This window comes from Natronococcus sp. A-GB7 (assembly GCF_029688865.1).
GTDB lineage: Archaea > Halobacteriota > Halobacteria > Halobacteriales > Natrialbaceae > Natronococcus.
This window is the reverse complement of sequence record NZ_JARUKV010000032.1, coordinates 1-49,403: the sequence shown is the minus strand read 5'-3', so window position 1 is coordinate 49,403 and position 49,403 is coordinate 1. Positions and strand designations below refer to the sequence as shown.

55 protein-coding genes and 1 tRNA gene are annotated in these 49,403 nt (G+C 66.0%); 29 read left to right on the top strand and 27 right to left on the bottom strand.

Annotated features, from left to right (window positions below):
- From QA609_RS21575 to QA609_RS21565, 3 genes are all read left to right on the top strand, one after another.
- Positions 1-520, top strand: a 520-nt coding sequence (locus QA609_RS21575) for a transcription initiation factor IIB family protein (protein ID WP_278304689.1), incomplete at its 5' end; no start/stop codon positions are given.
- Positions 521-617: 97 nt separating this feature from the next.
- Positions 618-797 (top strand): hypothetical protein, encoded by a 180-nt coding sequence (locus tag QA609_RS21570; protein WP_278304688.1) that lies wholly within the window; start codon positions 618-620, stop codon positions 795-797.
- A 281-nt stretch (positions 798-1,078) separates the two neighbouring features.
- Positions 1,079-1,315 carry a UPF0058 family protein gene (locus QA609_RS21565; protein WP_049888693.1) on the top strand — a complete coding sequence of 79 codons (237 nt, stop codon included), beginning with the start codon at positions 1,079-1,081 and terminating at the stop codon, positions 1,313-1,315.
- 107 nt (positions 1,316-1,422) lie between these two features.
- On the opposite strand, the gene QA609_RS21560 is transcribed toward QA609_RS21565, so the two are convergent.
- Positions 1,423-1,908: a DUF555 domain-containing protein gene (locus tag QA609_RS21560; RefSeq protein ID WP_278304687.1), complete on the bottom strand. Its 486-nt coding sequence runs from the start codon at positions 1,906-1,908 to the stop codon at positions 1,423-1,425.
- 125 nt (positions 1,909-2,033) lie between these two features.
- Here QA609_RS21560 and QA609_RS21555 point away from each other — a divergent pair, with 125 nt between their 5' ends.
- Positions 2,034-2,915 carry a DNA glycosylase gene (locus QA609_RS21555; protein ID WP_278304686.1) on the top strand — a complete coding sequence of 294 codons (882 nt, stop codon included), beginning with the start codon at positions 2,034-2,036 and terminating at the stop codon, positions 2,913-2,915.
- A 2-nt stretch (positions 2,916-2,917) separates the two neighbouring features.
- On the opposite strand, the gene QA609_RS21550 is transcribed toward QA609_RS21555, so the two are convergent.
- Positions 2,918-3,166 (bottom strand): hypothetical protein, encoded by a 249-nt coding sequence (locus tag QA609_RS21550; protein WP_278304685.1) that lies wholly within the window; start codon positions 3,164-3,166, stop codon positions 2,918-2,920.
- A gap of 102 nt (positions 3,167-3,268) precedes the next feature.
- Here QA609_RS21550 and QA609_RS21545 point away from each other — a divergent pair, with 102 nt between their 5' ends.
- Positions 3,269-3,547, top strand: a complete 279-nt coding sequence (locus QA609_RS21545) for an acylphosphatase (protein ID WP_278291842.1) — start codon at positions 3,269-3,271, stop codon at positions 3,545-3,547.
- Here the strand turns inward: QA609_RS21545 and QA609_RS21540 are convergent.
- Positions 3,541-4,062, bottom strand: coding sequence for a hypothetical protein (locus QA609_RS21540; RefSeq protein ID WP_278304684.1), 522 nt, complete (start codon positions 4,060-4,062; stop codon positions 3,541-3,543). The two genes, QA609_RS21545 and QA609_RS21540, sit on opposite strands and share 7 nt — an antisense overlap.
- A gap of 75 nt (positions 4,063-4,137) precedes the next feature.
- Between QA609_RS21540 and QA609_RS21535 the strand changes: the two genes are divergently transcribed.
- Positions 4,138-5,565 (top strand): NAD(P)H-hydrate dehydratase, encoded by a 1,428-nt coding sequence (locus QA609_RS21535; RefSeq protein WP_278304683.1) that lies wholly within the window; start codon positions 4,138-4,140, stop codon positions 5,563-5,565.
- Positions 5,558-6,097 (top strand): cyclic pyranopterin monophosphate synthase MoaC, encoded by a 540-nt coding sequence (gene moaC, locus QA609_RS21530; protein WP_278304682.1) that lies wholly within the window; start codon positions 5,558-5,560, stop codon positions 6,095-6,097. Before QA609_RS21535 ends, moaC begins: the two co-directional genes overlap by 8 nt.
- 198 nt (positions 6,098-6,295) lie before the next feature.
- Here the strand turns inward: moaC and QA609_RS21525 are convergent, their stop codons facing one another.
- From QA609_RS21525 to QA609_RS21505, 5 genes are all read right to left on the bottom strand, one after another.
- Positions 6,296-7,039 (bottom strand): beta-ketoacyl-ACP reductase, encoded by a 744-nt coding sequence (locus QA609_RS21525; protein ID WP_278304681.1) that lies wholly within the window; start codon positions 7,037-7,039, stop codon positions 6,296-6,298.
- Between the two features lie 128 nt (positions 7,040-7,167).
- Positions 7,168-8,553: a class III poly(R)-hydroxyalkanoic acid synthase subunit PhaC gene (gene phaC / locus QA609_RS21520; protein WP_278304680.1), complete on the bottom strand. Its 1,386-nt coding sequence runs from the start codon at positions 8,551-8,553 to the stop codon at positions 7,168-7,170.
- Positions 8,550-9,095, bottom strand: a complete 546-nt coding sequence (locus tag QA609_RS21515; RefSeq protein WP_278304679.1) for a poly(R)-hydroxyalkanoic acid synthase subunit PhaE — start codon at positions 9,093-9,095, stop codon at positions 8,550-8,552. Before QA609_RS21515 ends, phaC begins: the two co-directional genes overlap by 4 nt.
- A 42-nt stretch (positions 9,096-9,137) precedes the next feature.
- Positions 9,138-9,623 (bottom strand): hypothetical protein, encoded by a 486-nt coding sequence (locus QA609_RS21510; protein WP_278304678.1) that lies wholly within the window; start codon positions 9,621-9,623, stop codon positions 9,138-9,140.
- Positions 9,620-9,940, bottom strand: a complete 321-nt coding sequence (locus tag QA609_RS21505; protein WP_278304677.1) for an AbrB/MazE/SpoVT family DNA-binding domain-containing protein — start codon at positions 9,938-9,940, stop codon at positions 9,620-9,622. The genes QA609_RS21510 and QA609_RS21505 overlap by 4 nt, the downstream gene beginning before the upstream one ends.
- Before the next feature lie 233 nt (positions 9,941-10,173).
- Between QA609_RS21505 and QA609_RS21500 the strand changes: the two genes are divergently transcribed.
- The 8 genes from QA609_RS21500 to QA609_RS21465 all read left to right on the top strand — a co-directional run bounded on the left by QA609_RS21500 (position 10,174) and on the right by QA609_RS21465 (position 18,530).
- Complete coding sequence (locus tag QA609_RS21500) at positions 10,174-10,803, top strand: MaoC family dehydratase (protein ID WP_278304676.1); 630 nt, start codon at positions 10,174-10,176, stop codon at positions 10,801-10,803.
- A 214-nt stretch (positions 10,804-11,017) separates the two neighbouring features.
- Positions 11,018-12,385, top strand: coding sequence for a phosphomannomutase (locus tag QA609_RS21495; RefSeq protein ID WP_278304675.1), 1,368 nt, complete (start codon positions 11,018-11,020; stop codon positions 12,383-12,385).
- A 169-nt stretch (positions 12,386-12,554) separates the two neighbouring features.
- A complete protein-coding gene (locus QA609_RS21490) occupies positions 12,555-13,607 on the top strand; it encodes a BMP family ABC transporter substrate-binding protein (protein WP_278304674.1) in 1,053 nt (350 codons plus the stop codon).
- A 4-nt stretch (positions 13,608-13,611) separates the two neighbouring features.
- The gene (locus QA609_RS21485; RefSeq protein WP_278304673.1) at positions 13,612-15,222 is read left to right on the top strand and encodes an ABC transporter ATP-binding protein; all 1,611 of its coding nucleotides are present in this window, start codon (positions 13,612-13,614) and stop codon (positions 15,220-15,222) included.
- Positions 15,222-16,448: an ABC transporter permease gene (locus QA609_RS21480; RefSeq protein WP_278304672.1), complete on the top strand. Its 1,227-nt coding sequence runs from the start codon at positions 15,222-15,224 to the stop codon at positions 16,446-16,448. The genes QA609_RS21485 and QA609_RS21480 overlap by 1 nt, the downstream gene beginning before the upstream one ends.
- Entirely contained in the window at positions 16,441-17,517 is a 1,077-nt protein-coding gene (locus tag QA609_RS21475) for an ABC transporter permease (RefSeq protein ID WP_005555857.1), read from the top strand. The genes QA609_RS21480 and QA609_RS21475 overlap by 8 nt, the downstream gene beginning before the upstream one ends.
- Positions 17,518-17,646: 129 nt before the next feature.
- The gene (gene cdd / locus QA609_RS21470) at positions 17,647-18,036 is read left to right on the top strand and encodes a cytidine deaminase (RefSeq protein WP_278304671.1); all 390 of its coding nucleotides are present in this window, start codon (positions 17,647-17,649) and stop codon (positions 18,034-18,036) included.
- A gap of 74 nt (positions 18,037-18,110) precedes the next feature.
- Positions 18,111-18,530: an RDD family protein gene (locus QA609_RS21465; protein WP_278304670.1), complete on the top strand. Its 420-nt coding sequence runs from the start codon at positions 18,111-18,113 to the stop codon at positions 18,528-18,530.
- On the opposite strand, the gene QA609_RS21460 is transcribed toward QA609_RS21465, so the two are convergent.
- On the bottom strand, positions 18,527-18,964 hold the full coding sequence (locus QA609_RS21460) for a DUF488 domain-containing protein (protein ID WP_278304669.1): 438 nt from the start codon (positions 18,962-18,964) through the stop codon (positions 18,527-18,529). The genes QA609_RS21465 and QA609_RS21460 overlap by 4 nt on opposite strands.
- A 58-nt stretch (positions 18,965-19,022) precedes the next feature.
- On the opposite strand from QA609_RS21460, the gene QA609_RS21455 reads away from it, so the two are divergent.
- A complete protein-coding gene (locus QA609_RS21455; RefSeq protein ID WP_278304668.1) occupies positions 19,023-19,847 on the top strand; it encodes a nucleoside phosphorylase in 825 nt (274 codons plus the stop codon).
- Here QA609_RS21455 and QA609_RS21450 read toward each other — a convergent pair.
- The 5 genes from QA609_RS21450 to QA609_RS21430 all read right to left on the bottom strand — a co-directional run bounded on the left by QA609_RS21450 (position 19,844) and on the right by QA609_RS21430 (position 23,682).
- Positions 19,844-21,229, bottom strand: a complete 1,386-nt coding sequence (locus QA609_RS21450; protein WP_278304667.1) for an APC family permease — start codon at positions 21,227-21,229, stop codon at positions 19,844-19,846. The two genes, QA609_RS21455 and QA609_RS21450, sit on opposite strands and share 4 nt — an antisense overlap.
- Positions 21,230-21,455: 226 nt before the next feature.
- A complete protein-coding gene (locus QA609_RS21445) occupies positions 21,456-22,220 on the bottom strand; it encodes a mechanosensitive ion channel domain-containing protein (RefSeq protein WP_278304666.1) in 765 nt (254 codons plus the stop codon).
- A gap of 1 nt (position 22,221) precedes the next feature.
- A complete protein-coding gene (dacZ, locus tag QA609_RS21440) occupies positions 22,222-23,046 on the bottom strand; it encodes a diadenylate cyclase DacZ (protein WP_278304665.1) in 825 nt (274 codons plus the stop codon).
- A 331-nt stretch (positions 23,047-23,377) separates the two neighbouring features.
- Positions 23,378-23,462, bottom strand: a tRNA-Leu gene (locus QA609_RS21435).
- A 46-nt stretch (positions 23,463-23,508) separates the two neighbouring features.
- The gene (locus tag QA609_RS21430; RefSeq protein WP_169330925.1) at positions 23,509-23,682 is read right to left on the bottom strand and encodes a hypothetical protein; all 174 of its coding nucleotides are present in this window, start codon (positions 23,680-23,682) and stop codon (positions 23,509-23,511) included.
- 252 nt (positions 23,683-23,934) lie between these two features.
- Between QA609_RS21430 and QA609_RS21425 the strand changes: the two genes are divergently transcribed.
- On the top strand, positions 23,935-24,243 hold the full coding sequence (locus QA609_RS21425) for a transcription initiation factor IIB family protein (protein ID WP_278304664.1): 309 nt from the start codon (positions 23,935-23,937) through the stop codon (positions 24,241-24,243).
- A gap of 114 nt (positions 24,244-24,357) precedes the next feature.
- Here the strand turns inward: QA609_RS21425 and QA609_RS21420 are convergent, their stop codons facing one another.
- The gene (locus tag QA609_RS21420; RefSeq protein ID WP_278304663.1) at positions 24,358-24,852 is read right to left on the bottom strand and encodes a phosphopantetheine adenylyltransferase; all 495 of its coding nucleotides are present in this window, start codon (positions 24,850-24,852) and stop codon (positions 24,358-24,360) included.
- A 137-nt stretch (positions 24,853-24,989) separates the two neighbouring features.
- Here QA609_RS21420 and QA609_RS21415 point away from each other — a divergent pair, with 137 nt between their 5' ends.
- From QA609_RS21415 to QA609_RS21405, 3 genes are all read left to right on the top strand, one after another.
- On the top strand, positions 24,990-27,248 hold the full coding sequence (locus tag QA609_RS21415; protein WP_278304662.1) for an NADP-dependent malic enzyme: 2,259 nt from the start codon (positions 24,990-24,992) through the stop codon (positions 27,246-27,248).
- Between the two features lie 117 nt (positions 27,249-27,365).
- On the top strand, positions 27,366-28,793 hold the full coding sequence (locus tag QA609_RS21410; protein ID WP_278304661.1) for a PQQ-binding-like beta-propeller repeat protein: 1,428 nt from the start codon (positions 27,366-27,368) through the stop codon (positions 28,791-28,793).
- A gap of 72 nt (positions 28,794-28,865) precedes the next feature.
- A complete protein-coding gene (locus QA609_RS21405) occupies positions 28,866-29,237 on the top strand; it encodes a 30S ribosomal protein S8e (protein ID WP_278304660.1) in 372 nt (123 codons plus the stop codon).
- Positions 29,238-29,300: 63 nt separating this feature from the next.
- On the opposite strand, the gene QA609_RS21400 is transcribed toward QA609_RS21405, so the two are convergent.
- Together QA609_RS21400 and QA609_RS21395 are read right to left on the bottom strand one after the other, a co-directional pair.
- Positions 29,301-29,525 (bottom strand): hypothetical protein, encoded by a 225-nt coding sequence (locus QA609_RS21400; RefSeq protein WP_278304659.1) that lies wholly within the window; start codon positions 29,523-29,525, stop codon positions 29,301-29,303.
- 239 nt (positions 29,526-29,764) lie between these two features.
- Positions 29,765-30,760, bottom strand: a complete 996-nt coding sequence (locus QA609_RS21395) for a phosphate uptake regulator PhoU (protein ID WP_278304658.1) — start codon at positions 30,758-30,760, stop codon at positions 29,765-29,767.
- Between the two features lie 199 nt (positions 30,761-30,959).
- Here QA609_RS21395 and QA609_RS21390 point away from each other — a divergent pair, with 199 nt between their 5' ends.
- The 6 genes from QA609_RS21390 (at position 30,960) to QA609_RS21365 (ending at position 36,316) form a co-directional block, all read left to right on the top strand.
- Positions 30,960-31,934, top strand: coding sequence for a PstS family phosphate ABC transporter substrate-binding protein (locus QA609_RS21390; RefSeq protein WP_278304657.1), 975 nt, complete (start codon positions 30,960-30,962; stop codon positions 31,932-31,934).
- Complete coding sequence (gene pstC, locus QA609_RS21385; RefSeq protein WP_278304656.1) at positions 31,931-32,941, top strand: phosphate ABC transporter permease subunit PstC; 1,011 nt, start codon at positions 31,931-31,933, stop codon at positions 32,939-32,941. Before QA609_RS21390 ends, pstC begins: the two co-directional genes overlap by 4 nt.
- Positions 32,938-33,870, top strand: coding sequence for a phosphate ABC transporter permease PstA (pstA, locus tag QA609_RS21380; protein ID WP_278304655.1), 933 nt, complete (start codon positions 32,938-32,940; stop codon positions 33,868-33,870). Before pstC ends, pstA begins: the two co-directional genes overlap by 4 nt.
- Positions 33,871-34,026: 156 nt before the next feature.
- Positions 34,027-35,022, top strand: a complete 996-nt coding sequence (pstB, locus tag QA609_RS21375; RefSeq protein WP_278304654.1) for a phosphate ABC transporter ATP-binding protein PstB — start codon at positions 34,027-34,029, stop codon at positions 35,020-35,022.
- 108 nt (positions 35,023-35,130) lie between these two features.
- On the top strand, positions 35,131-35,802 hold the full coding sequence (gene phoU, locus QA609_RS21370) for a phosphate signaling complex protein PhoU (RefSeq protein WP_278304653.1): 672 nt from the start codon (positions 35,131-35,133) through the stop codon (positions 35,800-35,802).
- A 79-nt stretch (positions 35,803-35,881) separates the two neighbouring features.
- Entirely contained in the window at positions 35,882-36,316 is a 435-nt protein-coding gene (locus QA609_RS21365; RefSeq protein WP_278304652.1) for a hypothetical protein, read from the top strand.
- A 90-nt stretch (positions 36,317-36,406) separates the two neighbouring features.
- Here QA609_RS21365 and QA609_RS21360 read toward each other — a convergent pair whose 3' ends face one another.
- From QA609_RS21360 to QA609_RS21340, 5 genes are all read right to left on the bottom strand, one after another.
- Complete coding sequence (locus QA609_RS21360; protein ID WP_278304651.1) at positions 36,407-36,796, bottom strand: hypothetical protein; 390 nt, start codon at positions 36,794-36,796, stop codon at positions 36,407-36,409.
- On the bottom strand, positions 36,796-38,466 hold the full coding sequence (locus QA609_RS21355; RefSeq protein WP_278304650.1) for an FAD-dependent monooxygenase: 1,671 nt from the start codon (positions 38,464-38,466) through the stop codon (positions 36,796-36,798). The genes QA609_RS21360 and QA609_RS21355 overlap by 1 nt, the downstream gene beginning before the upstream one ends.
- On the bottom strand, positions 38,463-40,064 hold the full coding sequence (locus QA609_RS21350; protein WP_278304649.1) for an electron transfer flavoprotein subunit alpha/FixB family protein: 1,602 nt from the start codon (positions 40,062-40,064) through the stop codon (positions 38,463-38,465). The genes QA609_RS21355 and QA609_RS21350 overlap by 4 nt, the downstream gene beginning before the upstream one ends.
- Positions 40,065-40,066: 2 nt before the next feature.
- Positions 40,067-40,930, bottom strand: a complete 864-nt coding sequence (locus tag QA609_RS21345) for an electron transfer flavoprotein subunit beta/FixA family protein (RefSeq protein ID WP_278304648.1) — start codon at positions 40,928-40,930, stop codon at positions 40,067-40,069.
- A 339-nt stretch (positions 40,931-41,269) separates the two neighbouring features.
- Complete coding sequence (locus QA609_RS21340) at positions 41,270-42,136, bottom strand: polymer-forming cytoskeletal protein (protein ID WP_278304647.1); 867 nt, start codon at positions 42,134-42,136, stop codon at positions 41,270-41,272.
- A 126-nt stretch (positions 42,137-42,262) separates the two neighbouring features.
- Between QA609_RS21340 and QA609_RS21335 the strand changes: the two genes are divergently transcribed.
- A complete protein-coding gene (locus QA609_RS21335; protein ID WP_278304646.1) occupies positions 42,263-42,472 on the top strand; it encodes a DUF5800 family protein in 210 nt (69 codons plus the stop codon).
- A 54-nt stretch (positions 42,473-42,526) separates the two neighbouring features.
- On the opposite strand, the gene QA609_RS21330 is transcribed toward QA609_RS21335, so the two are convergent.
- Entirely contained in the window at positions 42,527-43,096 is a 570-nt protein-coding gene (locus tag QA609_RS21330) for a hypothetical protein (protein ID WP_278304645.1), read from the bottom strand.
- A 104-nt stretch (positions 43,097-43,200) separates the two neighbouring features.
- Here QA609_RS21330 and QA609_RS21325 point away from each other — a divergent pair, with 104 nt between their 5' ends.
- On the top strand, positions 43,201-43,554 hold the full coding sequence (locus QA609_RS21325) for a DUF192 domain-containing protein (RefSeq protein WP_278304644.1): 354 nt from the start codon (positions 43,201-43,203) through the stop codon (positions 43,552-43,554).
- On the opposite strand, the gene hpt is transcribed toward QA609_RS21325, so the two are convergent.
- Positions 43,555-44,115 carry a hypoxanthine/guanine phosphoribosyltransferase gene (gene hpt / locus QA609_RS21320; RefSeq protein WP_278304643.1) on the bottom strand — a complete coding sequence of 187 codons (561 nt, stop codon included), beginning with the start codon at positions 44,113-44,115 and terminating at the stop codon, positions 43,555-43,557.
- 243 nt (positions 44,116-44,358) lie between these two features.
- On the opposite strand from hpt, the gene QA609_RS21315 reads away from it, so the two are divergent.
- A complete protein-coding gene (locus QA609_RS21315) occupies positions 44,359-45,885 on the top strand; it encodes a (R)-citramalate synthase (RefSeq protein WP_278304642.1) in 1,527 nt (508 codons plus the stop codon).
- A gap of 119 nt (positions 45,886-46,004) precedes the next feature.
- On the opposite strand, the gene QA609_RS21310 is transcribed toward QA609_RS21315, so the two are convergent.
- The 3 genes from QA609_RS21310 to QA609_RS21300 all read right to left on the bottom strand — a co-directional run.
- A complete protein-coding gene (locus tag QA609_RS21310) occupies positions 46,005-46,202 on the bottom strand; it encodes a hypothetical protein (RefSeq protein WP_278304641.1) in 198 nt (65 codons plus the stop codon).
- A 46-nt stretch (positions 46,203-46,248) separates the two neighbouring features.
- The gene (locus QA609_RS21305; RefSeq protein ID WP_278304640.1) at positions 46,249-47,670 is read right to left on the bottom strand and encodes a 4Fe-4S ferredoxin N-terminal domain-containing protein; all 1,422 of its coding nucleotides are present in this window, start codon (positions 47,668-47,670) and stop codon (positions 46,249-46,251) included.
- Between the two features lie 956 nt (positions 47,671-48,626).
- Positions 48,627-49,403 (bottom strand): CPBP family glutamic-type intramembrane protease (locus tag QA609_RS21300; protein ID WP_278304639.1); only part of this gene is annotated, 777 nt, incomplete at its 5' end.

Below are 49,403 nucleotides of genomic sequence, written 5' to 3'. Positions count from 1 at the left end.
TCCCGAGAACGTCCGCGAGACTGCAAGCGTCATCTACCGCCGTGCGCTCGAGGAGGATCTCCTGCCGGGGCGCTCGATCGAGGGCGTCGCGACCTCGGCGCTGTACGCCGCGGCTCGTCAGGCCGGCACCCCCCGTAGCCTCGACGAGATCTCGGCGGTATCGCGCGTCGACAAGATGGAGCTGACCCGCACGTACCGCTACGTGATCCGGGAGCTCGGCCTCGAGGTTCAGCCTGCCGACCCCGAACACTACGTACCGCGGTTCGTCAGCGACCTCGACCTCTCCGACGAGACCGAGCGTATGGCCCGTGATCTGCTCGACTCGGCCCGACAGGAGGGCGTCCACAGCGGCAAGTCGCCGGTCGGGCTCGCGGCCGCCGCCGTCTACGCCGCCGCCCTGCTCACCAACGAGAAGGTCACCCAGAACGACGTCAGCGAGGTCGCCAGCATCTCCGAGGTCACCATCCGCAACCGGTACAAGGAACTGCTCGAGGCCTCCGACTCGGCGGCCCCGGCCTAACGGACGTCGTCGTTGGGAGCGGGTTCTCGGCTGCGGATTTCGCACCCGGAGTGCGACTGCGACAAAGCTTTTCATCTCCGGTGTGAAACGGTGTGTCATGGACGAAACGACCGTTCAGTTGTTGTGTCCCGAGTGTACCAAAGACTGGCAGGTATCTCCCGGCGAGCTTCCGGCTCCTGCGGAGATGTTTCACTGTCCGAACTGTCACGCGTCCCGTCGGACCTCGGAGTTCACCCGGACCGACCGTGACCTGCAGACGTTGAAACAGCTCGGGTAACCGGCGCCGATCGGTTCGATCCTCTCGTCCGTTCTCGTCAGAACGTTCACGGATAGGTGAAAGTTTAATAATCAGCAAAATACTCCTACGAGAGTGAACAGAAATATTCGGTTACGGAGCGAACCGAGTCGTTGTAGTCGTTCCCTTCCGGGAGTTTCCCGCCGGTACTGTGGTGCTCGAGTCCGTTCTCGAACGTGATACGCGCCGAATCCGGCTCCAGGGTCGTGCTAACGAGACTCAAGATAATAATATAACCCTGCAGCGGATAGGAATGCATGGTTATGAAGAAACAGGAGCTCATTCACCTTCACGGACTTCTTGCGGAGGTATCGAACCAGTGTGCGGAGTGGGACAACTGTCAGATCGACCTCGAGGAGTACGAGTCGCGCGGTATTCGACCGACATCGATCCACAAATCGAAAACGGACCACAAGGCCGCTGTATTTGCGCTTGCGGGCGGAATCACCACGAACATGCGCGAGGACGAGCAGGAAGCCGTCGCCGCTACTGCAGACTAGTTGTCACGTCGCCTCTTTCGATTGTTACTGGCTACTGGCGAGACCGTTTCCCATCGTTTCGTTTCCGTTCGAGCTCCTGAATCGAACTGAACTGATCGAAACCCGACTTACTCGACGAGGTCCTCGAACTCCGGCAGGATCTCCTCGTCGTCCTCGTCCGTTTCCTCGTCGGCGTCGCCGTCGCTCTCGTTCGTCTCCTCGCTCGAGTCCGTCGACTCCGCTTCCGACTCCTCCTCGTCGTCGGCATCGTCGTCATCGTCCTCGATCGTCTCGACCTCGAGTACCTCGAGCGGGATGTTCTCGAGGCGCTGGCCGATCTCCTTGCGAGCGATCCGGGAGGCGTGTTCCTCGCGCTCGACGTTGAACACGGTCATCTCGAGTTCGAGTGCGACCAGCGCCTCGTCGGCTGCGATAAACGCCGGTGGCAGCTCCTCTCCCTCTGGCGAGGTTCGCTCGCCCATGTTGATCTCCACGTAGTTCAGGTCAGGGTTCAACATCTCGCCGGTCTTCGAGATGGCGATGCGGATCGCCTCGTCTTCCGTCTCGACGTCGAACACCGGAACGGCAGCCTCGACGACAACCCTGCAGTGCATACGAAAACGTACTGTCGCCTACAGTATCAAGGTTCGCCCCGGCCGCCGATTCGCCGTGCAGGTCTCGTCTCGAGAACGGTTTCGGTCCGAAAGGCCCAAGCCCTCGCTCCCGAAGAGTCCGACGGATGGAGACCGGCGAAATCGAACTCGAGGAGCTATCCGGCGGACTCGATCTGTACCGCACGCTCGAGAGCGGTCAGACCTACCTCTGGCGGCGGACCGACGGCGAGATGTACGGCGGCGAGCCGGCGCCCGACGAGTGGTACTACACCGTCGTCGACGGCGCCGTCGTCCGCGTTCGTAGCCGGGACGGCGTCCTCGAGTGGGAGTCGTCGATCGACGCCGACCCGCTCGTCCGGCGGCTGCTTCGCCTCGAGGACGACCTCGAGGCGATCGTCGCGGCCGCGCCCGACGACCCGCTGTTAGACGAGGCCTACGAGGCCCACCGGGGGCTCCGGCTCGTCGACGACCCCTCGTTTGGCACCCTGATCTCGTTTATCTGTTCGGCCCAGATGCGGGTGAGCCGTATCCACGGAATGGTGTCGACGCTGGCCCGGGAGTACGGTGAGTCGATCACGTTCGAAGGCGAGAGCTATCACGCTTTTCCGACCCCGGACCGGCTCGCGACGGCGACCGAGGACGAGTTACGCGAGCTGGGGCTGGGGTACCGTGCGCCCTACGTCGTCCGCACTGCGGAGATGGTCGCCGACGGCGAGGCCCACCCCGAGGAGGCCCGCGACCGCTCCTACGAGGCCGCCCGCGAGTCGCTGAAACGGTTCGTCGGCGTCGGCGACAAGGTCGCCGACTGCGTTCTCCTCTTTTCGCTGGACTTCGACCAGGCGGTTCCGCTCGACACCTGGCTTCGGACCGCGATCGAGGAGTACTACCCCGACTGCGACCGGGGCTCCTACGACGAGACCTCACGGGCGCTTCGCGACCGGTTCGGCGGCGAGTACGCCGGCTATACGCAGACGTACGTCTTTCACCACCTGCGAACTCGGGAATAGTGTCACTCGTCGTAATCGTTTCGTCCGGTAATCGCCCAGTACGTCTGTGAAACGATCGTGATCGCGAACACGATCGCGAGTCCCGCGGCGACGTACAGCGCGATCGTCGCACCCAGCAGGTACCACGTCAGCGCGCCAGCGGCGAGGACGAACAGCACGGCACCGACGAACAGCTCGAGCAGCTCCCGGACCGTCGCGCGGCTACTTGAGACGTCGAGATACTCCTCCTCGAAGCGTTCGATCGGGCCCATTTGCGGTTCGTTGCCCCTCGAGGGTTCTTTCGGTATCGGTTCGAGGTGACGAGCCGCGGGTCGGACGGCTGGATTTTCCCGGTCGCCGACGACGCCACGCACATGACGGACCGGACCCGGGCACACGTTTTCGTCTCCGGAAACGTACAGGGCGTCTACTACCGCGCGACGACTCGCGACACGGCCCGCGAGGAGGGCGTCGACGGCTGGGTCAAGAACCTCGAGGACGGCCGCGTCGAAGCGGCGTTCGAGGGCCCCGAGAGCGCGGTCGAGTCGATGCTCGAGTTCTGTCACGAGGGCAGCCCCGCGGCCGATGTCGACGACGTCGAAGTCGAGTACGAGGACCCCCAGGGTGAGGACGGGTTCGAGATCCGCTACTGAGTCTCTCCCTCGAGCCGCACGCCGAGTTCGTCGAGGTGTTCGGCGAGCCACGGCGGCTCGTCGGTGTGTGCCCAGGTGGCCCACTCGGCCTTCTCGCCCGCGTAGTACGCCCGGTAGGCACCGACGGGGTCGTCGGCCCGTTTGTACTCGTCGGGCATCGCCTGCGGGCGCGGCGTCGGCTCCTCGGTGGGAAACTCGATTTCGTCGGGATCGATTTGCTCGATCACCTCCCAGCTGGCGTGGTCGCCGTCCTTCTCGTAGCGCTCGACGAACTCCGCGTTGAGCGCCTCGGCGTGTTCGCGCAGGCGAAGCCAGTTCGCCCGCGACTCCGTCGCCCACTCGGTGACCGGGTGGCCGGTGTGGGTCGCCGCGTACAGAAACTCGTCGTCCCGGCCGTTCTCGCGGGCCGCGGTACACAGCACCTGCGCGGCCTCGAGCAGTAGCTTGTTGACGTGCTCGTCGCAGTGGTACCGGGCCGCGAGCCGGGGGTCCTCGTCGAGCCAGAAGACGTTCACGGCCGGGGTTAGGACGCGACCTGATTGAGCGTTTCGTCCGCAATCTTCAACGGCGCCCCTCTCGAACCCAGAACCATGATCACGGGCGAACGGATGGCCGCAGTCGACGAGAACGCCGCGGCGCTCGGCGTCTCGCAGAAACAGTTGATGGAGTCGAGCGGGAACGCGGTCGCGCGAGCGGTCCGCGAGGTCGCGGAGCCGGGCTCGAGCGTCGTCGTCGCCGCCGGACGCGGGAACAACGGCGGGGACGCGTTCGTCGCGGCTCGCTTTCTCGAGAATTACGACGTCACCACGCTCCTGCTCGGACCGGCCGAACGTATCGGCACCGAAATCGCTCGCGAGAACTGGGAGGCCCTGCAGCACGCGGGCTACGACACGCAGGAGATCGCGGACTCCAGCGGATTCGACCTCCCCGACTGCGACGTCGTCGTCGACGCGATGCTCGGGACGGGGATCAGCGGCGACCTCCGCGAGCCCGCCGCGACCGCGGCCGAGGCGATCAACGCGGCGGACGCGACCGTCGTGGCCGTCGACGTCCCCTCCGGGTTCGACGCCGACGCCGGCGAGGTCGCCGACAACGCCGTTGAGGCGGATCGCGTCGTCACCTTCCACGACACGAAACCCGGCCTCGCCGAGCTCGAGGCCGAGGTCACGGTCGCCGACATCGGCATCCCCGCGGCGGCAGAGCGGGACGCCGGCCCTGGCGATATCTCGCTGGCCCGACCCGACGGCCGCGAGGGGCGACCCTACGTCATCGGCGGCGGTCCCTACACCGGCGCGCCGGCGCTCGCCGCCCAGGCCGCGCTGCGGGCGGGCGCCGAACTCTCCTTCGTCGCCGCGCCCGACGCCGTCGCCGGCGAGATCCAGGGATACGCCGAGGACCTCATCGTCCAGCCCTACGAGAACGAGATCCTCACGCCCGACGTAGCCGAGGACCTGCTCGAGACCGCAGCGGAGTACGACAACGTCGTCGTCATCGGTCCCGGGCTCGGCACCGACGACGAGACCCTCGAGGCCACACGAGAGTTCCTCTCGTCGTACTCGGGTCAGGCGGTCGTCGACGCCGACGCCCTCGAGGTCGTTCCCGAGATCGAGACCGACGCGACGCTGGTCTGTACGCCCAACCGTGGCGAACTCGCGCGGATGGGCGGGCCCGACACCGACGATCTGGCCGCGGTCGCCGACGAGATCGAGGCCTTCGCCGCGGAGCTGGGCCACCTCGTCCTCGCGAAGGGCGAAAACGACGTGATCACCGACGGCGAGCGAACGCGGATCAGTCGCTCGGGGACGGTCGGCATGAAGGTCGGGGGCACCGGGGACACGCTCGCCGGGATCGTCGCCGCGCTGCTCGAGCACGCCGAGCCGATGGACGCCGCCGCGGCGGGGGCCCACGTCAACGGACTCGCCGGCGAACGCCTCGCCGAGCGCCACGAACACGGCTATCTGGCGTCGGAGCTGCTCGAGGAGCTTCCCGCGACGCTGTGGGGTGGTGACGATGAGTGACGATCCGTCCGCCGCCGAGGGAACGAACCCGGATCCGCGCAGCGGCGACGATTCCGGCGCCGGGGAACTCACGCACACCACCGACGAGGGAGAGGTCCAGATGGTCGACGTCGGCGACAAACCCGACAGCGAACGCCGCGCGGTTGCCGTCGGCGAGATCCGCCTGCAGCCCTCGACGATCGAGGCGATCCGCGACGACGAGATCGGCAAGGGCGACGTGCTCGCGACGGCCCGGATCGGCGCCGTCCAGGCCGTTAAACACACCTGGGAGACGATCCCGATGTGCCACCAGATCCCGATTACGAACGTCGACACCGCGTTCGAACTCGGCGAGGACCGGGTCGAGTGCGAGGTCGCCGTCGAGACCACCGGGAAGACGGGCTGCGAGATGGAGGCTCTCGAAGGGGTTACGACGGGCCTAAACGTCGTCTGGGACATGGTCAAAGCCGTCGAGAAGGACGACGAGGGCCAGTACCCCGACACGGGAATCGAGAACGTTCGGGTCCTCGAGAAGGAGAAGCGAACGGACTGAGCGGTTCGGGGTGGAATATCGTGTCCGCGTCCTCGAGCGGCCGCGTCCCGCTTTCGAAACGTTCTCGCGCAACGACGGCTCGGTCGCTCGCCGTCGAGCGGTTCGAGAACGATTACGCAAACGCAAACGGAACCGCAAACGCCAACGGGGGTCGATCGGCAACGCGCCGACCGCGCCCGAAAGGGAGCGAACCGGTCGCTACAGGTCCATCCCGCCGTTGACGTCGATCACTTCGCCCGTAATGTAGGACGACTCCTCGCTCGCGAGGAAGCGAACGACGGCGGCGATATCCTCGACCTCCGCCAGCCGCTCGAGGGGGATCCCCGAGATGATCCGCTCGAGGACGTGGTCGGGAACGCTCTCGACCATGTCGGTCCGGGTAAAGCCGGGCGCGACGCAGTTGGCCGTCGAGCCGCCCTGGGCGAACTCGAGCGCGATCGTCCGGGTGAAGCCGAACATGCCGCTTTTCGCGGTCGCGTAGTTGGCCTGCCCGAAGTTGCCCTGCTTGCCGACGACGCTCGAGATGTTGATGAGCCGCCCCTCGTTGGCGTTCCAGATGTCGTCGTAGAACGTCTGAGTGCAGTTGAACATCCCGCCGAGGTTGACGTCCATCACCCGATCCCACTCCGCGCGGGACATCTCGGTGAACTGCTTGTCGGCGGTGATGCCGGCGTTGTTCACCAGTACGTCGGCGGGCCCGAAGGCCTCGTGGCAGACGTCACGCATGTGTTCGACCTCCTCGGGAATCGAGACGTCGGCCTGGGCCGTAATCGCCTGCCCGCCGGCGTCCTCGATCGCCTCGACGGCCTCGTGGGCGGCCCCCTCCGACGACCGGTAGTTGATGACGACGTTCGCTCCCTCCTCGCCGAGGTGTTCCGCGATTCCGCGCCCGATCCCGCGCGCCGAGCCTGTGATAATACAGGTGCGTCCCTCCATGGACATCGTTACCCTACACTGCACCACCGATTGTTATATAACGACCTGTTGGGTTTCGCGTCCTGGTTCAGTGAATAAAAGACGACAGTGTCCGACTCGGGGCCGAGAGGGTCGCGTCGGGGCGTCAGCGGGCGTTATCGCTCGCCGGCCTGGTCGATCCAGTCCTCGAGGCGGGCGACGGCGATCTCGGTCTCCTCGGCGAGCTCCTCGGCGTCGGCGTCGGCGAGCTCGTCGAAGCTCGCGATGCCGACCGCGGCGAGGTCGTTCGCGTAGGACTGACCGATGCCGTCGATCTCGGTGAGATCGTCGACCTCGGTCTCCTCGAGAGCCTCCTCGGAGAACTCGTCGAGGCCGGTCTCGTCGCCCTCGACGTCGCCCGCGAGGGCCGCGTCGGGCTCGTCGGGCTCGGGCGTCTCCGGCTCGGCGTCGGTATCGACCGTCGAGCGGGCCTCGAACCAGTCACAGACGTCGGGCCAGAGCTCGGCGTGGCTCCGAGAGGATACCGACATCCCGATGTGGCCCGTCGCGAACTCCATGACCTCGGTGTCGTCGGAGGCGACGGCCTCGTTGAACGGCTTCGAGGCTCCCGGCGGGATGAGGTGGTCGTACTCCGCGACGATCTGCAACACGGGCATGTCGATGTTCGAGACGTCGACCTTCTCCCCGCCCAGCTCGAGCTCGTTCGCGACGAGCTTGTTCTCCTGGTAGATGTCGCGGATGAACTCCTCGTAGGCCTTGCCGGCGACGTCGATCCCCTCGTCGAGCCACCGCTCCATCCGACCGAAGTTCTCGACGAAGTCCTCGTCCTCCATGTTGTCGTAGAAGCGGACGTACTTCGTCACGTTGTTCGCGACCGGGTCCATCAGCGCGAATCCGACGTCCAGGAACTCCGCGGGAACGTTGTCGAACGTCTCGGTGACTCTCTCGGGGTCGTAGTAGTCCTCGGCGCCCCACAGCTCGAGGACGCCGCCGTCACCCGCAAAGCAGAGGCCAGCAGCCATCAGCGCGAGGTTCTCGACCTTCTCGGGGTGCTGGGCGGCGTACATCGCCGACATCGTCCCGCCCATGCAGTACCCGAGGACGTTGATCGCGTCCTGGCCCGAGCGCTCGCGGACCTCGTCGACGCAGTTGTCGATGTAGCGGTTGACGTAGTCGTCGAGACCGAGCTGGCGGTCGAGCTTCGAGGGCTCGCCCCAGTCGATCAGGTAGACGTCGAAGCCGGCCTCGAGCAGCGTCTGGACGACCGAGCGGTCGGGCTGCAGGTCGAGGATGTACGGCTTGTTGATCAGTGCGTAGACGACGAGGATCGGGATGTCGTGTTGCTCCTCGGTCTTGGGTTCGTAGTGGAGCAGTCGGAGCTTGTTCTCCTCGTAGACGACCTCACTCGGGGTCTGGCCGACCTCGACGTTCTCGAGGGTCTCCGTTCGGTCGGGTGCGACCTGGCTCTTCTCGGCGAGGCCGGCGGCACCCTCCCAGGCCTGGCGTTGCATCTCCAGGGCGGTCGCGTACGGGTTCTTCATTGCTCCTCTATGTGCTCGAGAACGCGGTCGAGTTTCTCCTCGACGGCGTGCTGGCGGCGCTCGAGTTCGACGAGGCGGTCGCCGACCTCGACGACGTCGCTCTCGGTCGGGAAGCCAAGCGAGTGCAGCGTCTCCTCGGCGGCCTCGTCGGCCTCCTGCTGGAGCTCGAGGACGTCGCCGACGGTCTCGCCGGTCATCTTCGCGAAGGCGGTCGTCGACATGACCTCCTTGAACGCCTCGTTTGCGGTGTTGAGCCAGACGTCGCGGAACTCCTCGAGTTCGACGTCCTCACCCTCGAGCTGGTCGTTCGCTCGCTCGACCATCTGCTGGGAGGCGTTCATCCAGGCCTCGTAGGCGCGGGCGTAGCCCTCGACGCCCTCGGAGAGCTCGGCGTCGTCGCTCATCTCGCCGACCGTCTCGGCCCAGCTCTCGACGAATCGGGCCTGGGCTTCGACGTTGTTCTCGAATGCTTCGAGGAACTGCTCGTTCCACTGCTCGGCGAACGCGTTCCAGTTCTGTGACTGCGGTGGTGTGTCTGTCATTGTGTGGGAAAATTGGACCGTATGATCAAAAGGCTATGGTCGTTACGCCGAAACGTCGAACTCCTCGGCGACGGAGTCGACGTTCTCGGTGACGGCCGACATGTTCTCCTCGGCCTGCTCGTGGGCCTCGAGCATGGCGTCGAAGCTCGTGTCGACGACCTCGGCGTAGCTGGCGGAGAACTCGTCGTAGGCGGCCTCGGACTCGTGGAGGGCCTCGGCGACGGCGGAGATCGACTCCTGCTGGGCGTCGGTCATCGCGTCGACGTTCTCCTCGAACTGCGCGCGGAACTCCTCGAGGTCGACGCCGTCCTCGGGCATCGACGCCTCGACGGCGTCGAAGTAGGCCGCGACGGCACCCTTGGTGAACTCGGCGTTGGTCTCGACGGCCGAGCTCGAGGACTCGACGGCGTCGACGAAGGCACCGAAGGAGGTCTTCTGGGCCTCGAGAGCGTCGTGGGTGAGCTGCTGGCTCTGTTCGATGGCGGTGCGCTGTGCGGTAAACATGGCGGTGAATGGGTTCTGTGTCATTGGTCTGTCTCGCGGTTTCGCTTGACGGGAACGACGATCGTCTGGACGATATCCCCCTCCTCGATGTCGAGGGTTTCCCGTTCGGGTTCGGGAATACTGATCCGACCGCCGCTCTGGACTCGCGCCTTGAACGTCGCCGTTCCCATGTTCATCGGACCGAAGCTCGAGGCGCCCTCGAGCGGGTTCGCGGAGCTTGCCTCCATCAGCTTTTTCAGCATCTCCTGCTGGGATTCGGCGACCTGCTCGCCCGCGTTCTGCATCTGCTCGGCGAACATCGTCGGCGGAAACCAGGGCGATCGGTCGGAGTCGTCCGTCATCAATACAGTCAATGCGCTCCGCACTAATAAGGGTTTCCGATCTCTACCATTGAGTGCCACTGAATGGTTTCGAGTGTGCTTCGGCGGTCATCATCGCCCCGTAGTGCGATTTTTCGCCTCGAGCCCGCAGTCGGGCACTCGAAAGCGTCGGTTACCACGCCGTCGCCGGCACGGATAACCGCGCATTGTGCAGCCAAAGAGGTATAATGGGCTCGTCCCTATAGCGAGAGTAGATGTCCCACCAGAACGCCGGCGAGAACGGGTTTGGCGCCCTGGCCAACGCCTGGTCCACCGCAACCCGATCTGTCCTCCGGAGTGCGACCGCGGCCAACCGCGCCGCCGTCGCCGCAATGGATTCGACCCAGACGGAATCGAACGGCAACCACACCGACGCCTCGATCCCCTCCCTCGAGTACGCCGACGCCGACTGGAGCTTCGAGCGAACCGTCGAGGATCCGACGGCGCTGGCCCCGGGCGATCAGGTCACCTTCGAGAAGGAGCTCTCCGACGAAGACGTGCGCGCGTTCGCCGAGATCAGCGGCGACACGAACCGCCTCCACCTCGACGACGAGTTCGCCGCCGACACCCGATTCGGCGAGCGGATCGTCCACGGAACCCTCGTCTCGGGACTGATCAGCGCCGCGCTGGCCCGGCTTCCCGGGCTGACGATCTACCTCTCCCAGGACCTCGAATTCGCCGGCCCCGTCGGGATCGGCGATCGGGTCTCCGCCCGCGTCGAGATCGTCGAGGACCTCGGCAACAACCAGTACCGGCTCGAGACGGTCGTCCGCGACGAGAACGACGACGCGACGGTCGTCGACGGCGAGGCCGTCGTCCTCATCGACGACATGCCCGACGCCTGAAACGAGCCCCGTAGCGATCTCCCGGCGCGACCGCGGTACAGTCGGTGGCGCCGGAAACGACGTACAGCGGTCCGTACGGGACGGATTGCGTACTTTTCCCGTAGAGCCGTCCCTCCGCGGCGACACCGAGACCGCCCTCTCGAGGCGACCCGTTCGAACTCTCGTTTCGCTCGAGGACAGACAGTATAAGTAGTTCCTCGCGGAACGGGCCACCATGACACTGTTCGGGACCGCAGGGATCCGCGGGCCAGTCGAGACCGTCTCACCATCGCTCGCGCTCTCGGTCGGTCAGGCCGCGGGCGAGCCCGGAACGACGTTCGTCGTGGGTCGGGACGGACGGGAGACGGGACCGGCGCTGGCCGCGGCGATGGAGGCCGGCCTCGAGAGCGCGGGTGCCGACGTCCGTCGGGTCGGCCGCGTGCCGACGCCGGCGCTCGCGTTCGCCTCTCGAGGGCGACGCGGCGTGATGCTCACGGCGAGTCACAACCCCCCGAGCGACAACGGGATCAAGCTGTTCGTCGACGGCGTCGAGTACGACAGCGACGCGGAGGCGCTGATCGACGAGCAGGTAAGCGCCGACGACTCCGGGCTGGCCACCTGGGAGGAGTGGGGGCGGTCCGAACGGGCCGACATCCTCGGCCGCTATCGCGACGCAGTCGCCGACTACGTGCGCACCCAGTTCGACGACGAGTCGCCGCTCGCGGGACTGTCGATCGCCGTCGACTGCGGGAACGGTGTCGGCGCGCTGGCGACGCCGCAGGTACTCGACGACCTCGGCGCCGACGTCATCGGCGTCAACGCGAACGTCGACGGCCACTTCTCCGGCCGAGACAGCAAGCCGACCCCCGAGACCCTGACGGAGTTCAGCGACTTCCTCGCCGAGGGATCGTTCGATCTCGGCCTGGCTCACGACGGCGACGCCGACCGACTCGTCGTCCTCGAGCCCGACGGGGCGGTCGTCCACGAGGACACCGTCCTCGCGCTTGCCGCGGCCCACTACACGGAGACGAGCGACGCCGCCGACCCCGTCGTCGTTACGACGCCGAACGCCTCGGCGCGAATCGACGAGCGCGTTCGGGCGGCCGGCGGCCGCGTCGAGCGAGTCCGCCTGGGTGCGCTCCACGAAGGAATCGCGCGAGAACGCGACCGGGCCGGAGACGACGCCGAGATCGTCTTCGCGGCCGAACCCTGGAAACACATCCACACGAGCTTCGGCGGCTGGATCGACGGCGTCGCGAGCGCCGGCGTCGTCGCCGCGCTCGTCGCCGAGGCCGGCGACGTCTCGACGCTGCGGGAACCGGTTACCGAACGCCCCTACCGGAAGGTCAGCGTCGACTGCCCCGACCGGCTCAAGGGCGATGCGATGGCCCGCCTCGAGTCCGATCTCCCCGAGGCGTTTCCCGAGGCGAGCGTCGACACGAGCTACGGCGTGCGCCTCGAGTTCGCGGACGCCTCGTGGCTGCTCGTCCGCCCCAGCGGAACCGAACCCTACGTCCGGCTCTACGCCGAGAGCGACGAGGTAGACGACCTCGTCGCGGAGGGACGGACGGTTATCGAGCACGCGATCGAAACGGTCCGGTGAGGCGGGACCGAACGATGGTGACGTGGTCTCGAGTGCGACCGTGACGAAGAACTCGACGTCGGATGCGGATGAGGATTCGAGCCAGTTACTGTCTGTCACAATGCACGTTCGTCCGATTAGCCGGCAGAATCCGTGCCCTTTAACCTGACCTCGCGCACTATCGAGTATCATGGTACCCAACAGGCGGCAGTTCTTGTGCGGTGCAGGCGCGGCCGGCCTCGTGGCAGCGGCCGGCTGCGTCGGCGGATTCGGTGACGAAGGGGACGGGGACGACGTCGAGGTCGGGATGGTCTACGCCACCGGCGGGCTCGGCGACGACTCGTTCAACGATATGGCACAGCAGGGGGCCGTTCAGGCCGAGGAGGAGTACGGCATCTCCTTCGACGAGGCCGAACCCGAGTCGGTCGGAGAGTTCGACGACGCACAGCGGAGTTTCGCCGAATCGGGCGACTACGACCTGATCAACTGCATCGGCTTCGCCCAGGAGGAGGCCCTCGAGGGCAACGCCGAGGAGTACCCCGATCAGGACTTCATCATCGTCGACACGGTCGTCGAGGCCGACAACGTCCGTAGCTACGTCTTCGACGAACCCGCGGGCTCGTTCCTGGTCGGTACCCTGGCGGGACTGCTGACCGACGAGGAGTTCGCGGCCGGCGACGGCGAGACGAATCCCGACGAGTCCGCCGTCGGCTTCGTCGGCGGCGAGGAGTCGCCGCTGATCGAGTCGTTCCACGCCGGCTTCGAGGCCGGCGTCGAACACGCCAATCCGGACGCGGAGGTGTTCTCAAGCTACGTCGGCGACTTCAACGACACGGCCAGCGGGCAGGAGGCGGCCCGAACGATGTACGAGTCGGGCGCCGACGTCGTCTTCCACGCAGCCGGCCGCACCGGGATCGGGGTCTTCCAGGCGGCCGAGGACGAGGGCCGGTTCGCGATCGGCGTCGACGACGACCAGTCGGTGAGCCAGGAGGATTACGCCGACATTATCCTCGCGAGCATGGTCAAACGCGTCGACGAGGCGGTGTTCGACGCGATCGGCTCCGTGGTCGACGATGCGTTCGAGGGCGGCGAGACCGAGGAGATCGGTCTCGAGGACAACGGCGTCGAGGCGGTCTATGGGCAGTCGATCGGCGACGAGATCCCCGAGGAGATCCGCGACGAGGTCGACGAGACGCGCCAGCAGCTCATCGACGGCGAGATCGACGTTCCAGACGAGTTGTAACGTGATGAGCGAGCCTGGTACGGCCACCGGTGGGGGTGCGGGACCGAGCGAGGACCTCGCCGTCCACCTCGACGGGATCACGAAACGGTTCCCCGGCGTCGTCGCGAACGACGACGTCGACCTTCGGGTCGAGCGAGGGAGCGTCCACGCGCTACTGGGCGAGAACGGGGCGGGGAAGACGACGCTGATGAACGTTCTCTACGGGCTCTACGAGCCGACCGAGGGACGAGTCCTCGTCGACGGCGAACCCCGCCAGTTCGACAGACCCCGGGACGCGATCGACGCGGGCGTCGGGATGATCCATCAGCACTTCATGCTGGTCGATACGATGACCGTCGCCGAGAACATCGCGCTGGGCAACGAACCCAAGAAGTGGGGCGGCCTGGCGGTCGATCGCGACCGCATCGAGCGCGAGATCGCCGACCTCTGTGACCGGTACGGCTTCTCGGTCGATCCGTCCGCCACGGTCGGTGAACTGAGCGTCGGCGCCCAGCAGCGCGTCGAGATCCTGAAGGCGCTGTACCGCGGCGCGGACGTCCTCATCCTGGACGAGCCGACGGCCGTGCTCACGCCTCAGGAGGTCGAGGACCTCTACGGCGTCCTCGAGGAACTCACGGAGCAGGGGAAGACGATCATCTTCATCACCCACAAGCTCGGCGAGGCGATGCACTCGGCCGACGAGATCACCGTCCTCCGGGACGGGAAGTCGGTCGGGACCGTCGAGCCGGCGACGACCAGCCGCGAGGATCTCGCCGAGCTCATGGTCGGCCGGGAGGTCCTGCTCGAGGCCGACAGCGACCCGGTCGAGACCGGCCGTCCGATCCTCTCGGCGTCGAACGTCACCATCGAGAACGACCGCGGCGTCGAGGTCGTCTCGGGGATCGACCTCGAGGTGCGGGCCGGCGAGATTCTCGGCATCGCGGGCGTCGACGGCAACGGGCAAAGCGAGCTGATCGAGGCGATCACGGGGTTGCAAACGCCCGACGAGGGAACGGTCCGGTTCGACGGCGACGACGTCACGAACTGGCCCCGCCGTCGACGGATCGATGCCGGGATGGCCCACGTTCCGGAGGACCGCCACGAACAGGGACTGGTCATGCCGTTCGATCTGGTCGAGAACGCCGTGCTCGGCAGCCAGCGTTCCCCGCGGTTCGCCCGGAGCGGACGGATCGACTGGGCCGGCGTCCGGGACCACGCCGAGGACGTCATCGAGACCTACGACGTCAGACCGCCCACCGCCGACGCCCACGCGGAGTCCTTCTCGGGCGGCAACCAACAGAAGTTCGTCGTCGGCCGCGAACTCGAGCGCGATCCCGAACTCGTCGTCGCGACCCACCCCACGCGGGGCGTCGACATCGGCTCGACCGAGTTCATCCACGAGCGGCTGCTCGACCTCCGGCGCGAGGGGAAGGCCGTGTTGCTCGTCTCCTCGGCGCTCGACGAGGTCCAGTCGCTGTCGGACCGCCTCGCCGTCATCTACGAGGGCGAGTTCGTCGACGTCACCGATCCCGACACCGTCACCGAGGAGCAACTCGGCTTGCTGATGGCCGGCGAACGGCCTGGCGAGACCACGAAATCGGAAGCGAGCGACCTCGTCGAAGGAGGTGATCGCTGATGCGTGACGACCTCGAGCGCCTGCTCGAGCGGCTGATTCACGCCTCGGTGGCCGAGCGGGTCGCCATCAGCGTCGCGGCGCTCGTCGCCGCGATCCTCGTCGGCGGCGTGCTCGTCTTCGTCTCCGGGGGCTTTGCCTCCTGTCGGGCCGGCCTCGATCTCGCCGGCGTCACCTTCTGTTACAACCCGATGCAGGTCTACTACGAGCTGTTCCTGGGATCGCTGGGTCACCCCCTCGAGGGTGACTGGAGTCCGATGAACTACAGCCTCGCGACGACGCTGCGACAGACGACGCTGCTGATCTTCGCCGGCCTCTCGGTGGCCGTCGCGTTCCGCGCGGGACTGTTCAACATCGGCACGCAGGGTCAGCTGGTCATCGGCGGCCTGCTGACCGCGGTAACGGTCCTGTTCGCCGCGTCGTACGTCCCCGGCGGTTTCGTCGGCACCGTTCTGTTGATTCCGATCGGCGTGCTCGCGGGTGCCGTCGGCGGGGGCCTCTACGGAGCGATCCCCGGCGCGCTCAAGGCCTATGCGGGCGCGAACGAGGTCATCACGACGATCATGCTCAACTTCATCGCAGCCGGCGTCGCCTCGACGCTGCTCTCCTGGCGCTTCCAGGATCCCGACAGCGCGAACCCCCAGACCCGGGCGATCCCGGAGTACGCGGAGATCCCGAACGTTCCGGTCGTCGGCTTCAGCGGCCGGATGGATTTCTCACTGCTCGCGCTCGGGTTCGCGATCGCGCTCATGATCGGCATCGCCTGGCTGCTGGCTCGAACCTCGTTCGGCTACGAGCTCCGGACGAGCGGCATTCAGCCGAAAGCCGCGGCGTACGGCGGGGTCGACGAGAAGCGCATGACCGTCGCGAGCATGACGCTCTCGGGAGCGCTCGGCGGGGTTGCCGGCGCCTTCTGGGTGCTGATGGAGCACGGTCGCTGGCTCGAGAACGTCCCCGCGCTCGGCTTCGACGGGATCGCCGTCTCGATCCTCGCGGGGAACAATCCGTTAGGAGTCGGCGCCGCAGCCCTCCTGTTCGGCGTCCTCTCGAGCGGGTCGAACGCGATCAACACCGCGACGGACGTCCCGCCCGAACTCGTGGGCGTCCTCTCGGGACTGATCATCCTCTTCGTCGCGATGCCGGAGTTCTTCCGGATGATGGGGCGCCGGTACGCCGACGTCGGTGGCCCCGAACGGGCGCGCTCGACCGGAGGTGAGGCCGATGATTGAGCTTCCCTCCCGGCCCGATCGCCGGACCCTGCTCGTCGGCCTCGGCGCGATCACGGCGGTGTGGGTCGTCCTCGGGCTCGTCTTCCCCGACTCGTGGGCCGGCGTGTTGCTCTCGATCGCGGCCAACCCGAGCACGCACACGACGATGCTCCGGCTGGCCGTCCCGATCGCGCTGGCCGCGATCGGCGGCATCTTCGCCGAGAAGAGCGGCGTCATCAACATCGGAATCGAGGGACTGCTGATCGTCTCGGCGTTCTCGGCGATCATCGTCACGTTCTGGCTCGGGTCGGGCGAGTCCACGCTCGCCCTCTCTCACCACTGGTGGGGCTTCGCGGTCGGCGTCCTCGTTAGCACGCTGTTTGCCCTGCTGTTCGCGGTCGTCTGTATCGACTTCAAAGCCGACCAGATCATCGCGGGACTGGCGGTCTGGCTGATCGCGCTCGGGCTCGCGCCGTTCGTCTCCCGGATCGTCTTCGACAGCCCCAACACCGCGGGCGTCGGCTACTTCCAGAACGTTACGATCCCGGTGCTGTCGGAGATCCCGCTGCTCGGCTACCTGCTGTTCGACACGCCCCCGCAGGTGTACATCATGCTCGCGGCCGCGGTCGCGGGCTGGTACCTGCTCAACCGAACCGCGTTCGGCCGCTGGGTCGTCGCCAGCGGCGAGAACCCGAAGGCGCTCGATACGGCGGGCGTCGACGTTCGTCGGGTTCGCTACACCGCGGTTCTGCTCTCGGGGATCTTCGCCGGGCTCGGGGGCGCCGGGTTCGCGCTCGGCCAGCTCGGCACGTTCGCCGGCGGCGGCGAGACCGCCATCGGCGGTCGGGGCTTCATCGCCATCGCGACCTACCTCTTCGCGAACTACCACCCGATCGGCGCGCTGCTGGGCTCGTTCCTCTTCGCGGGGCTCGAGGCGATGCAGTTCCAGCTTCAGAACCTCGGCTACGCCGTCCCGACGGAGCTCATCCGGACGATCCCCTACGCGACGGTGATCGTCGTCCTCGTCTTCGTCGGCAAGACCCGGCTGCCGGAGGCCGCGGGCGAGGCCTACGACGGCGACGAGGACTGATACGGAACGCTGCAACGGTTTGCCGGCGCGACCGCGACCCGTTCTGCGGTCGCGCCGAATAGGACTTGCAGCGTCCCGTCTGAACTTTCGCTTCGGTGCCTTCTTGCCCTCCCTCCCGGTAGCGCCCGTATGGACGAGCTGATCGACGCTGCCCGCGAGATTCAGGCGGATGCACACGTTCCGTACTCCGAGTACCGCGTCGGGGCGGCTCTCGAGACCGAAGACGGCGAGGTGTTCGTCGGCTGCAACCTCGAGAACGCGAACTTCAGCAACAGCCTCCACGCCGAGGAGGTCGCGATCGCCGAGGCCGTCAAGAACGGCCACCGCGAGTTCTCCCGGCTGGCGGTCAGCTCCGACCGTCGGGACGGCGTCACCCCCTGCGGAATGTGTCGCCAGACCCTCTCGGAGTTCTGCGACGGCGATCTGGTCGTCCTCTGTGACGAGGGCGACGGCGAGGTCACCGAGTACACCCTCGAGGAGCTGCTGCCGAACACGATCAGCCAGGAGACGCTCGAGTAACGCCGGGCCGACCCGGGACGGCGCGTTCCCGAAGCCGTCAGAAAGTTTATTAGAATCGCTTTGGGAGAGGGCGCATGGAGACGACGAAACGCGGGTACGCGGGAACCGAAGGGGACGTCGTTCTGGCTCGAGTTGCCGGGTTTCTTATCGACCACGTCCTCACGGTGATCCTCGGCCTGCTACTGCTGCTCGCGATGGGGCCGGAGACGACCGCTGGCGTCTACTTCTTCGGCGCGGTCGCCTACCTCGGCTACTTCGTCGCCCTCGAGGCCGCGTTCGGACAAACCGCCGGAAAGTACGTCGCGGGCGTCGCCGTCGTCAACCCCGACGGAACGCCGATCTCGGCCGGCCAGGCGCTCGTGCGAAACGTGCTCCGGATCGTCGACGGCATCCTGAACTACGCGGTCGGACTGGTGGTGATGCTCGTCACCGAGGATCGCCAGCGGATCGGCGACCTCGCCGCCGGAACCCGGGTCGTCCGATCGCGTCGCTAATCGCTCACCGTGCCCTCGAGTCGTTCCCGAAGAATCGTCCGGTGGCACCGCTTCTTCTCGGTGTTCTCGTAACAGACTAGCGCTAGCGACTCCCCGTCGGCGAGTCGGCCCGAGAGTTCCTCGAGGGCCGCTTGCGCCTCCGAAGACTCCGCGAGATGCGTGCGGTAGCGCTCCCCGAAGTCGACCTGGTCCCAGGCGGCGTTGTGTGCCCCCTCCTCACAGAGCCCCTGCATCTTCAGGTCCTCCTCGGCGGTTCGGACTTCCTCGAGGAGTTCGGCGGGCGGTCCCAGCTCGGGGACGTTCTCGTCGACGGCGGCGTGGAACCACGGCGCCGGCTTTCGGACGACGCCGACCCGTGTCGCCCCTGACGGCAGGTCCGCCAGGTCGTGCTGGATTGCAGCGACGTAGGTGTCCGCGAGCGTCCCGTCTGCCATACCGGCGCTACGGGAGCCCGGCATTTATATACACCGCGGGTGCGAATCGACGCGCCTGATGCCGGGAGACAGCGAAGATCCGAACGCCGACGTACAGTACCACCTCGAGGTCGCGGCCGAAGACGTCGCCGACACCGTCCTCCTACCGGGGAATCCGGAACGGCTCGAGGTCATCGTCGACTACTGGGACGACCACGAGATCCGGGCCCACCACCGCGAGTACCGCACCGCGACGGGCAGCTACGAGGGGACGCCGATCTCCGTGACGTCGACGGGGATCGGCAGTCCCTCTGCCGCCATCGCGGTCGAGGAACTGGCTCGCGTCGGCTGTGACACCTTCATCCGCGTCGGCTCCTGTGGCGCGGTTCAGCCCGAGATGGACGTCGGCGACCTCGTGATCACGACCGGGGGGCTCCGCCAGGAGGGGACGAGCGACGAGTACGTCCGCGAGGACTACCCCGCGGTCGCCGACTACGAGGTCGTCAGCGCACTCGTCGCGGCCGCCGAACGACTCGGCTACGACTACCACACCGGGGTCACGATGAGCGCCGACTCCTTCTACGCCGGCCAGGGACGACCCGGCTTCGAGGGGTTCGAGGCGGCCGGCTCGACCGATCTGGTCGAGCAACTCGCCGCGGCGAACGTCAAGAACATCGAGATGGAGGCCAGCGCCATCATGACGCTCGCGAGCGTCTACGGCCTCCGGGCGGGCGCGGTCTGCACCGTTTACGCGGATCGGCAGGGCGGGGAGTTCAGCACCGAGGGCGAGTCCCGAGCCGCCGAGACCGCGACGCTCGCGACCCACCTGCTCGCGAAGATGGACGCGAAAAAGCGGGAGGCGGGCGTCGACCGCTGGCACGCCGGGCTCTCGCTCGAGGACTAACTCTCCGGCTCGAGGCGCTCGTTCTCGTGGAGCCGCTGCATTCGCGTCTCGAGGTCGATCCCTCGCTCGCCGAAGTACCACAGCCGAGCGCGGTAAAAGGCGTAGCCGAGCGCCATCCAGCCGACCAGAACGGCGACCATCACCGGGAGTTGCGTCGAGACCAGCACCCAGAGGAACGCCGCCGAGGCGACCGCGCCGACGGCCGTGATCTTGAGCAGCCACGGCGGCAACTTGTACAGCGAGTACTCGTAACGATCGGGGAACGTCTTCGGCAGATTCCAGAGCGCGATGCCCGAGACGGCGAGCCCGAACAGGATCGTCAGCGAGAGCGCGACCGACAGCGTGACCGTTCCGGGCGAAACCGGCGCCACGAGCAGTGGCGGGACGCCCAACAGGAGGACGGCGACGTGCGGCGAGTCGTACCGGTCGTGGATTCGGGCGATCGCCCCGGGGATGATGTCGTCGCGACCGGCTCGCATCAGCAGCCGCGAGTAGGCGGTGTAGGTCATGTTGATCGAGGTGAGCGCGCCCATCGCGGCGGCGACGAGGACGAGCGCCGTCAGCGCCGCGGGGACGTTCTCGAGCGAGACCTGCGCGACGGCGGCGTCCATCCCGCCCAACAGTTCGTGGTTCGTCGTCCCGACGAGGACGGCGACGAGGCCAACGAGCAACGACAGCGAGACGACGGCCGATAGCGCCAGCACGCGGGGGATGTTCTTCGCCGGGTTCTTCATCTCCTCGCCGAGTTCGACGACGAGTCGAAAGCCACGAAGCGGGAAGTACAGCGAGACGATGGCGACGATCACCTCGCCGCCACCGTAGGGGAACAGCGGGGTGTAGTTGTCGACGTCGATCATGAACGCGCCGGGGACGATGAACGCGAGCATCCCGACGACGATCAGTGAGACCATCAGGAACTGGACGACGGCGACCATCTTGATCCCGAGGACGTTCAGCACGATGAAAGGAATCAACAGGCCGTAAATCAGCGCCAGTTCGGGGATTGCGGGGACGAACGGGATATTGTCGGCGACGAAGCCGGCGTACTCGGCGAATCCGAGCCCGATAAAGAGCATCCCCGCCCAGACGCCCGGAATGGTGATCCAGGGCAACAGAAAGCCCCAGAACGGACCGACCAGTCTCGAGGCGTAGACGTAGCTGCCGCCGGCGACCGGGATCGCGCTGCCCAGCTGTAAGGACATGAGGATCCCGAACCCGAGCGGGATCATCGCGAGCCCGAGCGCGAGGAGGATCCCGGGGCCGGCGTCGCCGGCCAGCGGCCCCGGCAACACGAACGCGCTCACCCCGATGACGTTTCCGACGATGAGCACCGTCGCCCCGACGAGCCCGACCTCGGAGTCGATTATACCGTGGTTCGACATTACACACCAGTAGCGGGCTACTGTTTGATAAAGATGTCTGTGGAGATAATACTGTTATCTAATATCGGCATATAGGTTTACATTGGAATTAGAGAACGGGGCCGGGATCGCTGCTCGAGTTACGCGTGGCTCGAGTCGCGGACGGCACTCCGAAACGTCCTCGTGGTCGCTCGAGCGGTTTGGGGTAACTCGCGGGAATTCCCTCGGAAGGCTCCGCAGAACCGGGCTATTCCCGAACCCGGACGATCCCGTCCTCGAAGACCTTCCGGTTGGGGACGATGTACTCCTCGGAGTCGTCCTCGATCTTCGTGACGAAGAGATCGACCTCCTGGACGATTCCCGTCTGCTCGCCGACGCGAACCCGGTCGCCGATCCCGTAGGGTTGGTTGAGAAGCAGGTAGATCCCGGCCGCGCTCGAGACGAGGAAGTCCTGGAAGGCGTAGGTGCCGACGATGACGATTCCCGCAGCGTACACGGCGAGCAGAATCAACAGCGCGAGGATGTGAACTCCGATCTGTCCCAGCGCGATAATCAGGGCGACGTACAGGACGGTGTACTTGACGACCTTCGGGATGACCGCTACCTCGGGGAGCTTGACGCTGCGGAGATACTCGCTGACGACCAGCTCCGACTTGTCCGCGATGATGAAGCCGACGATCATCACGAGGACGGCGACGAACACCTGCGGGATGAACTCCGTCACCCGAAGCCAGAACGCGTCGGTGTCCAGCAGCTGCGCGATGTGGATCGCGGTCAGAACGGCGATCCCGTAGATGAACCACGCGCTCAGCCGGGCGACGATCTCGACCGTCGAGGTGCCAAGCGACTGGGCGGTGCGCTCGAAGGGCGTCCCCTCGACGGCTTCGGGCACGCCAGAGGCCGTCAGCAGCTCCTCGTTGAGCCGCCCGACCAGGTAGCCGATGACGACCCCGAGGATCAACACCGCCGTCGCTATCACCGCCGGCTCGTCGATAAGCGTCTGCCAGTCCATGTTAGTACGCCTCCGGATCGACCTCCAGAATGATCTCGCCGGCCTTGAACGCCCGGACGAGACCGTCGCTTTCGGAGAGCACGATCGAGATCGCGTTCGTATCCCGCGTGATCGCGCCGCCGGCCATGTGCCGCGCACCGAGGCCCTTCGGGATGTCGACGCCCTCCGCGGAGGGCTCGAGGTAGCGGTACGCGGAGACGATCTTGCCCGCATCGGAGATGACGAAGGCGCCGTCGAGCCGCGAGAACTCCTTTAACATCACGTTCACGATCGGATCCCCGACGTGGACGTGGGACTTCTCGAAGGGGTTGTACGACAGCGGCCGGGACTTGTTCATCACCTTGCCCGCGTCGCCGACGACGAACAGCGCCCCGACCGGTTTCCCCTTCTGGCCCTTCTGTCCCAGCTCGATCGCCAGCTCCAGTACCGACTTGACGACCTCCGGATCCGCCCGCGAGCGGGCGAACAGGTCGTAGATCCCCGTCCGGGAGTCGGCGTCGGCGCGAACGCGGGAGACGGTGTCGATGTCGTCGCCGAAGACGCTCGTCGCACACGCTAGCGTGTCGCCGTCGTCGATGATGTCCTGGTCGAGCGCGCCCTCGAGCCCGAACCGGATCCGATCGGAGATGTTGTCGAACTCGAGGGGGAGCTCGACGAACGTGCCCGCGCCGACGTCGTTTTCGGTGCCGACGACGATCAGCTCGAGATCGTCGTCCGCGTCCTCGAGGTCCGAGAACCGTTCGTAGTACGACCCGCTCGGAGAGAAGAGTGCAACGGCATCGACGCTCGAGAAAAGATCACCGAACACATCGTCTAACCCGGCCATTGCTCATACAAGCCGTTTCCGCGCGAATAAGCGTTGTGGAGTGTCTGACGTTCGTCTTGCCAACGTCTGGCACAGAGTGCTCGAGCTTGTGCGATCAGGTGTGCGGAACCGGATTCGAACCTCGCCGAGACGATCACTCTCGCTTCGCTCGAGTGCTGCGACTCGTCTGATTCGAATCCGCTGGCTGCATTCTCCGCTCACGATATTGTTCGCGGAGAATGCGCGGGACCGGATTCGAACCACGGTCGTTCTGCTCACTTCGTTCGCGCCACTCCCTGATTCGAACCGGCCGTACGATTGCTGTCGCTCGCGAGTTTGCTCGCGACAGCAATGCGCGGGACCGGATTCGAACCGGCGGACCCCTACGGGACAGCGTCCTAAGCGCTGCGCCGTTGGCCTAGCTTGGCTACCCGCGCTCGTTCCCTGGTTTTCGCGAACCGAGTAAGAAGCTGTCGATCCGGGTCACTCGTGTTTGACCGGCTCCTCGGGCGACCAGTCCGGCGGAACGATGAAGGTGACGTGTTCTGCGTCACGAAGCTGGTGGAGTTCGGCTGCCTGCTCGGCCAGGGACCGATCCCGGTACGGCATCTCGAGGCCGCACCCGGTACACACCAGCTTGCACGTTGGTTCTTTCATGGGAGTACGGACGGCCGGCCCGGTCGGAGCGACGGACGTCGATCCAGGGTTCAGCGGAGTGAGGCTTTAGTAGTCGCGTCCTAGTGAAATCCGCGGAGAACGGCCGTTTCGTTGAGTCGTTCGTAGCTGAATGTTGTTACGCCTAGCCGGCTATTGGAACCGCGAACCATCCGGTGGGGCCGCGATTACCGCTCGAGTCGCGAGCCCGCCCCGAGCCGTAGGTTTATTTCCGGCGAACGGGTACGGAGGGGTATGCACAGCGCCCGGGATCGCGTCGAGTACGAACCCTGGCTCGAGGATCTCGAGCAGGCCGCCGACCGACTGGAGCTCTCGAGTGAAGCCCGATCGTGTGCGGCGGAGCTGTTCCTGCTCGACGTTCCCGAGGCCGATCGCTCGAAGCGAGCGACGCTGGCGGCGAGTCTCTACGCGGGATCGCTGGTCGCCAGCGACGGCCGAACCCAGAGCGACGTCGCCGAAGCCGCGGACGTCTCGCGGCTCTCGATCCAGTCGCGCTGGAAGGAGCTCCTCAAGGAGGCCGGACTCGAGCCCCCCCGCTGGTAAGGAGCGTTTCACCGATCCTATCGCTCGTAAGTGTATGATACGCGGTCGAAATCCGGGTAAACGGTCGGCTTTCCTGACGGAAGATGACGGGACGGCTGAACGAATCGAGACCGGTTAGTGCTGCTCTCGCGTCCCGGGTTCGGCGCCGTCCTCGAGAACCGTCCCGTGCTCGTCGATCTCGCCCTCGACGATACGGGTACTCGAGATGATGTCGCCGTCGTCGGCTAACGCGTGGGGAACGACGACGATCTCGAGGGGATCGTGGCCGCGCTCGTGGCGGAGCTCGTTGATCCGCTTGCCGCCCTCGATCGTCTCGGGGGAGACGACGAGATAGTCGAACTGTGGTTCGGTTGCGATCCCCGTCGACTCCTCGAGGGGCCGGACCTCGAACGCCCGGTCGTGCTCCTCGGCGAGGGGTTCGAACTCGTCCTCGAGGGTTCGCTTTCGCTCCTCGAAGGAGTTGACGTGTCGCTCGACGTGGCGAGTCTTCGGCGCGAGCTCGTCAGTCGTGAGTCCGACGGTTACGTCCCCGAGTTCGAACGCCCGTTCGAACAGCCGGCGGTGACCGTCGTGAACGGGGTCGAACGTCCCACCAAGCGCGACGTCCATACCCAACCCACTGGAGCGGTGCGTATAAAACGGTCGACTCCGCGAACGCGCCGTCCCGCCGCACTCGAGCGGTGGTTCGACGATCGTCGATTGTGCCTTTCACATTGTTTTTAGTAGTGCCCCACAGTCCCACCGGTATGGGACTCGACGAGGACTCACTGGAGTATCACCGGACGGATCCGCCGGGAAAGATCGAAATATCGACGACGAAACCGACGAATACACAGCGGGATCTCTCGCTCGCGTACTCGCCGGGCGTCGCCGCGCCGTGTATGGAAATCGCCGACGACGTGACGGATTCCTACGCCTACACGGCGAAGGGAAACCTCGTCGGCGTCGTCTCGAACGGGTCGGCGGTGTTAGGCCTCGGTGACATCGGTGCGGCGGCGTCCAAACCCGTTATGGAGGGGAAGGGGGTGCTGTTCAAACGGTTCGCCGACATCGACGTCTTCGACATCGAACTCGACGAGGCCGACCCCGAGGAACTCATCACGGCTACGAAGATGATGGGACCGACCTTCGGCGGGATCAACTTAGAGGACATCAAGGCGCCCGAGTGTTTCACCATCGAGGAACGGCTCGGCGAGGAGATGGACATCCCCGTCTTCCACGACGACCAGCACGGCACCGCGATCATCTCCGGGGCCGCGCTCGTCAACGCCGCCGATATCGCGGGGAAAGACCTCGAGGAGCTCGAGGTCGTCATCTCGGGGGCGGGCGCGAGCGCGATCGCCTCCGCGCGGTTCTACGTCTCGCTGGGCGTCCGCCGGGAGCACATTACCATGTGTGACTCCTCGGGGATCATTACCGAGGAGCGCGCTCGGGCGGGCGACGTCAACGAGTACAAACGGGAGTTCGCCCGGGACCTGCCCGAGGGCGGCCTCGCGGACGCGATGGAGGGTGCGGACGTGCTGGTCGGCCTCTCGGCCGGCGGGATCGTCTCCCAGGAGATGGTACGGTCGATGGCCGAGGATCCGATCATCTTCGCGATGGCCAACCCCGACCCCGAGATCGGCTACGAGGAGGCCAAGGCCGCACGCGAGGACGACGTTATCATGGCTACCGGCCGTTCGGACTACCCGAACCAGGTCAACAACGTACTCGGGTTCCCCTTTATCTTCCGCGGTGCGCTCGACGTTCGCGCGACCGAGATCAACGAGGAGATGAAAGTCGCCTGCGCCAGGGCGCTGGCCGACCTCGCCCGGGAGGACGTCCCGGACGCGGTCGTCAAGGCCTACGGCGACGAGCCGCTGCAGTACGGTCCCGAGTACATCATTCCGAAGCCCGTCGATCCGCGGGTGCTGTTCCGGGTCGCCCCCGCCGTCGCCGAGGCCGCGATGGAAAGCGGCGCCGCCCGAACCGAGATCGACCTCGAGGAGTACGAGGAACAGCTCGAGGCCAGACTGGGCAAGTCCCGCGAGATGATGCGGGTCGTGCTGAACAAGGCCAAAAGCGATCCCAAGCGCGTCGCCCTGGCGGAGGGCGAAAACGAGAAGATGATTCGGGCTGCCTACCAGATCCAGGAGCAGGGGATCGCGATGCCGATTCTCATCGGCGACGAAAGCGAGATCCGTCAGACGGCCGCGAACCTCGGGCTGGACTTCGAGCCCCAGGTCGCGGATCCGTCGGTCGGCGACTACGAGGAGTACGCCAACCGGCTCCACGAGCTGCGCCAGCGCAAGGGGATCACCCGGACCGAAGCGGGCGAGCTCGTCGAGACCGACTCGAACTACTTCGGCAGCGTGATGGTCGAACAGGGCGACGCCGACGCCCTGCTGACCGGACTCTCGTATCACTACCCATCGGCACTGCGTCCGCCGCTGCAGGTGATCGGCACCGCCGACGACGTCGACTACGCCGCAGGGGTCTACATGCTGACGTTCAAGAACCGCGTGATCTTCATCGCCGACGCGACGGTCAACCAGAACCCCGACGCCGACGTCCTCGAGGAGGTCACCAAACAGACCGGCAAGCTCGCGCGCCGGTTCAACGTCGAGCCCCGAGCGGCCCTGCTGTCGTACTCGAACTTCGGCAGCGTCAACAACGAGGGAACCCGCAAACCCCGCCGGGCCGCAGCCCGACTCCAGGACGACCCCGAGGTCGACTTCCCCGTCGACGGGGAGATGCAGGCCGACACCGCCGTCGTCGAGGAGATCCTCGAGGGCACCTACGGCTTCTCCGAACTCGAGGAGCCCGCGAACGTGCTCGTCTTCCCGAACCTCGAGGCAGGTAACATCGGCTACAAGCTGCTCCAGCGCCTGGGCGGCGCGGAGGCGATCGGCCCGATGCTCGTCGGAATGGACGAACCCGTCCACGTCCTCCAGCGGGGCGACGAGGTCAAGGACATCGTCAACCTGGCGGGCGTAGCGGTCGTCGACGCTCAGCAGGACGAGTAGTCGAACCGCGGAAAACCCCGCTCCCGGTCCGGTCCGCGCTCGAGTTCGCGACGTGAGGCCGAACACCGAGATTCTTTTGTGGCCCCGATCCATCGAATTTTCACAGAGCGTCCCGCTATGCCACACCGATCCCAGTCCTCGCTCGCCGACGCCGACTCCGCCGCATCGAACGACTCGCATCCTCGCAGGCGGTTCCTCCAGACCGCGGGCGTCGCCGCGACCGCAGGGCTCGCGGGCTGTGCCCTGTGGGAGTCGACTGACGACGACGAATCCGGCACGAACGGCGACGAACCGGACGTCGCCGACGACGTCTCGTCGTACGCGACCCACCCCGACGACGACGTGACGATGTTCCGTCGCGGCCTGCGTCGACTCGGCTACTACCCCGACGAGACCGTCCCCGAGGCCGTCAGCGTCAACTGGTCGTTCCCGATCAACAACGTCGGCCACACCGCGGCGAAGTCGAGCCCGCTGCCGACGCCCGACGGCGAGACGATCGTGATCGCCGGCGACACGGGCTTCGTCCACGGCGTCCAGCCCTCGGGCGAACCCCGCTGGCTGACCGAAACGGGTGCGACCGATCTCGGATTCCACGGCTCGCCAGCGATCGTCGGCGACACCGCCTACATCGGCGGCTACGACGGCGACTTGTACGCGATCGACGTCGAGACCGGCGAGATCGTCTGGCGAACCCGCGCCCACGAGCTCGAGGGAACCCTCGCGATCGGCTCGAGCCCCGCCTACTACGACGGGACGCTGTACGTGATCGCCGAGTACGGCAGCCCCTCCTCGGGTGCGCTGTGGACGTTCGACGCGGCGACGGGTGAACCGACCTGGCACGACGACCGCATCTGGGGCCAGCCCCACCCCTCGCCGACGGTCGACCTCGAGACGGGCCGGATCTGTGCGGGCTCGAACGACGGCGTCGTCTACTGCTGGGAGTTCCCCGACCTCGAGTTCGCCTGGGAGTACCAGACCGGCGGCGAGGACGGCCCCGACGGCGAGGAGAAGGCCGACGGCGAGTTCAATCTCGGCGCGGAGATCAAGGGGACGATCGCGGCTCACGACGGCTACGGCTACGTCGGCTCCTGGGACGAACGGTTCCACTGCATCGACCTCGAAGACGGCACCGAGGAGTGGACCTTCGAGTTCGAGAACCGATCGATGGCCAACCCAGCGCTCGATCCGGAGGAAGACGTCGTCTACACCGGGAGCAACGACGACCACGTCTACGCGATCGACTGCGAGACCGGCGAGGAGCTGTGGGCGACCGATATCGACGGCTCGATCATCGGCGCGGTGACCGCCACCGCCGGGACGATCCTCGTCGGCTCCTACGATTCGCATCTGTACGCGCTGGACAAGGAGACGGGGGAGCGGCGCTGGCGGGTCGAGAACCGCGGCCACGTCACGAGCGCGCCGGTTCCCCACGACGGCCGGATCTACTACACCGAGCGGGGGGTCTTCACGAACTACTGGGACGACGACGAGGAGACGATCCTCGAGGAGCCGGGCCACGCCTACTGTCTGGTCCCCGAGGAGTGAGCGTCAGCCGGGCGAAATCGGCGATCGATCCGAAAGCGTGGATTCAAGTATCCGCCGGGCCGTTGTCCGGGTATGCAAAACCAGGGACGCTCCACGCGCAAGCGAACCGGTGGCCGACTGAAGAACGTCCGAAAGCGCCGCAAGAACGAACTCGGTCGCCTCCCGACCGAGACCCAGGTCGGCGAGCCCCGGTTCCGCGTCGTCGACGTTCGCGGCAGCAACACGAAGACCCGCGCCCTCGCGACGAACGTCGCGAGCGTCAACAAGGGCGGCGAGACCGTCACCGCGGAGATCGAGGACGTCGTCGAGAACGACGCCAACCCGAACTACGTCCGACGGAACATCATCACGAAGGGCGCCGTCGTCGAGACCTCCGAGGGTCAGGCCCGCGTGACGTCCCGACCCGGCCAGACCGGTCAGGTCAACGCCGTTCTCCTCGAGTAGACTGCGAAAACCGTTCTCTCGGCACTCACTCCGCGTAGCGACGGCGCCGCGAGGCGAGCCCGCTCACTGCCACGCCTCGAGGTCGACGAACGCGCCCGCGGTCGCAGTCAGCCACGCCGTCCGCGTCACGTCGTTCGAGCTGTCTGCCGGGTAGACGGTCAGCCGATCCCGTCGGTTCTCCTCGCTGACGACGACGGCTGCGAGCCGCTCCGTCGTCGGTCTCGAGGGGTCTGCATCGGTCGAGCGCTCTTGGATCGTTTCGTCGTCGGAAGTCGTGGGTTCGTGCATGGTCGGTCTGGCACCGAGTGCCACGTCCGTTCGGAGGCGAGGTCGAAAGAAAGCGATTGCTAGTTGTGGTATCGATCCCTCCGTACCCGTCACGTTCGGACAGTACGGATCCGTACCGGGGACAACACGGGGGCCGCGGACGGGTCGAGATTGGACACCCATACGGACTGCTGTACGTCAGTTCCGTGCAACCGCGACCGTCCTGCGGTTGCACCGGTAAATCGTTGCAGCAGACCGTATCAGGGACGCGGTGCCGCCTTCTGTAACGCCGTCTCGGCGATGTTGCCGCCGTAGTCGGCGCTTCGGGACAGCGAGTCGACGATCAGCCCGAGCGACTGGGCCTGCACCGGCTCGAGGTCCCGGAGGATATCGTCGATGTAGCGGGTGTGCTCGTCGATCTCGAGGACGGCCTCGCGGGCCGCGTGGCCGAGACGGTTGGCCTCGTCGGTCTCCTCGGCGAACAGCGCGTCCATCGCCTTCTCGAGGACGTCGGCGGCGTCCGTCCGGAGCGCGATCAGCGCCTCGGCAACGTCCTCGGGGATCGCCTCGAGCTTGAGCGCGAGATTGGAGATCTTGGCGGCGTGGTCGGCGACCCGTTCGAGCTGGCGGGCGCTCGAGTGGAAGTCGAAACAGTCCTCGCGGGGGACGCCGAGCTCCTCGGCGGCCCGGGGCGAGCGAAGCGTCGCTCGGAAGATCCGCGAGACGACGAGCCAGAGGCGGTCGACGTCGTCGTCGCGTTCGATGACGTCCTGGGCGATGTCGTCGTCGTTCTCGACGAGGGCGGTGACGGCGTCCTCGAGCATCGAGGTCGCGATCAGGCGCATCCGGGAGACGGCGTTGACGATCGACAGCTCCGAGGAGTCGAGTAAGTCCTGGATGACGACGCTGTCAGTCGTCTCCTCTAAGACCTCGACGCCGACGAGGCTCTGGGTCGCGTCCCGGATCGCTCGGCGCTGGTCGGTCGTGATCCGAGTCGCCTCGAGGCGGATGATGTCGAACCCGCTGACGTACATCGTCATCACCGCCCGGGTGAGGCGCTCGCCCTCGAGATCCGAGACGTCGAGAGTCCCCTCCTGACGGTCGGTCTCGCTGGCCGGCGTGAGCAGCAGCGAGTCCTCCTCGGGGTAACACTCGACGGTCGTGCCGGCGCTGACGCCGTTTTCCGTTGCCCAGCTCTTCGGCAGCGAGACCGTGTACGTAGAGCCGCCGGTCACCTGCACCTTGCGGGTCTCCATACCGCGGGGTTGGGTGCTGAACGTATAAACCTCACCGATCTATAGAGCCGCGAGCTGCCGGCTCCGATCACCGGCCGCGGCCGTTCGTGGTGTCTGGCTCCCCTCGGAGGCTTCCGCGATGCTGTGAACTGGTGTCGAACATAGAAATATATAGAAAACATAGTAGGGTACTTAGACGCCATCCGCTAGGAGTGCACTGATGGGAAACGATCCGGGATCCGGTTCTGGCGGTGCGCTCTCGCGTCGCCACGTACTGCTCGGTACCGCCGGCGCGGGACTGACGAGCCTGGCGGGTTGTCTCGTCCGCGGCCAGGATAGCGGTCTCGAGGGCGAGATCGTCGTCGACGGCTCGGACACGCTGTTACCGAACAGTGCCGCGGTCGCGAGGCGGTTTCAGTGGGAGAACAACCAGGTTCGCGTCTCGGTCAGCGGCTCCGGAACGGGCGCCGGGTTCCAGAGCCTCTGTCGGAACGAACTCGACCTCAGCGACGCGAGTCGCGAGATCTACGAGGAAGAAGAGCAGCTCTGTGCCGACAACGGTGTCGAGTGGCTCGAACTCGAGGTCGTGATGGACGGGATCGCGATCATGAAACACCCGGACAACGACTGGTGCGAGGAGCTTACGACCGAGGAACTCAGCGCGCTCTGGCAGAGCGGTTCGGACGTCGAGACCTGGAGCGACCTCGACGACGAGTGGCCCGACGAGGAGATCAGCTTCTACGGACGGGACTCGGCCTCGGGGACGTTCGACTACTTTACGGAGGCGGTCAACGGCGAGTCGGGGAACATCCGCTCGGACTACACCGGAACCGCCGACACGAACATGATCGTTCGAGGCGTTCGAGGCAACGAACACGCCGTCGGCTTCGGCGGCGCCGGCTTCTACTACGAGAACGAGGACGAGGTCGACCTGATCGCCATCGACGACGGCGACGGGCCGATCGAGCCGACCGAGGAGACGATCGAGGACGGCAGCTACTCGCCGCTGTCGCGGCCGATGTACGTCTACGTGAACCTCCCGGAACTCGCCCGCGTGGAGTTCCGGGAGTTCATGCGCTTTTATCTCGATAACACCCAGGAGACGGCCCTCGACGTCGGCTTCTACGGGATCCCCGACGACGTGCTCGACGAACAGCGCGCGGAACTCGAGGACGCGATCGAGAGGTACGCATGAGCTCCGAACGGATGGACCTCTCGCGAAACGGCAACGACGTCGGCACGCTCGGCGACCGGGTCGCCCGGTACGCCTTCTTTTCGTGTGCGTTCGTCACGGTGCTGACGACGATCGCGATCATCCTCGTGTTGATCAACGGCGCCGTCGGCTTCTTCCGGCAGGCGACGCTGGTCGAACTGCTCGGCGACGCCGTCTCGGCCGGCTCGGTCGACGGCGCCGCCGACGCGATCGGTGAGGGACTCGCGGCCCAGGTGACCGTCACCGAGTTCCTGTTTGGTACCGACTGGTCGCCGCTGATCGAGCCGACGAGCTACGGCGTGCTCCCGCTGGTCTGGGGGACGCTCGTGGTCACCGTCGGCTCGGCGCTGATCGCGGTCCCCGTCGGAACGCTGACCGCGATCTACCTCTCGGAGTACGCCGACGAGCGCGTGCGTCGCACGCTCAAGCCGATCCTCGAGATCCTCGCCGGGATCCCGACGATCGTCTACGGCTTCTTCGCGCTCTCGTTTATTACGCCGATCATCCAGTTCTTCTTCCCGCAGACGGGGACGTTCAACGCGACGTCGGCCGCGATCGTCGTCGGGATCATGATCATCCCGATGATCTCCTCACTCTCGGAGGACGCGATGAGCGCGGTGCCGGACTCGCTTCGCAACGCCGCCTACGGGCTTGGTGCGACGAAACTCGAGGTGTCAACGCAGGTCGTCCTCCCCGCGTCGCTGTCGGGGATCCTCGCGGCCTACGTCCTCGGGCTCTCGCGGGCGATCGGTGAGACGATGGCCGTCGCGCTCGCGATGGGAATGTTACCACAGATCACCACGAACCCCCTGGAGGAGATGCAGACGATGACGGCGTACATGGTCCAGGTCGGGATCAGTGACGTCTCGATCGGCTCGATCCAGTACCAGAGCCTGTTCGCCGTCGGCCTGACGCTGTTCGCGATGACGTTCGCGATGAACGTCCTGAGCATGTGGGTTCGGTCACGCTACCGGGAGGAGTACCAATGAGTACGGACACCGACGGGGAGTTCGACTTCGGCGGATCGGCGATCGAACGCAAACGTCTCTACGGGAAGGTCTTCCTCGGCCTGTGCGTCTCCGCGGCGATGGTCGGCATCGTCGCTCTGATCGCCCTGCTCGCTGACGTGATCTACGAATCGTGGGGCTGGCTCACCTGGGAGTTCCTCACCTACCCGCCCTCGCAGGTCGCCGACCACTTCGTCCCCGAAAACTACGGGGATCTCGACACCGGACCCGCCGGGATGTATCCGGCCATCGTCGGGTCGATCTACCTGATCGTGCTGACGGCGATCTTCACGCTCTTCCTGGGCGTGGGCGCGGCGATCTACCTCGAGGAGTACGCCCCCGACACCCGCCTCACGCGGTTCATCGAGGCGAACATCACGAACCTGGCGGGCGTTCCCTCGATCGTCTACGGGCTGCTCGGCCTCGCGATGTTCGTTCGGGCGCTCCAGACGGGAGCGAGCCTGATCGCGGGTGCACTGACGCTGACGCTGTTGATCCTGCCGATCGTCATCGTCTCCTCCCAGGAGTCGCTCAGGGCGGTACCGGACTCGATGCGCCAGGCGTCCTACGGCACCGGTGCGACGAAGTGGCAGACGATCCGCAACGTCGTGCTCCCGGAAGCGGTTCCGGGAATCATGACGGGGATCATTCTCTCGCTGTCGCGAGCGATCGGCGAGACAGCGCCGATCCTGATGGTCGGCGCGGCGGTCTCGATGTTCACGCCGCCCGATCTGACCTCCCCGACGGGCGCGTTCAGCGCGATGCCGATGATGATCTTCGAGTGGGCCTCCCAGCCCGACGCGGCGTTCCAGCATATCGCCGCCGCGGGGATCGTCGTGCTCCTGACGATCCTCCTGTTGATGAACGCGGCCGCCGTCCTCATCCGAAACAAGTACGATCGGCGGGCGTAACGCACCGTCTCTATACTTCCCTCCGTTCGGTCGACCGTCGAATATCAGTCCGAGCGGGCGGAAGACGGGGACAGCCGCTCGAGAGTCGACGAGTACTATAGAACTATATAGAGGACATAGTATGGTATTTAGGGACGCCCCTCGTTCGCTGACGTGATGAGCGACGAGACGAGCGACCGACGAACCGGGCTGCGATCGACGCTCGCGTCGGTCGGCTCCGAGCGCGGGCGTTTCGCAATAGGTAACTTGCTCAGTACCAATACCGAGACAACCGGTATGACTGCAAACAGCGGCTCGGAGGCGGCCGAGACGACGGCAGCTGAACGAACGACCGACGTCGGTGCCGACTCCGGAGCCGAGATGTCGGCCGCCGACAGACCGCTCGGTTCGCCCCAGGTCGACAACGCGATCATCGAGTCCCGCGACCTCGACGTCTTCTACGGCGACACGCAGGCCCTCCAGGGGATCAACATGGACATCCCCGAGAAGCAGGTGACGGCCCTCATCGGTCCCTCGGGCTGTGGGAAGTCCACCTTCCTGCGGTCGATCAACCGGATGAACGACCTGATCGACGTTGCCCGCGTCGAGGGCGAACTCCACTTCCACGGGAAGAACATCTACGACGAGGACGTCGACCCCGTCGCACTGCGCCGGAAGATCGGAATGGTGTTCCAGAAGCCCAACCCCTTCCCCAAGTCGATCTTCGACAACGTCGCCTACGGGCTGCGCGTCCAGGGCAAGGACGACGACATCGAAGAACAGGTCTACACGGCCCTCGAGCGAGCCGCCCTGTTAGACGAGGTCGAGGATCAACTGGACGAGAGCGGCCTCGACCTCTCGGGCGGCCAGCAACAGCGGCTCTGTATCGCCCGCGCCATCGCGACCGACCCGGAGGTCATCCTGATGGACGAGCCCGCCTCCGCGCTGGATCCCGTTGCGACCTCGAAGATCGAGGACTTAGTCGAGGAGCTCGCCCAGGAGTACACGGTCGCGATCGTCACCCACAACATGCAGCAGGCGGCCCGAATTTCGGACAAGACTGCCGTCTTTCTCACCGGCGGGAACCTCGTCGAGTTCGACGACACCAACAGGATCTTCGAGAACCCCGAGAGTGACCGCGTCGAGGACTACATCACCGGCAAGTTCGGGTAGCCCGCGGCCGACGCCGCGAACGGCTGGCGATGCAGGTATCGCCGAACCGTCGAACGGCCGGCTCACCCGAGCACAAGGTATATCTTCGCCCGCACGGGTGCCTGAACCATGGCAAGAAAGTCGTATCAGGAGAAACTCCGGGAGCTCCGCGAGGACGTCCTCTACATGAGCGAGGTCGTCATGGAGCGGCTCCGCATGGGGCTGTCCGCCCTCGAGCAGAAGGACGTGGAGCTCGCCGACGAGGTGATGGAGGGCGACAGCGAGGTCAACGAGCTGTACCTCGAGCTCGAGCAGGAGTGTATCGAGCTGCTGGCGCTCCAACAGCCCGTCGCCAGCGACCTGCGGTTTATCGCCTCGACGTTCAAGATCATCACCGACCTCGAGCGGATCGGCGATCTCGCCGTCAACCTCGGCGAGTACACCCACGAGGCCGAACACGACCGGTTCCCCGACGTCGACGTACAGGCGATGGGTGAGCTCACCCTCGAAATGATCGAGGACGCGATGCTCGCGTACGACGAGGAGGACACCGACGCCTGCCGGGAGCTCGCGGAGCGCGACGACGACGTCGACCACTTCGCCGAACGCGCCAGCGGGATCGTCGTCCGGGACCTGATCGAGCGCGAACTCGACACCCCTGACGAGGTCGAACGGATCCTCCAGGACGTCTCGCGGCTGCTGTTGACGATCCGGGACTTAGAACGGGTCGGCGACCACGCGGTCAACATCGCCGCCCGAACCCTCTACATGGTCGAAAACGACGACGAGCTTATCTACTGACTCGATCTCACGTTCCGCTTGCCGAAAACAGTATTCAACTGAAAATTCTTATCGGGAGACGAGATACTTCGACTCACGGATGATCGAACTCCAACCCGTTAGCCGACGTCACGTACTCGGCGGTGGCACAACCGTTGCCGCCGCCGTAACCGGTGGCTGCCTGGGCCAAACGTCCAGCGAGTCGAGTACGGAGTGTTCGTTCCCGAACGAGACGCCGTTCGAGACCGAGGCGATCAGTCAACTGACCGTTCGATCCGAACGACTCGCGGCCGATTCGGAGACCGACTTCGGAATCAGCGCCGTCCTCGAGACGGATCCCGACTCGGTCGACCTCCTCGAGGTCAGAGCGACGGACGGAACTATCCGAGCCGCAACGGCGGTCACCGAGGCCGAGACGACGATCACCTGGCGGCACGGTTCGGAGCCGCCGTCCGGCGTGCGCTACGACCTGTACGCGCGCTGGAAGGGGGAGACCGTCGACCGATCGACGATCTCGGCGACCTGTTTCGGCTGACGGAACGTCCGTAGCGAGCGTTCGCGTCCAGCTCCCTCGAGTCGATCCTCGACCCGTCGTCGGCGAGCCGTAGCCTCGCGGCACCGCTTGCTACCGGCTCGCCCTCGCCGATCGGGTTCGCCGTTCCGGCACGCCAGTCAGCAGCTGCGCCGTGTCGACGACGTTTCGCGTCTCGAGCAACAGCTCGGCGGCCTGCCGGACCGTGAACTCGGCCTCGAGTTCGACGCCGTGACACCGGGCGTAACACTCGAGCCAGTCGTTCATCGCCCGCTCGATGGCCGCGAACTCGGCTTCCGAGAACGCGACGAGCCGTCCCCCGGTCCGGGCCTCGACGTAACACCAGACCGCCTGTCCAGCCCCCTCGTGGAGGTACTCGCGGGCACGCTCGGGATCGGCGGCCGCCTCGTCCGCCTCGATGGCCGCCCGGTCGCGTTCGGCCCCTCGAGCGAGCGCGGCGATCCTGGGTCCGTACCGGCTCATCAGCCCTCGCGGTACTCGACGCCCTTCCCGCCGCGGGGGTGTTCCCAGGTGGTGTCGGCGACGATGGCGCAGGTGCCACACTCGACGCAGGGCTGGGTGTCGAGGCTGACGAGGGTCTCCTCGTCGCCGTTCGTCTTCACCCGCTCCGTGCGGTAACAGCCCCCGCCGAACTCCTCGGCGCTGACGGGGCAGGCGTAGACCGCGGCTCCGCTGGCTTCCGCGGAGTCGTCGCGCAGCTCGATGTGAGGGTTGCCGACGTCGGTGTCGTAGGTGAGCTCGCCGATCCGTTCCTCGAGGCTCGGCGGCTCGGCGTCGTTCTTCCAGCGGACGCTCTTCCCGCGGGCCTCGCCGATGACCGTCGGCACCGTCGTGTACCCGGTTCGGGTGTCGGGCAGCATCGACACCAGGAACGGCGAGTTGTACGCTCGCTCGAGGACCCGATCGGCGAGCCGGTTTCCGAGCGCGAGGCTCCCGATCGGCGACTCGAGCACGCGGTCGACGACGTTCGTGACCGCATCACGCTCGCCGACGGTCCGGGCGAGGTCGTACTGCTTCGGGCGGAGCTTGGCCATCGTCCCCGAGTCCTCGAGCAGCTTCGCGTAGCGCCGCCCCGCGGCCTCGGGATCGGCGTTGCCCCGCGTGATCGCGAAAGCGTCGGCCGCCAGCGCTCCGGCGGTGACGGCGTGGTTCATCCCCTTGATGATCGGCCCCTGGGCCTGCATCTGACCGGCGGCGTCCCCGACCAGCACCAGCCGATCCCGGTAGGGCTCGCGGTGGGCGACCTTCTTCGAGTCGGGGACGAGCTTTGCGGCGTACTCCCGTTCGTCGTACCCGTCGCCGATCCAGTGGGCCATCACGGGGTGGGTCAGCAGGGCGTCGAGCAGTTCGTGGGGTTCGGCCTGCTCGGCGACGAGGCTGTCGAGGTGGAAGACGGTCCCGATCGACAGCGACTCCTCGTTGGTGTAGAGAAAACCCCCGCCCCGGACGTCCTCGAAGAGGTCGCCCGAGAACAGGTGGGCGACGCCCTCGTCGTCGTCGATCCCGAACCGGTGGTTGACCGCCCCGGGATCCATGTCGACGACGGCCTTGACGCCCTGGAACCACTCGTCAGGCTCCTCCCAGTCCATGAGGCCGGCCTCGCGGGCCAGCTCGGAGTTGACGCCGTCGGCGGCGACGATCAGGTCGGCCTCGATCGGATCGAGTTCGTCGCAGGTGACGCCGACGATCTCTCCCCCTTCCCGAAGGAGGCCGTTCACTCGCACGTTCGTCAGGACGCCACCGCCCGTCTCGCTGGCCTTCTCGTGGACCCGCTGCTCGAGCCAGGAGTCCATCTGCCGGCGGAGCACGGCGTCGCACCAGTCGGTGTCGTGCTCGTGGAGGTCGGTCAGGTCGTAGGTCTTGACCTTGTCCCCGGCGATGTTGTGGATCCGGTAGTCGGTGACGGGGCGTTCGGCCGCTTCCTCGCGGAAGCCGTCGAACAGGTCGTCGATCGTGTAGGGAGCCGAGTCCTCGGCGTAGATCAGCCCGCCGGAGACGTTCTTCGAGCCGGCTTCGACGCCCCGCTCGAGGACGAGCGTCTCGACGCCGTGTTCCGCGAGCCTGGCGGCCGCGGCCGCGCCGCCGGGGCCGCAGCCGACGACGACGGCCTCGTAGTGTTCTCGTTCGGTCATCGCTCCTCACCTCCGCTTCCGTCGGCGACCGCCTCGAGTTTCGTCTCGCCCGACTCGACGGCCGCGGTGAGCCTGGGCAGCACCTCGAACAGGTCGCCCTCGATGTAGTAGTCGCTGAAGTCCCGGATCCTGGCGTCGGTGTCGGTGTTGATCGCGACGATCGTGTCGGACTCGTCCATTCCGACCTTGTGCTGGACTGCCCCGGAGACGCCCGCGGCGATGTAGATCTTCGGTGCGACGACCTGGCCGGTCTCGCCGATCTGGCGTTCTTCCTTCGAATACTCCTCGACATGGCCCTCGAACTGGTAGGCCGAGGTGACGATCCCCCGCGTGATACCGAGTTCGGCGTCCTCGAAGGCGTCGACGAGCTCGAGCCCGAGCTCCATCCCGCGGGTGGGATCGTCCGCGATCCCCCGACCCAGACAGACGATCACCTCGTGGCCAGCCAGGTCGATCCCGGCCTCGAGCCGGTCGTGCTCGGTGATCTCGACGCGGAACCAGTCCTCGTCGAGTTCCATGTCGTGTTCGATCACGAGCCCCTCCCGATCGTAATCGGGTTCCATCGGCTCGAAACTCCCGGGAATGATCGAGGCGCCCTGCGGGTGGAAGTCCCGACCCGGATTGTCCAGACAGAGGATCGTCGAGTACTCGAACCCCGAGAAGTCGGGCCGCTTCATGTGCAGGACTTTCTCGAAGGTCTTCTTGACGCCCGGCTCGCCGGTCTTCACCGGATTCGAGACCTCGTTCTCCTCGATGTAGAGGTCCGAACAGTCCGAGGCGAGCCCGGAGTCGAGCTCCGCCTGGACCTTCGCCGAGAGGTCCCGCCCGTTGTTCGTCGCCGGGAACAGGACGTACCGGGGTTCGTCGTACTCGCGCCAGTCGGTGCTCTCGATCGTCCCCTGGCCGCGGGCCATGTGGGCCGCGATCTCCGTGTAGGGTTTGTGCAGGAATCGCTCGAGGCGCTCGTCGTCGTGGTAGACCGCGACGTCTGCGCCGTAGGCGATCGTCTCCTCGGCCAGCCCCTCGCAGTCGTCGCCCATGAGGAAGGCGACGACGCGCTCGTCGTCGCCGTAATCGTCCTCGAACTGGTCCATCAGCTCCCGGGCCTTGCCGAGCATCTCCCGGGAGACCTCGAGCAGCTCTCCCTGCTGGGTTTCACAGAACACCCACATGTCGGCGTACTCGCCGCCGTCGAGTGCTCTGACGTGTTTCTTGTCTCGGGTCGGGTGAGAGAGACCGTTGTCTTCGTCCTCCTCGGCTGGCGACTCGTCTTCGTCACCGTCGTCCTCGGCCGTCGGCTCGCCGCTCTCGTCGGCGTCTTCGACGTCCTCGTCGTCCACTTCCTCACCCTCCGCCTCGTCGCCGACGTCCTCCTTCGTCGCCTCGTACTCGCCTTCCGTCTCGGTTCCCTCCTCGACGCCGTCGCCGCCCGTCTCGCCGAGCACCTCGAGCCGGCGGTGGATCGCCTCGCGGGCGGTCTTGCGGTCTTTCCCCGCCTGTTCGGCCTCCAGTACCGCCTGCAGTTCGTCGACGTCGTCGAGCGTCTCGAGCTCCTCGCCCAGTTCGTCGGCCGTGTACTCGTCGGGATCGAGTGCCATCGTCAGTCACCTCCCGCAAACGGTTGTAGCTCCTCGAGGACGGGCTCCATCGCCGCGCCGTCCTCGGGATCGATCATCGTCGCCTCCCGCTCGGAGGGTGCCTTCGGGATCGGGTCGACCGAGGAGACGATCGTCGGCGAGCCGTCGAGCCCGATGTAGTCGGGATCGAGGTTCAGATCGGCGTGGTCCCACGTCGTCAGGTACTCGTCGTGCTCGGCGGCCCGCTCTCGTGTCTCCGCCCGGAGCTGCTTGTGGGTCAGCCGGTGGGACGCCTTCCGGTAGGTCGGCTCGAACTCCGGATCGGCGATGACCACGCAGGGCAGGGGCGCCTCGACGGTCTCGATCTCGTCGACGTCGCCCTCGACCAGTCGCTTCGCCCGCAGTCGGCGCTCGTCGGGATCGATATCGAGCGCGACGACGTGGGTGACGATCGGCCACTCGAGGGCCCAGCAGGTCTGGGGGCCGGTTTGGCCGGTCTCCCCGTCGGCGGTCTTGAAGCCCGCGAAGACGAGGTCGACGTCGGCGACCTCCTCGCGGTACTTTTCGATCCCCGCGCTGACGGTGATCGCCGTCGCCCAGGTGTCGGAGGCCGCGAGCTCCCGGTCCGACAGCAGGTAGCTGTCGTCGGCGTACACCGACTCCATCGCCCCCTGGAGCACGCTCGCGTATCCGGGCGGACCCATGCTCATCCCGGTGACGTGACCGCCGTGGCGCACCCGCGTCTGGAGCGCCGCCTCGAGCGCGAACGCGTCGTTGGGGTTCATTACCGTCGGCGTCTTCCCCCGTTCCAGGTGGCCGTCCTCGTCGAAGGAAACCGCGCCCTCCGAGAAGTCCGGCACGCCCTTCGTCAACACGATCGATCGCACGATCTCACCCCTCTTTGGTAGTTGCTCTCTCGCACCATACTCGCCTCGTGCTAACGCAACTGACACTATTAAGAATGCGGGGTGAAAATCGTCGGGAGAGAGAACGGTTGGAAACGCGCCCGAGGCGACGGAAAACGCTCGGCCGAGTGCTCGAAACTCGTCGATCCCGGCTCTGATGATCGTTCTCGGGCGATCGAGTCGGGGTCGACGCACCCGTAGAAGCAGCCCAACCGATCGTCGTCCGGTTCCTCCCTGTTGAGAACGCCAGGCTCTCGGTCTCGAACTGCTCGAGGAACGTGTCTCGAAGGTGAGCTCCCGTCGCCCGCGATCGCGTCCCGATTACTCGAGGTCGCGCTCGGTCGTCCCCATCGTGATCTCGCCGTCGGCCCGGATCGAGCCGTCGACCTCGGCCCCGGGTCCGAGCTCGAGGTCCGAACAGGAGACGTCGCCCAGGATCCGCGCGCCGGGCTCGACGATTACGTCGCCGCTTCGTGTGGTCAGATCGCCGTGGATGCGGGTGCCCTCGCCGACGGTCACGTCCTCGCGGGCCCGCAGGCTGCCGAAGATATTGCAGTCCTCGCCGACGTCGATCGACTCTGCGCGGATGTTGCCGTGGAGCCGACAGCCGTCGCCGATCGTCGCGGGCGTCGAGACGCGCCAGGCGTCGTCGCTCACCGTCGCGTTGCGGGGGACGATCAGCGGGTCGGGGGCCGACTCCGCGTCCTCGTCCTCGTCGTCATCGACGAGCTGGGAGACGAGCCGCTGGGCGGCGTCCTCCTCGCCGATCAACAGGAGCTGTTTGAGGTAGACAAAGAGGAAGACGATCGTCGGCATCGGGTTCCGAATGACGATCCAGCCGTTGGCCTCGAACCCCTCGTCGATCTCGACGTCGTCGCCGATATCCAGGTCGCCGGCGACTTTCATCTCGCCGCCGATGTGGACGCGCTCGCCGATGTAGGCGTCCTGGCCGACCAGAACGTTGTCCGCGACCTCACACCACATGTCGAGCCGACAGTCGGCCTCGGCCTCGATATCGCCGCCGAACTCGACGCTCTCGCCCGCGAGAACGTTCCGGCCCCGGACGCCGAACTCGACTGACGAGCGGGCGCCGACGAGGACGTCCCCGTCGGTCTCGAGGGCGACCTCCTTGGCTTCGGTCCCGTCTGGGACGACGAGTTCGTCGAGCGGATCCCTGCGAAACGCCACGTTCGCAACCAATGTGAACCCCGGGTAATAAAGCTCGCGCGATTCGGCCGCGGGCGTGGCGGCGGAAGGCGCGTCCGCGCGACCACAGGCGTCCGCTTTTTATCGGGGGATCGCCTACAGCCAGCTATGACGACGCTCGCGTTCGACGACGAGGGAGTCGATGTCGTATACGAAGGGACCGAGTTCCGCCTCGAGCGGGAACTCATCGAGGAAGCCACCGAGAAGTCCTACTACGACGTGACCGATCACGAAGTGCTCAAGATCGTCGCCGAGCAGCCGAACCTGCAGGGCGAACCGCGCCGCGTCGGCGACATCCTTCCCCGCGGCAACAACTGAACGACTTGCGTGCCGATCGCGCGTCTTCGTGCGGTCGCGTGCTCTCGACCGTTATTACGATTCGTCGGTCTCGAAGCGGGTCGCCGCCGACTCGAACCCCAGCTCGTCCAGCTCGCGCCCGCGTCGGCCCTCGAGCTCGGCGACCGCTTCCGGCTCCGGTGCGACGTCGTCGGTGATCCGGGCCCACGAGTTGTGGACCTTCGAGTGACACCACCGACAGAGGTAGACCGTGATCTCGTGGGAGAGTTCGTCGGCCTCTGCCTCGGCGTCAGCGCCCTCGCTCGACGACCCGCTCCCGTCGGCGTAGGAGAGGTGGTGTTCCTCGAGCAGCGGCCGCTCGTCGTCGTGGGCGAGGCGTTTCTCCTCGAGGCCACAGCGAACGCACTCCCGATCGCGGTTTCGCGACCGGAAGTGCGGACAGTCGGCCGGCGTCTCCTCGCGGTCGGGGTCGTGGACGGGACAGGCGTACTCCTCGTCGGCTCGCTCGCGGGCGAACGCCGGGTCGTCGTCGGGACGCTCGAAGGCGTACCGACACCGCCCGTCGTCGGTACAGCGGTCGCAGACGCCGGCGAACGCATAGGGGTCGTCGACGCCGACGGACGTTCCTCGCGGCGTTTTCTCCATCGCCGTCCGGTTAGCGGGCACGACGTTTCAACCCCTCGCCCGGTCCCAACTCACCGCTCGAGTTCGACGGGAAGCTTTTACCGGCCCGGCGGACACTCGAGGGCGTGCGACTGCGCCACCACCCGAAATCCGGTGCCGCCCGCCAGCTGGCCGCGACCGTGGAGACGGCCGACTCCATGCCGGCTCAGCTCCGCGGGCTCATGTTTCGCCGTTCGCTACCGGAGGGGTACGCGCTGGCGTTTCGGTTCGACTCGGCACGGCCCCGGGACGTGCACATGCTGTTCGTCTTCGTCCCGCTCGACGTGATCTGGGTCGTCGACGGCGTCGTCGAGCGCGTCGAACGGCTGTTGCCCTGGCGTGGGTTCGCCCGAAGCGAGGCCGACCTGCTGCTCGAGCTACCCGCCGGGGCGGCCGACGGCGTCGAGCCCGGCGACGAACTGGCTCTCGAGCCGACGTAACTACTCGACGATCTCGAGTGCGCCATCGACGACCTGGACGTCGAACAGCGCCGTCACCGACCTGTCGAACTCCTCGCGAGCGCGGTCGACGCGCCGAAGGACGACCGCGACGTCGACGAGCTCCGCGCCGACGTCCTCGAGGGCCGCACAGACGGCCTCGATCGTGTGTCCCGTCGAGAGAACGTCGTCGACGAGGACGACCCGATCACCGGCCTCGATTCCGTTCAGGAACAGTTCGCTCTCGCCGTAACCGGTCTCCTGGTGGATCGCGATCTCGTCCGGGAAGCCGTAGGTGCGCTTGCGGACGACGACGAACGGAACGGCGGTTGCCATCGAGAGCGCCGTCGCGTGGTGAATTCCCATCGCCTCCGGCGCGACGAGGACGTCGACGCTCTCGAAGTCGATTCGCTCGCGGAAGCCGGCGACGACGGCCTCGAGAACGTCGGGTTCGACGACCGGAACGCCGTCGGTGACGCCGTGGACGAAGTAGTCGTAGCCGTCGCGGTCGACGATCGGCGCCGCACGGAGCGACCGCGCGAGCGGTTCCAGCGTGGGGTCCATGTCCTCACCTACGTCGAGAGGGCCGATTGTCGTTGGGGTTCTCGCGTCGAACGGAGACGACGGCTCGACGGTGGCGCCGACGGACGCAGATGGTGCCGAGACCGGCGAGGTTAAGTCGCCCCGTCCGAATAGGTCGTGATACGATGGCACGAGATTCGTTCTCAACGCCGGAGTCCGAGGATAGAGGAAGTCGGGGCAACCCGGCTGGGCGCGAAATTCCAGGACGGAAATAACCCTTCCTTCGTGACTACGACTCCGGAGCAGACGATTGCAGCCGACCGTACAGTGCGCCTTCTCGATACGACGCTTCGCGACGGCGAACAAGCCCCGGGTGTCTCCCTCTCTCCCGACGAGAAAGTCGAGATCGCCCGCGGGCTCGAGCGAGCCGGCGTCTCGGTCGTCGAGGCCGGTAGCGCCTGTACCGGCGCGGGCGAGCGACAGGCGATCTCGCGGGTGACCGACCTCGACCTCGACGCCCGCGTGACGAGCTTCTGTCGCGGGATGACCGGCGACGTCGACCTCGCGCTCGACTGCGACGTCGACGGCGTCCACGTCGTCGTCCCCGCCAGCGACCGCCACGTCGAGGGGAAGGTCGGCACCTCCCGCGAGGACAACCTCGCGAAGACGGCCGACCTCGTCGAGTACGCCACCGACCACGGCCTCTGGGTCGAGGTCATCGGCGAGGACGGCTCCCGGGCCGATCTGGACTACCTCGAGGAGCTGATGGGGACGGCCCTCGATGCGGGCGCCGACCGGACCTGTTTCGCCGACACCGTCGGTCACACGGGTCCCGAGCGCACCGCCGAGGCCGTCTCCCGGCTGGCCGAACTCGGCCCCGTCAGCGCCCACACCCACGACGATCTGGGACTGGGCGTCGCGAACGCGATCTCGGCGGTCTCGGCCGGTGCGGACCTGGTCCACTGTACCGTCAACGGGCTCGGCGAGCGCGCCGGCAACGTCGCCCTGGAGGAGGTCGCGATCGCGCTCGAGCACGTCTACGGCGTCGAAACCGTGGAACTCGAGGAGCTGTACGACCTCGCACAGCGCGTCTCGCGAGCGACGGGCGTCCCGCTGCCGCCGAACAAGGCCGTCGTCGGCGAGAACGCCTTCACCCACGAGAGCGGGATCCACACCGATGGCACCCTCAAGGACGACAAGATGTACGAGCCCTACGCGCCCGAGACCGTCGGGCGCGAGCGACGGCTCGCACTGGGTAAACACACCGGCCGAGCCGGCGTCGCGGCGACCCTCGAGGAACACGGCGTCGAGGCCAGCGGCGACGAGGTCGCCGAGATCGCCACTCGGGTCACCGAACTCGGCGACCGCGGTCGTCGCGTCACCGACGCCGACCTGCTCGCGATCGCCGAGGACGTCACGGGCGACGACCGCGAGCGCGTCGTCGAACTGCTCGACCTCACGGCAACCAGCGGCGGCGCGGTCCCCACCGCGAGCATCCGCCTCGAGGTCGAGGGCGAGGAACGGGTCGCGAGCGGCACCGGCTCGGGTCCGGTCGACGCTGCCGTCTCCGCGGTACGCGAGGCGCTCGGCTCGATGGCCGACGCAGAGCTCGAGTCCTACCACGTCGACGCCGTCACCGGCGGGACCGATGCCGTCGTCACCGTCGAGGTGACGATGGTCCGAAACGACCGCTCCGTGACCGTCGCCCGCAGCGAGGCCGACATCACGCGAGCGAGCGTCGAGGCGATGGTCGACGCCCTGGATCGACTCCTTGGACACGACACGCAGCCGCTCGCGCCGGCCGACGACTGACTCCCGACGTCCGATTTTTGGCTCGACTGCGGAGCGTTTCGATCCGTTCGACTACACCGTAGCGGGCTCTCTGTACCACCGAGCGGGGCGCTCGAGGGTCGGATCGCCTCCCGACTGCGTTAGTGAAACGGCTGCCGGCTGAGTATGCCCCAGGGATCGAAGAAGTAGACGCTCGCGAGAAACAGCGCGAGGGCGACGACGAACAGCCGGAGCGCCACGTCGGTCCCGAACGACGACACCGGGTACAGCGTGGACGCGATCAGCGCCGCGACGCCGACCCAGATCGCCCCGACGGCGACGCGCTGGCGGAGTTCCATACCGGGGGGTCACGCTCGAGCAGTATGAAGCCCTCGAAGGCCGCCCTCAAAGCGAGAGGTCGGTGTCGCCGACCGTCCCCTCGTCGAGGACGTCCTTGCGGTTGTCGACCTGGCCGACGTCGTCGTAGGCGACCGGTCCCGGAACCTGCTCGGCGTCCGGCCCCGGCTCGTTACCGAGGTAGAGGACGTTCGGGTCGGTGTTGTACTCCTGGAGGAGCCGGAACGTCGAGTCGGGCTCGCCGTACTCGCCCCGCAGGAGCCGCTCGGCCTCCTCCTCTGTCAGCCCGTCCTCGTCGTCCTCGTCGGCGGGTTCCTCCTCGCCCTCGAGGACGGCGATGGCGTCCTGTAGCTCCTCGTCGTCCGGGTCGTGTTCGACGGCGCGGGCGAGCGGAACGTTCGCGACGTACCGCTGGGGGTCGCTGTCGGGATCGTTCATATCGCCGAACTGAATCGCTCCTGGCGGGCAGGCATCCTCGCAGGCCGTCGTGCCGACCATCTCGTCGCCCATCTGGCCGTCCTGGCGGGCCGGGTCGAAGATGCACTTCTCCATGACCCCGCGGGGACCCCGGCCGCTGACCCAGCGGCCGCGCTGGTCGTACATCATGTCCTCCTCGAGCTCCTCGGAGGGAGCGTCGACCTCGGGTTCGCCCCACTGGAAGTAGTTGACGCCGTAGGGACAGGCGACCTGGCAGTACCGACAGCCGATACAGACGTCGTAGTCGGTGAGCACGAGCCCGCCCTCGTCGCGGGTGTGACGGGCCGTCGTCGGACACACCTTCTCGCAGGGGGCGTCCGTGCAGTGCTGACAGGGACGGATCAGGTAGTTGAAGTCTCGCGTCCCCTCGAAGTCGTCGGCGTCGGGGGACTCGACGGTGCCGTCGCCGTAGGCGATGATGTACATCCAGTTGGCGCCCTCGTCCCAGTTGTGCTCCTGGTTGCACGCGACGACACACGAGAGACAGCCGTCGCAGGTCTCGAGGTCGAGCGTCATCCCCCACTGGACGCCGTCACCGTCGCCCTCGTCCTCGCCTTCCTCCTGAGCCGCAACGATATCGGGTTCCGACTCGTCCCCGTTCTCGGCCGTTCCCCAGGCGCCCAGGCCGATGGCGGCCGCGCCGGCGCCCATTTTCTTCATCGTCCCTCGGCGCGAGTCCTCGCCGTCGCCTCCGAACCGAGAGAGCATTCCCGAGAGCGTTCCCTTCGCCTCCGCTTTAGCGTTCTCGTAGGCCTCCTTCGTCGGCCGCTGGTCCTCGCCGAACTCCTCGAGGACGTCCTCGTGGTAGCGCTCGTGGAACGCGGCCTCCGAGAGCTCGCCCTTCGTGACCCGCATGGCGTCCTCGGCCATCGCCATCCCGAGATCGGCGTCGTACTCGGTCTCCTCGAGCATGGCCCGGAAGTCCTCCTCGGCGGCGTCCCCGAGGGGATGGAACGGGTCGTCCCCGAGCCCTCCGTCCTCGTCGGAGCTCATCGCGGTCGCTCACCTCGTCTCGCCGTCGGGAAGTTACTATTTTCTGACATTGGGTCCGTTCGGGACTCCCTCCCATAGCTGCAGGGATAAAGCGGTTCCCTGCGAGGGATGGGAACTCATACCGAGGTCGGGAAGTAGTACGGATGCCGAACGGTCGGTGGACAGCTCGAGTGGGTCGTTCAACGGGCTTCGGCACGAACGGAATAGCACTGTGGATGATTGGAGTACCGCGCACTACACAGAGAGCGGTACAATCCATCTATGCAGAATTAGCTGTGAAACTCGCGGTAGGTGCAGGTCAAGATAGGTAACGGCACAGCAATCTACTTCTCCGATAGCTGTCAAGAGAAGCCTGGTAAATATAGAGCATGGGTTGAGCACGATGTATTCGCTTCGCGCTAGAGCCTCTGTCCCATGCTACATTTGCGCCCTCTATTCAGCACACAGTTCTTGTTAGGGTTAGAGGGTTTCAACAGGCCCCTCTCGATTAATCATAACCCGCATCTTTCAGCCCAGAAGTCACGACGAGTAGGCAGTATTTCCAACCAACCGTCATTCTCCTTACAAGTCGTTGAATGATAAACAATGCTTTAGGTCGGCATCGCACCGTTAGCGATTATTACGGCTATCTGTCTGCCGTTGCTCGCGGTCCCCCAGCCGATTATCGCCACCACGGCGTTTTTCGTCCCGTATCGAATACGGGCGGAGCAATGGGAGATGCCTACGCACTCTGGCGGTTCTATCAAATGCCCCACGGGACGGTCTTCTATGATATCAATATGGATAACATGTACGTGTTCGAACCGTACTGATCGATCTGACCAGTTGGCTTTTTGTAACCCTCCCGTGAAATATGCGCGCCCTGTATCTTTCACGAACGGGACTGAGCTCATCAGAAGTTGATACAAGAAACGTGCAACATCCGGAGGATGTATCGGCACAACTCGACGAACAGTTCAAACAAGTAGTAGAGCTACCCAGATGGTGACTGCGACGACATGAGCGAAGGCATGAGCGATAATCGCGGCTTCGAGACTGTACCGCCAGAATAGCCATCCGAATCCGATACCACCGATTGCATTTGCACCCACAACGAACGCGAGAACTTCGACTGTGAGTGCTCCGTAGATACTTGCTGCCATCGGTAAGTGTCCAACACCGAAGAGGATTGCCGCAATAACGATCCCAATCCACACGATGCCGGCTGACGGTGAATCTCCCCGTCTCCCGTGTAGTCTCCAAACCAACAACACGATAAGGGACATCACTCCCCAGCGTAGCAGGAGTTCTTCGGTGATACCTCCGTAGAAGAGCCGAAGTGGAACCGATTGTACGAGGAGTTCAACGCTCATTTCGTACTCTTCACCATTTGATATCTCAGGTGCAATTCGTTCTGCCACAATTAACATGACTCCGATCGCACCACCGACACCGAGTGCTGGTTTGAACTCCGATTGTATTGACTCAAGAAGGGAAGAACCGTCCGTAACGCGGTTCACTAGATGCGAATCGAATCCCAGCTTGGGGGCCGCCCAAAGGCCCGCCACGATCGCGACCGTCATTAGGATAAACGTTTGTACAGCAGCAGCAAACAGAACGAGTTCGGGGGTTGTTCCAACTTCCGCCGCCAGCTCCTCATACTGTGCTGGGTTGAGAAAACCCTCACCGAGCAATGCTAGAATGCCAAGAGTGCCCGCTGCCACTAAGACGGCAAACGATCGAATTCTTGATTT

Excerpts from the sequence above, each read along its gene's own strand:
- QA609_RS21570 (WP_278304688.1), top strand. The coding sequence starts at position 618 with ATGGACGAAACGACCGTTCAGTTGTTGTGTCCCGAGTGTACCAAAGAC.
- QA609_RS21565 (WP_049888693.1), top strand. The coding sequence starts at position 1,079 with ATGAAGAAACAGGAGCTCATTCACCTTCACGGACTTCTTGCGGAGGTA.
- QA609_RS21560 (WP_278304687.1), bottom strand. The coding sequence starts at position 1,908 with ATGCACTGCAGGGTTGTCGTCGAGGCTGCCGTTCCGGTGTTCGACGTC.
- QA609_RS21555 (WP_278304686.1), top strand. The coding sequence starts at position 2,034 with ATGGAGACCGGCGAAATCGAACTCGAGGAGCTATCCGGCGGACTCGAT.
- QA609_RS21550 (WP_278304685.1), bottom strand. The coding sequence starts at position 3,166 with ATGGGCCCGATCGAACGCTTCGAGGAGGAGTATCTCGACGTCTCAAGT.
- QA609_RS21545 (WP_278291842.1), top strand. The coding sequence starts at position 3,269 with ATGACGGACCGGACCCGGGCACACGTTTTCGTCTCCGGAAACGTACAG.
- QA609_RS21535 (WP_278304683.1), top strand. The coding sequence starts at position 4,138 with ATGATCACGGGCGAACGGATGGCCGCAGTCGACGAGAACGCCGCGGCG.
- moaC (WP_278304682.1), top strand. The coding sequence starts at position 5,558 with ATGAGTGACGATCCGTCCGCCGCCGAGGGAACGAACCCGGATCCGCGC.
- QA609_RS21525 (WP_278304681.1), bottom strand. The coding sequence starts at position 7,039 with ATGTCCATGGAGGGACGCACCTGTATTATCACAGGCTCGGCGCGCGGG.
- phaC (WP_278304680.1), bottom strand. The coding sequence starts at position 8,553 with ATGAAGAACCCGTACGCGACCGCCCTGGAGATGCAACGCCAGGCCTGG.
- QA609_RS21515 (WP_278304679.1), bottom strand. The coding sequence starts at position 9,095 with ATGACAGACACACCACCGCAGTCACAGAACTGGAACGCGTTCGCCGAG.
- QA609_RS21510 (WP_278304678.1), bottom strand. The coding sequence starts at position 9,623 with ATGACACAGAACCCATTCACCGCCATGTTTACCGCACAGCGCACCGCC.
- QA609_RS21505 (WP_278304677.1), bottom strand. The coding sequence starts at position 9,940 with ATGACGGACGACTCCGACCGATCGCCCTGGTTTCCGCCGACGATGTTC.
- QA609_RS21500 (WP_278304676.1), top strand. The coding sequence starts at position 10,174 with ATGTCCCACCAGAACGCCGGCGAGAACGGGTTTGGCGCCCTGGCCAAC.
- QA609_RS21495 (WP_278304675.1), top strand. The coding sequence starts at position 11,018 with ATGACACTGTTCGGGACCGCAGGGATCCGCGGGCCAGTCGAGACCGTC.
- QA609_RS21490 (WP_278304674.1), top strand. The coding sequence starts at position 12,555 with ATGGTACCCAACAGGCGGCAGTTCTTGTGCGGTGCAGGCGCGGCCGGC.
- QA609_RS21485 (WP_278304673.1), top strand. The coding sequence starts at position 13,612 with ATGAGCGAGCCTGGTACGGCCACCGGTGGGGGTGCGGGACCGAGCGAG.
- QA609_RS21480 (WP_278304672.1), top strand. The coding sequence starts at position 15,222 with ATGCGTGACGACCTCGAGCGCCTGCTCGAGCGGCTGATTCACGCCTCG.
- QA609_RS21475 (WP_005555857.1), top strand. The coding sequence starts at position 16,441 with ATGATTGAGCTTCCCTCCCGGCCCGATCGCCGGACCCTGCTCGTCGGC.
- cdd (WP_278304671.1), top strand. The coding sequence starts at position 17,647 with ATGGACGAGCTGATCGACGCTGCCCGCGAGATTCAGGCGGATGCACAC.
- QA609_RS21465 (WP_278304670.1), top strand. The coding sequence starts at position 18,111 with ATGGAGACGACGAAACGCGGGTACGCGGGAACCGAAGGGGACGTCGTT.
- QA609_RS21460 (WP_278304669.1), bottom strand. The coding sequence starts at position 18,964 with ATGGCAGACGGGACGCTCGCGGACACCTACGTCGCTGCAATCCAGCAC.
- QA609_RS21455 (WP_278304668.1), top strand. The coding sequence starts at position 19,023 with ATGCCGGGAGACAGCGAAGATCCGAACGCCGACGTACAGTACCACCTC.
- QA609_RS21450 (WP_278304667.1), bottom strand. The coding sequence starts at position 21,229 with ATGTCGAACCACGGTATAATCGACTCCGAGGTCGGGCTCGTCGGGGCG.
- QA609_RS21445 (WP_278304666.1), bottom strand. The coding sequence starts at position 22,220 with ATGGACTGGCAGACGCTTATCGACGAGCCGGCGGTGATAGCGACGGCG.
- dacZ (WP_278304665.1), bottom strand. The coding sequence starts at position 23,046 with ATGGCCGGGTTAGACGATGTGTTCGGTGATCTTTTCTCGAGCGTCGAT.
- QA609_RS21430 (WP_169330925.1), bottom strand. The coding sequence starts at position 23,682 with ATGAAAGAACCAACGTGCAAGCTGGTGTGTACCGGGTGCGGCCTCGAG.
- QA609_RS21425 (WP_278304664.1), top strand. The coding sequence starts at position 23,935 with ATGCACAGCGCCCGGGATCGCGTCGAGTACGAACCCTGGCTCGAGGAT.
- QA609_RS21420 (WP_278304663.1), bottom strand. The coding sequence starts at position 24,852 with ATGGACGTCGCGCTTGGTGGGACGTTCGACCCCGTTCACGACGGTCAC.
- QA609_RS21415 (WP_278304662.1), top strand. The coding sequence starts at position 24,990 with ATGGGACTCGACGAGGACTCACTGGAGTATCACCGGACGGATCCGCCG.
- QA609_RS21410 (WP_278304661.1), top strand. The coding sequence starts at position 27,366 with ATGCCACACCGATCCCAGTCCTCGCTCGCCGACGCCGACTCCGCCGCA.
- QA609_RS21405 (WP_278304660.1), top strand. The coding sequence starts at position 28,866 with ATGCAAAACCAGGGACGCTCCACGCGCAAGCGAACCGGTGGCCGACTG.
- QA609_RS21400 (WP_278304659.1), bottom strand. The coding sequence starts at position 29,525 with ATGCACGAACCCACGACTTCCGACGACGAAACGATCCAAGAGCGCTCG.
- QA609_RS21395 (WP_278304658.1), bottom strand. The coding sequence starts at position 30,760 with ATGGAGACCCGCAAGGTGCAGGTGACCGGCGGCTCTACGTACACGGTC.
- QA609_RS21390 (WP_278304657.1), top strand. The coding sequence starts at position 30,960 with ATGGGAAACGATCCGGGATCCGGTTCTGGCGGTGCGCTCTCGCGTCGC.
- pstC (WP_278304656.1), top strand. The coding sequence starts at position 31,931 with ATGAGCTCCGAACGGATGGACCTCTCGCGAAACGGCAACGACGTCGGC.
- pstA (WP_278304655.1), top strand. The coding sequence starts at position 32,938 with ATGAGTACGGACACCGACGGGGAGTTCGACTTCGGCGGATCGGCGATC.
- pstB (WP_278304654.1), top strand. The coding sequence starts at position 34,027 with ATGAGCGACGAGACGAGCGACCGACGAACCGGGCTGCGATCGACGCTC.
- phoU (WP_278304653.1), top strand. The coding sequence starts at position 35,131 with ATGGCAAGAAAGTCGTATCAGGAGAAACTCCGGGAGCTCCGCGAGGAC.
- QA609_RS21365 (WP_278304652.1), top strand. The coding sequence starts at position 35,882 with ATGATCGAACTCCAACCCGTTAGCCGACGTCACGTACTCGGCGGTGGC.
- QA609_RS21360 (WP_278304651.1), bottom strand. The coding sequence starts at position 36,796 with ATGAGCCGGTACGGACCCAGGATCGCCGCGCTCGCTCGAGGGGCCGAA.
- QA609_RS21355 (WP_278304650.1), bottom strand. The coding sequence starts at position 38,466 with ATGACCGAACGAGAACACTACGAGGCCGTCGTCGTCGGCTGCGGCCCC.
- QA609_RS21350 (WP_278304649.1), bottom strand. The coding sequence starts at position 40,064 with ATGGCACTCGATCCCGACGAGTACACGGCCGACGAACTGGGCGAGGAG.
- QA609_RS21335 (WP_278304646.1), top strand. The coding sequence starts at position 42,263 with ATGACGACGCTCGCGTTCGACGACGAGGGAGTCGATGTCGTATACGAA.
- QA609_RS21330 (WP_278304645.1), bottom strand. The coding sequence starts at position 43,096 with ATGGAGAAAACGCCGCGAGGAACGTCCGTCGGCGTCGACGACCCCTAT.
- hpt (WP_278304643.1), bottom strand. The coding sequence starts at position 44,115 with ATGGACCCCACGCTGGAACCGCTCGCGCGGTCGCTCCGTGCGGCGCCG.
- QA609_RS21310 (WP_278304641.1), bottom strand. The coding sequence starts at position 46,202 with ATGGAACTCCGCCAGCGCGTCGCCGTCGGGGCGATCTGGGTCGGCGTC.
- QA609_RS21305 (WP_278304640.1), bottom strand. The coding sequence starts at position 47,670 with ATGAGCTCCGACGAGGACGGAGGGCTCGGGGACGACCCGTTCCATCCC.